Source organism: Chryseobacterium cupriresistens (genome assembly GCF_046614675.1).
In the GTDB taxonomy this organism is placed as follows: domain Bacteria; phylum Bacteroidota; class Bacteroidia; order Flavobacteriales; family Weeksellaceae; genus Chryseobacterium; species Chryseobacterium cupriresistens.
The window spans coordinates 749,731-807,401 of the sequence record NZ_JBKKJT010000001.1 but is presented as its reverse complement, the minus strand read 5'-3'; the positions used below and the strand labels follow the sequence as shown (position 1 = coordinate 807,401).

The following is a 57,671-nucleotide window of genomic DNA, read 5'->3' as shown; positions in this document are numbered from 1 at the left end:
CGTTCGTTGAGTGCTTTATCTTGAATGACAGGAATATCAGGATTTCCAATGACATCCAAAATGATAGAGAGGGTATGCTGTGCTCTGATGAGTGCAGAAGTAAAAGCGATATCAATTCTTTCTCCTTTCAAGGCAATACCTGCTTTTTTTGCTTCTTCGATACCCACTTCTGTTATATCGATATCTTTCCAGCCTGTAAATCTGTTTTCAAGATTCCAGAGTGACTGTCCGTGACGGACCAGGAACAACTTCTCCATTCTAAATTGTATTAAACTTCTATAAGATATATTCTAAGTTACGATGATTATTTAATCTTATCAAGAAAATTAACATAGAATATTAGGCTAAGAATAGGATTAAAATTGAAGGAACTTAGGAATTCATTTATGAAATATCACTTATATCAGACAGTTTCAACATTCTTTTAATTCTCGCATCCAGACCTTCGCTGGACAGCGTTTGTCTTAAGCTGTCTACTTTAATCGGAAAACTCAGTGGTGTAAAGGAACGGGAATGTTTTAAAATAATTTCCGATTTTTCAATTCTTTTAAAAGCCTCTACAAGCCTTTGTTCCTGAAGCTGCATATTAAAAACTTCTGTATACGCCTGCTTTATTAAAAAATGATTGGAATCATGATCCTCCAGTACTTTAAAAATTAATCCTGCAGAACTTTGCAGCGATTTGTTGGAGCGCTGCTGTCCGGCATAATTTTGAATGACCATTCCTGAAATCACGGCAATATCACGGAACTTCCTTCTTGCCATTTCCGCAGAATTGATGCTTGCAATGACATCATTCATCAGGTTTTCTCTGGTTAAAATCTGCTGTAGATTATCCTCATTTAAAGGGATTTCCTTATCGCTGAACAGCTCAAATCCATAATCATTCATGGCCATGGAAAAGGAAATAGGAGCGAGCTTTGAGATACGATAGGCAATCAGAGCAGCCATGACTTCATGCACAAGACGCCCTTCAAAAGGATACATGAACAAATGGTAACCTTCACGGTTCTTGATCATTTCCACCAGAAATTCATCTTCTTTGGGAATATGGGAATTGGTTTCCTGATTGATCAGTAACGGATGCAGAAATTTCAGTTCTTTTTCAGAAGCTTTCGGACTTAATGCATGGGAGAGCTTTTCTCTTAAAAAGTGACCCAGATTGGAACTTAGCGGCAGCCTTCCGCCAAGATAACTTGGGACTAAAGCTCTTCCTTTAGCGGCTCTTACGTAGACTGTCATATCTTTAATCATGGCGACCTCGAGCGTTCGTCCGGCCAGAATAAATTTTTCTTCTTTTTTAAGTTTTGAAATAAAATATTCCTCAATCATTCCAATATAGCCTCCGGAAATAAATTTCACTTTCAGCATGGCATCACTTACAATCACGCCCATATTCATCCGGTGAAGCATTGCAATTTTCCTTGAAGTGACTTTATACAGACCGTCTTCCATAATGACGATCTTGTGGAATTCTTCATAGTTTTTTAATACACTGCCGCCAATGGTCAGGAATTCGAGAATGCTATTCCATTCCTCATCCAGCATTTCCTGAAAAGCATACACTTTTTTGATTCTTCCATAGAGTTCATCAGGATAAAAGCCATCTCCAACAGCGAGTGTCATAAGAAACTGAACCAAAACATCGAAACACAGGACCTGGGGTTCCCGTGGCTCAACGACTTTCTGTTTTACGGCTTCTTTTAACGCTGAAACTTCGATCAGTTCTAAAGAATGGGTCGGAACGCAATAAATTTTTGAAGTTTCAAAAGGGGAGTGGCCGCTGCGTCCTGCTCTTTGAAGGAAACGGGCAACTCCTTTGGCAGATCCAACCTGAATAACGGTGTCTACAGGCTTAAAATCAATACCCAGATCGAGGGATGATGTGGAGACAACAGCTTTTAACTTTCCTGAACTTAAGTTTTCCTCAATCCAGATTCTTAAATGAGCATCAATAGAACTGTGATGAATGGCAATCTGGCCTGCAAAATCAGGATGTGCATCCAACAATAACTGATACCACATTTCACTCTGACTTCTGGTATTCGTAAAAACAATGGTAGATTTTGAATCCAGAATAATGGGAACTACTTTATCAGCGAGCTTATTGCCAAGGTGCCCGGCCCATGGTAATATTTCAATTTCATTGGGAAAAACCGGGATAATATCTATCTTTTTGTGCTCTTTGGCGGTTATTTTTGTTTTTTTAATATCATAGGGAATAAGCACGTCCATGGCTTCATCCAGATTTCCGATCGTTGCCGTAATTCCCCAGATCTTCATTTTTGGGGTATATTTTCTAAGCTGTGAAATACCGAGTTCTACCATCACACCACGTTTTGAACCTAATAGCTCATGCCATTCATCCACAGCCACGCATTTCATATCGGTGAAAAAGCGTTCATTATTTTTCTGAGCGAGAAGCAAATGAAGACTTTCAGGGGTTACCACAAGAATTTCCGGCATTTTCTTCACCTGCTGCTGTCTTACTTTGGGATCGGTATCTCCGTTTCTTACACCTACCGTCCAGTCAAGTCCGATTTCGTCAATAGCTTCCTGCATTGCTTTTGCAATATCTTTGGAAAGAGAACGAAGGGGTGTTATCCAGATCATTTTCAATCCTTTTTTATATTGTTCAGGATGATTGAGAAAGTCTGAAACCAAGGCTAAAAACACGGAAAAAGTTTTTCCAAAACCGGTGGGAGCAACCACCATTCCGCTGTATCCGTTTCCAAATTTCTTCCAGGTTTCCAGCTGAAATTTAAAAGGGGCAATACCTTTATCGGTCATCCATTGCTGGATGATCTTTAATCCGGTGGTATGTTCAAAAGCTGCCAATTTATATTTGATTAAAATACTATTGTATTAATTTTTTAATTTCTTCCAAATCATCAATCTCATCTACCGTTTTGTCTTTCCGCCATCTTACAATTCTGGGAAAACGGAGGGCGACACCGCTTTTATGACGGTTGCTGAATCCTATGCCTTCAAAAGCAATTTCAAAGACCAGTTCTGCTTTTACGGTTCTTACAGGACCAAATTTTTCAATGGCATTTTTGGTTACAAACCGGCTCACCTCCATGATTTCCTTGTCTGTTAATCCGGAATAGGCTTTAGCAATAGTTACCAATGTATCACCGTTTTTCACGGCAAAAGTATAATCGGTGTAGTAAGCACTCCGCCTGCCGCTTCCTTTCTGAGCATAAATCAGGACCGCATCAATCGTGAGCGGATTGATTTTCCACTTCCACCAGTCACCCTTTTTCCGCCCGGAATGATAGGGAGAATTTTTTTGTTTCAGCATCAGTCCTTCACTGTTTATTTCCCTTGAATTTTCACGAAGAGCATCCAGTTCTTCCCATTTCTCAAATTCCAGACTTTTTGAAATACCGATGTTTTCGGGGTTTTCATTCAATAATAATTCTTCAAGAAGAGCTCTTCTTGCGGAGATCGGTTTTTCTCTCAGGTCGTTATTTTCAAGTTCCAATAAATCATAGACAAAAACTTCAATCGGAATTTCTGAGAGCATTTTCTTTGTTAAAGTTTTTCTGTTTAATCTTTTCTGTAATTCATTAAAATTTAAAACCTTACCCTCCTTTACCGCAAGTATTTCTCCATCCAGTACAAAGTTACCTTTCATGGATTTTACGACTTCTGTGATTTCAGGAAATTGTTCTGTAACAAGTTCTTCACCTCTTGACCAGATGAAGACTTCGTCATTTCTCCTGATGATTTGTCCGCGGATTCCGTCCCATTTATATTCTACCAGCCATTTGTCGGGATTTCCCAATTCTTTAGTCGGTTTTTCCAGAGGATAGGCAAGGCAGAAGGGATAGGGTTTTGAATTGTCAGGATTCACATTTTCCGCATCAATAAGTTCTCTGAAGGAAACTTCATCCGGCAGCCATTTTCCCATTAAGCTGTGCATCAGGGCACTCGGTTCCTGGCCGGAAAATCTGGTCAGTGCATTGATCAATGTTTTGTCTGATACTCCGATTCTGAAGCTTCCGCCAATTAATTTATTGAAAATCAGACGTTCGGTATAATCCAGACCATTCCATGACTGCAGTACAAAGTCTTTTTTTTCTGCATCTGTCCTGCCTTTTAAACTTACGATATCATTCATCCATTCTGATAAAGTACGTTCTATTTTTTCCTGCGGAGGCGGAAGTATTAAGGATAATGTTTCTCCCAGATCGCCAACAGAAGAGTAAGATTCCTGAAACAGCCAGTAAGGAAGCCGGGTAATTTCCAGGGCCCAATCTTTCATATAATTGGTATTGACATTTCTTTTGGGCCTTTTCCCGGTAAATAAGGCGATAAACCATACTTTGTCTTCATCAGGAGCACGTTCCAGATAATCGATGATGGCATCAATTTTAGCGTTGGTCTTATTGGTGGTTTCCAAAGCGTTGATAAGTTCTGCAAAATGTCTCATGATTCCGGGGTTTCAAGGGTTTCTTTTTCAGATTCTTCTTCATCCTCACCATATAATGTTTCCACCACATCAGATTGGATTCCGATTTCATTCAGATATTTTGAAAAAACTTCGGTTTGTCCGTGCGTTACGTGTACAAGCTCTGCTTCTGTTGCTTTCACAGTCTGTAACAATCCTTTCCAGTCTGCATGATCACTCATAGCAAATCCTGCGTCTGCACTGCGCCATCTTCTGGCACCGCGAACCTGCATCCAGCCGGAGCATATTGCAGTAGCCGGATCCGGAATCTTTTTAATTACGTTGCTGTCGAGTAAAGCAGGCGGAACAATCACAATTTCGTGTTCCACTTCTTTCGGACGTTCCCTGAAATCTGCAATGGTATATTCAGGAAGATCAATTCCCACTGCTTCAAAGGCTTCATTCAGTTTTCCGATGGAATAGTGAACGTATATTTTTCCCAGTTCTTCCACGGCTTTCATAATACGCTGGGCTTTCCCGAGAGAATATCCAATGAAAACAGAGGTTTTGTTATTTTCTTTATTCTTCAGTACCCAATTCTGAAGTTTATTATTTAAATCCGGAACTTCCAGCCAATTGTAGATGGGAAGCCCAAAAGTACTTTCAGTCACAAATTCATTACATCTTACCAGCTCAAAAGGAGTGCTCAGCCCATCGTTCTGAACTTTATAATCTCCTGAAATAACGGTTACATATCCTTTATATTCAAGCCTTATCTGTGCAGAACCAATGATATGTCCTGCAGGATGAAGCGAAAGTTTTACTCCGTTGATGGTAATAACTTCTCCATATTCCACGCCCTGGCATTCGATATCCGGTCCTATTCTTTGGTACAAAATAGGTTTTGTAAAATGATGACAAAGGTATTTTTTCATTCCCCAACGGGCATGATCGGCGTGGCCATGGGTAATAACCGCCATATCCACGGGTCTCCAGGGATCAATATAAAATTTCCCCTGTGGGCAGTAGATTCCTTTTTTAGTAAATGTGATTAATTTCAATGGTGTGACTGGTTTACAAAAATACGCTTCAAAAACTTAACCAATTTTAATAATATGGTATTTTTTATTAATTAAAAACTGATTGTTTTACGGAAAAACATCAAAAAAAGCTGTCTCCATTTGAAAACAGCTCATTATTTTATTTTTCATTCAAAACATTGTTTACATAATCAATCCATTGATAATCTGGGATGGACTGATCAATGAAATAGTCAGGCTGAATGCCTTTTCCATCAATGGCCATATCCGGAATACGGAAACTTTTGGAGAGCGAATATCCCAGTTTAAATTCGTTGCAGGGTGAATTTACAAAATACATATTGGAAATATCCAGCACTCCGGCAGTAGTTGTTCCAAAGAGTTTTACCTTTTTACTTTGTCTGGCAACGAGTAAAAACTCTTCTGCAGTACTACCATTTCCATTATTGATGATAATTCCTACATTTTTAGGGTAAGGAGAAATTTTATCCATCTTATTGATTCCTACAGTACTTCCATCATCCTGTAAACTTACATACTTACCCAGATTCTGGCTGAGTTTATCATACGCTTTTTTCAGATATTCTCTTTCGTCTTCCGGTATTCCGTATTTCTGGTAATTTTCATAAAGATCCAGCATTCTCTGATTATTCAGTTTTGTAGAATAAAACTGCGTTCTGACATTTCTGACAGGATTGGTATAGAGATAGGGAATAATTTTAGCAAAACTGTTATCGCTGCCGCCTCCGTTATATCTGATATCAATAATAAGATTTTCCGTACTTTCGATTTTAGATTTGTTGGCTGTAATTACGCTGTCTATATCTTTTTTCAAAGCGCCGTTGAATGAAGGAATCCTCAAAAGCAATGTTGTTTTGTTAAGTGGTTTCAGAAAAGGTTTTTGAGCCTTTATTGCTTCATAGTGTGTTTCAATTCCTTCTTCCTTTTCAAATGCAGGGGAAACTCTTTTCAGGGTAAACTCATTGATTTCAAGATAGTTTTTTCCCACCAAACGTATGCTCTTTATCTCCAGGCCGGATTTATTCCTTACATAGAAAGTTCCTTTGGACCTGTCGGCACTGAAAATCAGTTTTAAGTCATTCGGTTTCCAGTTTTCAGCTCCGGATTTGATGATAAAACCTTTGTATACATCTCCAATTTTTTTAATCCCTATGGTATAAGGTTCGGTTTCCCAGATTCCTTCAATATCAGAATCTTTTTTAGAAACAATTTCTTTTTTAAACTTATCAATATCTATTGTTACCGTTTCTGTTTTATTATTTGTGGTTGAGGTTGGTGTTTGCGGCTGAGATTGCTGATTACTTTTTTCGATCATTCTGATGGAAAAATGCCCGGATCTGAAGAATGTAAGCCAATCATAAATAGTCTGGGTACATTCTGTATCAGATTTTGCATTTTTGATTTTTTTCAGAAAATCATCGTTATGGGCCTGGTAAGCTGAAATTCCCTTTTTATCAATGATATACTGATATCCGGCATCATTTTCTTCAAAAGTCTTTTTTACCCACTGATAATTACTTTCACAATTACAGTTTTGAGCATAGCTAAAAGAAGAAGAGGAGATAAAAATTAAAAGGAGTATTTTAATTTTAAGCATAGGTTGGTTTTTAGTTTTAAAGGTTACAAATTTAACGATAAATCTATCTTTTTATGATGTAAAAAGAGGTTATTAAACAAAATCTTATTCCACTGTTTTTTTTTGAGCTTTTCAGCAATATAAAAATGAACCTTGAGCCAATATTGCCCTTTGAAAAATTTTTGAATTTTGGAGTATCATTAAAAAAGAATACAATGAGTAAAACAATTTTAATTACAGGCGCAGCAAGCGGATTTGGAAAGATTGCTGCTTTCGAACTTGCTAAAAAAGGGCATCAGGTAATTGCTACTGCACAGATCTATCCTCAGATGAGTGATTTAATCCGTGAAGCCAAGGAACATGGAATAACCTTGATCGTGGATAAACTGGATGTAACCAACCCAAGAGATGTGGAGTATATTGTAAAGAAATACAATGATATAGATATTCTTATCAGTAACGCAGGAATTATGGAGGGAGGTCCCATTGCAGAACAACCGGTAGATATTATCCGTTCTATGTTTGAAGTGAATGTTTTTGGTGCGTTGAATCTTGCACAGGGTTTTATCAAAAAATTTGTTGAAAAGAAAAGCGGGAAGGTTGTTTTCACCTCTTCAATGGGAGGTTTATGGACTGTTCCTTATGTTGCTGCTTATTGTGCTTCAAAACATGCGCTGGAATCTATTGCAGAAGGTTTAAGAACTGAACTTGCCCCATTCAATATCAAGATTGCAACCTGTAATCCGGGTGTATTTGGAACAGGTTTCAATGACAGGGGAGTAGATTCTATTTTCCACTGGTATGATCCGAAAATCAATTTCACTCCGGAATCTGCTTTTGATGGAGCTGCAGAATCTTTAGCGCACCAGCTTGATCCTCAATCTATGGCTGAAGTAATTGTAAATGTAGCTTTAGATGACAACAGTAATTTCAGGAATGTACATCCAAAGGAGACTGAAGATTTTGTAAAACAGCTTCAGGCAGATGCATGGAACACAAAAAGCTAATCATATGGAACTGAATTATAAAACTGCCGAAAAAGTCTTACATGCAGCAAAGGAAAAAGCATTATTGATGAATATTCCTGTGAGCATTGCCGTGGTAGATAGCGGTGGACATCTTATCGCATTAGCCAGACTGGACAGTGTTTACGGAGTGATTGATTTTGCCCTTAAAAAAGCAAGAACGGCGGCTATGTTTGGAGTTAACAGTGATATCATGGAAGAAATCATTTCAGAAACAGGTGTCCATGGCTATGGAATGCTGAACTCTAACGGAGGGCTTCTGACTATCGCAGGCGGTGTCGTATTACAGGATAAAGCCGGAAAGATTATCGGCGCAATAGGTTCTTCAGGGGGAACTCCGGAACAGGATAAAGAAATTGCCGAGGCAGGAGCGCAGGCTATTGCGTAAATTTCAGATATTTGTATCATGGAAAATACTTCTGAAATCATATTTGATAAACTGGTTTATTCATGCGCATTTGAATCTTACAGAGGTCATGAAGAGTTTATTCCTGATTATTTTCTGGGTTTTCAGATTTCAGGAGAAACGCATGCTTTTCATGAACAGGGGAAAACTGTGATCAAAGAAAATACAGTAGTTCTGGTGAGGAAAAATCAACTGATCAGAACGATCAAATATCCTTCCGCTAACGAAAAGTATCAGTTTATTTCTATTACGCTTGATGATGAAACATTAAGACAGTATGCCACGGAGAACAGAATAGCAGCAAATACACCTTTTCCGGGTAATCAGCAGTTGTTTTTTGAGCCTGATGATTTCTTTGGGAGTTATTTTGCTTCTCTTATTCCTTACATCAATAAAACAAAGGAAATTCCTCCAAAGTTAGCGGCATTAAAAGTGAAAGAAGCCATAGAGTTACTTTTGCTGAGCAATCCGGATTTTAAAAATCTTCTTTTTGATTTTTCCGGGCCTCATAAGATTGATCTTGCAGAGTTTATGAACAAAAACTATATGTTCAATGTTTCTGTAGATGCTTTTGCAAGGCTTACGGGACGCAGTCTTTCCGGATTTAAAAGGGATTTCAGTAAAATATTTAAAATGGCTCCCAAACAGTGGCTGAAAGAAAAAAGACTGAAGGAAGCCTATTATTTGATTAAAACTCAGGATAAAAAGCCTTCAGATATTTATCTTGATCTGGGCTTTGAGAATTTATCTCATTTTTATTCTTCTTTTAAAAAGAAATTCGGAGTAACGACTACGGAGCTTTAAGCATTGCTGGTTTGCCGTAAATGCAAAGACACAGGAAATACTCTTGTGTCTTTGTATTTACCTTTATGTAACGAATAAAACATTCAATAAATATTTGATTAAAAATACTACACGGGAACCGGATTATTTTTCAAAATCATAAAAGTTGATTCCTGTTTCTTCATTTTTAATTTTTACAACTCTCGTTGCCAAAGGGTAAAAAATAAATTCTCCGGCACCCTGAATTTTTGCCTCCAGAAGGTGTCCGGCCAAAGCTGTGTAATCTTGTCTTCCGAGCGTAATATGAAGGTGCAGGGTTTGTTCTCCTTCTATTTCAGAAACATTTCCGGAAATATTGGTGACTTCCATCTGTTCTTTGAAGGTCCTGTCCACATATTTTTTGGTGGCCGGATTAAAGAACCGGAGAGTGGCTTCACTCACAGCTCCTATTCCTGTTACTTCTCCCGCCCGGATATTCTGATTCTGGATAAAGTCGGTTAAAGCTTCTACAATATTGGAATGATTTTCAATACTAACGATGTAAATATGATCCACTTTCCTTGCAGACCAATGGTTTCCTTTATAATTCATGATTTCCATATTATTGTATTGTTTTCAAATAATTGATGATTCCTATAACGTCATCCTGACCGAATCCTTTATCATGTGCATTCTGATAGGTTTGAACCAGAGCCTCAGACAGAGGATAATCGGCACCTGCATTTTTGGCAAGAAGGATATCTTTCAGCATCAGGTCAAGGGCAAATGCCGGAGCGTACTGATCGGCAGTCAGCATAGGTGTTTTTACTTTGGTTGCCCCGCTTCCGCTCGCACTTTCGTTGATTATTTCCAGCATGTCTGATCTTTCAATCCCCAGCTTTCCGGCCAATAAAACTGTTTCTGCAAGCCCCTGATAAATGGCAGACAGAAAATAATTGACAGATAATTTTCCTGCAATACCTTTTCCGTTTTCACCTAAATGTTTTACAGATTTTCCCATTTTCAAAAGGTAGGGTATAGCCCGTTGAAGGTCTTTTTCTTCACCTCCTGCCATAATGATCAGGGTTCCTTCCTTTGCCGGCTGGGTGCTTCCTGCTACAGGTGCATCAATAAAGGAGGCCTCTTTTATTTTCACACCAGCAGATGTTGCTGCAGACGCTTCGGGTGAGATCGTACTCATATCTACAAAGAGTTTCCCTTGAATATTTAGTGGAAGAATTTCTTCGTATACTGCTTTTACAGCAGTGTCGTTGGTTAGCATTGTGAATATAATATCACTGTTTTGAACAAGGTCTTTAATCTGGATGCAGACTGTAGATTTTTCTTCAAAATCCTTGGCTTTTTCAGAAGATCTGTTATACACTGAAAGCGGAAATCCAGCTTTTTCAATATTCTTTGCCATAGGATGTCCCATATTTCCTAATCCGATGAATCCGATTTTTTCCATAGTATTTTTTCTATTTTTTATTGAGTAAGTCTTAATATCCTGATTGAAGAAGAGTCCTCTGAAAGGAGATCAATGAGTATATAAAATACGTTTGTTTTGCAGCAAAATATCGACCAAACAATCCCTTTACCTAATTAAGATTTAATTATATTTTTATCCATAAGCTTTTAAAACCGGATAAACTTTCAGAAATTTGCAGCAAATAAGAATTAATGAAGATCGTAGATATAGACAACTGGAACAGAAAAGAACATTTTGAATTTTTTTCTAATATGGCAAGCCCTTATTTTGGATTTACAACGGAGGTGGACTGTACAAAAGCTTATGATACCGCCAAAGAAAAAGGGTATTCATTTTTTGCCTATTATTTTCACAAATCTATGGTGGCCGTTAATAGAGTAGATGAGCTGAAACTCAGAATTATTGATGGGCAGGTGATACAGTTTGACACCGTTCATGCCGGCAGTACGATCGGAAGACCGGATGGTACTTTCGGTTTTTCATTCACTCCTTTCTCAGAAGATTTTGAAACATTCAATGCAGCACTGCAGGAGGAAATAAAAGGAGTACACGAAACCACGGGGCTAAGATTAAGCAACGGAAGGCTGGGAAAAGATCACATCAGACATACTACTATTCCATGGAATTCATTCAGTGCGATATTGCATCCTACAGATTTTAATACAACAGAATCAGTTCCAAAAATCGCTTTTGGAAGATTTAATATCCGTGGAGGCAGAAAATATCTACCCGTTTCTATTGAAGCACATCATGGGTTGGCAGACGGCATTCATATAGCCAGATACCTGGAAGAGTTCCAGAAAGAACTGGATCAGGAATAAGACATTATAACAAAAGCCGGACTTAAAACCGGCTTTTGTTTTTAGTAATAAATCTTCCCACGTTCTATTTTCAGGATCTGATCCTTTTCCATCTGTTTTATGGTGCGTATAACGGTTTCCACACGTAATCCCGTCAATGAAGCAAGCTGCTGCCGGGTAAGAGGAATCTGGAAAGTATAAGGCTTTTTATCATCATGATAGCTTTTCAGATAATCCATCAGTAGTTTTAGCCTGGAAACCGGATTTTGAAAAGAAAGATTATAGAGCATGATATATTTATAATACATCCTTTCTGCAAGGCACTGATAGATATTTAATGAAATTTCGGGATTATCCTGGATCAGCTTCAGAAAGTTCTGTCTCGGCATGATGAAAATACCGGAGTCTTCCATTGCAATGGCATTCATCGGGTAGGGTCTGTCTACAAAAAGTAAGGATTCTCCAAAGCTATGGCCGTCTGATAATATATTCTGGATAAACTCTTTCCCGTCTTCCATATAATTATTAAGCTTAACTTTTCCTTTTTCAATCTGGTAATAATACATTGGTAAATCTTCTTCCCGGAAAATAATATCTTCTGCTTTATAGTTTTTAATTTCGGCTCCAAATGAGATGAGTAAATTTTCAGTGATCATAGTTCTATTTTTATTTTCAGCTAAAATTTTAAATGCTCTTTAAGAGACTGTTTAATGCTTCAAAATTTATAATAATAAAGGAACTGTGATTTTCTTGATTTCCTATGCAATGTGGTACCATTAATATACCACATATAATCACTTTTTTTGAGTAATTCTTTTGTTTAAATATTGATCCAGATCATAAAAAGTAACCTTGGTAATCCACTACATTTACAACCCATCAAAAAGTAACAGTACAAACAATGGCAAACAGGCTGATAAAAGCTGTTAAGAAATTTTATTAAAAAAATAACGTGGTATCTATGTGGTACACGCTTTTAATAAAATTTTAATCATTTTTTCTTTCTTTGCCAATATAAAATTGATATAAAATTCACATGTGGAATTTTTTTAACATAATTATTCAATAAATACAACCTATACACTATGAAACATTACATTATATTAACTAAAAGTAACAGAATTTTGAATACATAAAAATTAATTTACCCTCAATTAGTAAATCAGCAAAATACAGATAGAAAAGAGAAAAAAAGACTTTGTACTGATATGCGCAAAAGATGCCGTATCTGAAATAAGTAGAGATGAGAAAGTATTATGAAAAATAAAAAACCTGAAACGAACATAGAGGATTTGAATCAAAAGATTCTTGTACAAGACGAAATTATGGCTCTTGCCAAAGCAAATTCTCCACGACTGCTGAATAAATTCAGACTCGTCTATCCCGATTTTTTTAAGAAGTTATCTGCTATACAGCCTGCACTAAAAAATTCTGAATTGATCTTTTGTATTTACCTTAAGCTCAATATGACAACAAAGGAAATTGCAACCTGTATTTTTGTAACTCCAAAAGCGATACAAAACAGGAAAAACAGGATCAGAAAAAAACTCAATATCCCTTCGGAATTTGATATCTATAAATGGTTTAATGAAATTTAAACCATTTTTTTTAAACTTCTACAATAGTTTTATCCAAATCGTGATACAAAAGGATTTTCCAGCGGTTTTCTCTTGCTTCTTTTTCCCACTTCAGCCGTAATTCCATCGCCTTTCTACCGTCAAAATCACTTTTGTAAGCTAAATGATATTTTAAATAAGAAGCCTGCGGGAGGTCATCAGCTCCATAGAAAACAGTTTCATTATTTTCTCTGATCCAGAACACCTGCATAAAAGGCGTGTGTCCGCCTGCAACTTCATAGGAAATTTCATCTGTGATCTGTCCTTTATCATCATTCATCCATGTGATATTCGGGAGCTGAATCAGTTTTTCCAGGATCTCAAAATCAAAAGAAGGATTGCCTTTATTTTCCATTGCAAAATCCAGTTCGCGTTTCTGTATATAAATCTGAGCGTTTGGAAAAGCGGCTTCAAAACCATTTTCCGTGAGCTTCACAGCTCCTTCAATATGATCTTTATGAAGATGGGACAGCAATAATCTGGTGACTTGTTCAGGACGGATATTTTCCTTTTCAAGAATTTCTGAAACCACAGTTGTTCCGGTGCTGTTTTTCCAGCCAATGCCGGCATCCAGAAGGATATAGTCATTTTCAGTGATGATAAGAAACGGCTGAACCGACATTTTGATTCCACCAGCCTTATCAAAATTTTCTTCTGTTAAAAGCGTAAAATCCTTGGTTTTGCTTGCCGAAAAATTGCCTTCTTTAAGTGGAATAATTTTCATGCTGCAAATTTCCTTATTATTTCCAAGATTCAAAAAGTTTTTCGTCAATATATATTATCCATAAAAACAATCAGGCAGGCAGAATACTGAAATCATTCTACTTATCTCAGAATCACGCAGCATTCGTAAAATGTAAAAGAAAAGAGCAGATTATTTCCTTTTTTAATGATTATCTTTGATCTCTTAAAAATCTGAAAGTATGCATCGTTATCTGCTTTCAGACTGCTTTCAATTCAAATAAAAACTTTATACGCAATGCAGGAGAATTCTTCCAATGGTATTTCCCGGACTGTTATCTGGCTTATGGCCGTTATTTCCGGACTGGTGGTGGCGAACAATTATTATAATCAGCCTTTACTGGCCCTTATTTCAGAGGAACTGCAGGTTTCTGAGAGTGCAGCAGGTAAAATTTCTGTACTGACTCAGATCGGTTATGCGTTAGGGCTTTTGCTGATTGTTCCGTTGGGAGACAAATTTTTCCGCAAGAAACTCATTTTAATTGATTTGTTTCTTGTTTTCGGATCACTTTTATGGATGACTTTTGCTACTCAATTATGGATGCTGTATGCAGCCAGCTTACTGATCGGGACAACTTCAGTTATTCCACAATTATTTGTCCCTATTGCAGCAGAACTTTCATCAGATAATGAAAAATCCTCCAACATCGGATTGGTAATGTCCGGATTATTACTCGGGATTCTTCTGTCCCGCTTTGTGGGAGGAATTGTAGGAGAAGTCTGGGGCTGGAGAGCTATGTTTGGAATAGCGGCAGGATTGATGGTCATTGTCTGGTTAGCTGTCTATAAGATGCTTCCGGAAATGTCGCCCAATTTTAAAGGTAGCTATAAAGAGCTGATGCAGTCTGTAGCTCATCTTGCAAGAACACAGCCTGTTCTTCAGCTGGCATCATTCCGTGGGGCAATGGCATTCGGTTCTATGTGTGCTTTGTTTACCACATTGGTTTTTCATATGGAAAAACCACCTTTTAATGCAGGTTCTTCTGTCGTGGGAAGCTTTGGATTAGCCGGGGCTGTAGGAGCTTTAGCTGCTGCTAAGGTGGGAAAACTTCAAAAGTATCTGGATATTAACAGAATTATCTTGTATTCTTTACTGATTGTCATCGGAAGCTGGGGCTTTACCTATTTTGCAGGTGAAACCTATTGGGGACTGATTGTAGGAGTAATTCTTGTAGATTTAGGGGTACAGTCAAGCCATATTATGAACCAGACCAATTATTTTTTGATTAAATCCAATGCCGTTAACAGACTGAATACAGTGTATATGGTTTCTTACTTTATTGGAGGATCACTGGGAACATGGCTGGCTTCTATTGCCTGGCAAAAGGCTCAATGGACCGGCGTATGTCTTGTAGGAACTGTATTTGGAGTACTGGCTTTGATTGCCCATATTTTGTTTTCAAAAAAAGTCAATAAAGCAAACGCAGCGATGTAAATTTTAATATTTCTGATTTGTTTAAGAAGCGGGATTTTATCTTTGATAAAATCCCGCTTCTTCTATTTTCATGTTTATTCAATTCGCGGATCTGCAGAACGCAGCCAGGTTCTTCCCAGCTGTGAGGATTAAATTGTAATAATTTTTGTTACATTAAATAAAATACCCTATCTTTGTACTATTAATTTGATTTAAAATTAAATACAATGAAAATAGAAATCTGGTCGGACGTAATGTGTCCGTTTTGCTATATCGGAAAAAATAATTTTGAACAGGCTTTGAATAAGCTTCCTTTTAAAGATGAAGTAGAAATAGAGTGGAAGAGTTTTCAGCTGGACCCAACTTTAGATCCGAAAGAAACTCAGGATACCATTCAATATTTCAGAGAGAAAAAAGGAGTAGCTGAAGCCCAGGCTGCTCAAATGCTGGGACAGGTTACCCAAATGGGAAAAGGGGCCGGAATTGATTTCAACTTCGGAAAAACATTGATCACCAATACATTCAGCGCTCATAAATTGCTTCATCTGGCTAAAAAGCACAACAAATCCAATGAAATGGAAGAGGCATTATTTATCGCTCATTTTATTGACGGCAAAAATGTTGGAGATACTGAAGTTTTGACAGCTCTTGCTGAAAGCTTAGGGATTGACAGAGAAGAAGCACTGCAGGCTATTACAACAGATCAACTGGATTATGAAGTGAATCAGGATATTCAGGAGGCAAGAAACAATGGCATTTCCGGAGTTCCTTTCTTTGTTCTGAACGGTAAATATGCTGTTTCCGGAGCTCAGCCTGCAGAGGTATTTGAAAATGCACTCCAGCAGACTTACAAAGAAGCGGTGAGCCCGTTTAAGGATATTTCCGGTGAGAACGGAGCTTCCTGTGATGCAGACGGATGCAGAATTTAAGATATCAGAACCCCAAAATAGTTTTATTTTGGGGTTTTTAATTGAACAGAGTCTTGTATCTTTGTAATACAGTAATAAAAGCTGTGTAAATTTGATTTTTCAATGATAAAAATTAACAACAACACCCATTACTCAATTGATGATACCCTTTTTGTTTTTGCATTAGATTCTGAAGCAGGAACCGTTTTCGACGATAAAAACAAATTGATTACCGGTATCGGAAAAGTAAATGCGGCGATTGAATTAACCAAAGAAATTCATACAAGAAAACCTAAACTGATCGTGAATTTAGGTTCTGCCGGAAGTAAGGGATTTCACAAAGGAGAAGTCGTATGCTGTACAAAATTCATCCAGCGGGATATGGATGTAAGAGGACTTGGTTTTAAATTATATGAAACTCCATTATCAGGAGTACCACCTGTACTGGAATATGGTCTTAAAATGGATACTTTGAAAGAAGGAATCTGTGGTAGCGGTGATAGTTTTGAAATGAACCACTCCGAAACAGATTACAATATTGTAGACATGGAAGCCTATCCGCTGGCATTGATTGCCCAACAGGAAAACATTCCGTTTTTATGCCTGAAATATATTTCTGACGATGCAGGAAGTGATGCTGCTGACGACTGGAGTGTACAGGTACATCTGGCTTCCGAAGCATTTAAGAAAATCCTTTTTTCATAACATTTATTCTTATCATTATGAGTTCAATTATCATTAATAAAGCCTCCGCCGAAGATGTAGAAATTGTACAAAGTTTAGGAAGACAGACGTTTTCCGAAACTTTTGCAGAAAATAATACGGAAGAGGCTATGAAAAAGTATCTGGAAGAAAGCTTTAATACGGAAAAAATAAAATCAGAGTTGAATAATCCTGATTCATTTTTCTATATTGCCTGGGAAGAAGACAATCCGGTTGGTTACCTGAAAGTCAATTCCGGAAAGGCACAGACTGAACTTCAGGATGATACCGCCCTTGAAATTGAAAGAATCTATGTAAAGAAAAGCCATCACGGTAAAAAAGTGGGCCAGCTTCTTTATAACCAGGCTTTGGAAACAGCTGAGCAGCTTGGTAAATCATACTTATGGCTTGGGGTTTGGGAAAAAAACCTGAGAGCTTTACAATTTTACAGAAAAAATGGATTCGTTGAGTTTGATAAGCATATTTTCAGGCTTGGGGAAGAAGAACAGACCGATCTGATGATGAAAAAAGTATTGGATTAATTTTCTGAAAAACAGAAAGATTGTATGTAACCACTGATTACACAGGGTTTCACAGATGATTGTGTAATACAATCCTTTACACTTTCCAAATACCAAAATGAAGCATTCAGAATTTGTAAAACATATTAATCACTATTATCCTTTATCTGAGGAAACCATTAAAGATTTATTGGATATCTGTACAGAAGAATACTACCACAAAAACGATCTTCTGCTGGAATCCGGTTCTATGGCCAGATATTATTACTTTTTAAAGTCAGGACTGATAGGATATTACACAGTAGATGAACAGGGGAATAATATCTATAAAATTTTCTTTGAAGAAAACACCTTTGTAGCTTCCACAGCAGCCATTATTAAAAACGAACCCAGCGATTTCAATATGATTGCACTGGAAGACTGCTCAGTAATACAATACCCCGCAAAAGCTTACCGTGAGCTGCTGGAAAAACACCATGATCTGGCTCTTTTTCACCTGCATTATCTGGAAAAAAACTGGGTGGTAAAAAAAGAACCTTTGGAAGTCTCTCTGAAGTATGAAACAGCAAAAAAAAGATATTTGCAATTGCTTGATAATGCATCTCTTTACAACCGAGTGAAACAGCATCACATCGCTTCTTATCTGGGCATAACACCTACACAGCTTAGCCGGATCAAAAAGGAAATTAGCGGAGATAAGCACTGATTAAATTTACCATCCATTTTTAATAATCACCTATAAAGTGATTTATTTCATGTTTCTGGGATATATCCTGTTATTATGTTAAATTTACATTATATCACAAATAAGAGATATAATTAAAATATTAACCAGACATGAAGTTACATCACACGTATTTCTATCATCCTGATTTTGTAGAAAATAATACAGCTGTTATTGAACACTTTGAAAACCAGGAAATTTCAATACAAAAAATCCAGAATGCATTAGGCAGGGCAGAACGTTTTATTGTTCCGGAGAATTCTTTTGAAACTACACTTTCTATGGGAATTGAAGCAGCAAAAGGAGTTTTTAATGAAAGTAATATTTCTATCCTCGATATAGATATTATTATTTTTGTAAGCAGCTCTCCTGAACATCATATTCCCTGTGATGCTATCCAGATCCATCATGCATTAGAGGGAAAACCGGATACCTTATGTTATGATATCAATGCCAACTGTATTGGAGCATTTATAGCGCTGGATCAGGTGTCAAAATATTTAAAAGGGACCCGGTCCGGAACAAAAGCTTTGGTAGTTTGTGCCGAAAAATTCTCGAGGATATTAGATCCTGACAACCCGATTACTGCTTTTTGTCTTTCAGATTCTGCTTTTGCTTTCATCGTAGAAAATGATGGGGACGACACCTCAGGGTTAATAGATGTACTATATCATACAGACAGCAGCTTTTGTAATACCGTGCTCTACCCACCTAAAGGAAGTTCAGGTCATCATCATGGCGATCTGGCAACCTGGGATCGTGTTTTCGACGGAATGGCAAGTGTCAATTTTGCACTGGAAAATATCCCCCTTTTCTTAAAGCGCAATCAGATAAGTCTGAAGCAGATTGACTTGTTTTTATTTTCACAGTTTTCTATCAAGAATATCAATATTATCCGCGATTACTTTCAGTTGCCGGAGGAAAAAATTCCTTTTTACTCTAAAGAGCTTGGGTATACCGGAGCATCCAGTCCATTTTTAGCTTTAGACCAATATCAAAAAGAAGTAAAATCATTAAAAAAAGGAGATTATATTCTCATATGGACACTGGGAACAGGCTATCAGGCGGGATTAATGCTTTGGAAATATTAATCATTGACTGATCTAATTTTATGAAAAGAATTAACAAAAGCTTCAACATAGGTTGAGGCTTTTCTTTTTTTTATGCTGCAATTTTGCTCTGTTAAAGATGCATTGGTACACAATATGTTTAAAGAAATATGATACCAGTGATTATGATTAATTAAAAATTTTTCAGCATGAAGAAGCTTATCAACATTGTATTTGTACTGACTGCATTTGTACAGTTATCAGCACAAAAAATTATTCATCAGGAAATTTTCAGTCCGAAAATGAATAAAAAAATCAAAACAGTGATCATCACTCCCAATTTACAGCCTAATACCAGGTATCCATCTGTCTATATTCTTCATGGCTTCAGCGGTAATCCGGACAGGATTATCAAACAGGATATTCCTGATCTGGTTAAAAAAGCTCAGCAATTGAAAACAATCTATGTGCTTCCGGATGGGAATTACAGTTCCTGGTATGTAGACAGCCCGGTTGTTAAGGATTCGCAATATCAGACTTTTATTGGAAAAGAACTGGTAGAATTTATTGATAAAAACTATCCTGTGAAAGCTGAGAAGAAATTCCGCGGGATTTTAGGATGGAGTATGGGAGGCTATGGAGCTATCAACATCGGGGTTACGTATAACAAGACATTTGGAATCGTTGGAAGTTCATGTGGAGCACTGGACTTCAATTCGTTCGGGGAAGGATATCAGAAATATATGGTGAATAAAGTGCTGGGACCATTGGAGTCTATCAATCCGAATTTCCTTACGGACAACAAAATAAAACTGATGGCCTCAGCAGATCAGCAATATATTTTCGACTGTGGTACAGAAGACACTCAAATGATTACTATGAACAGGAATTTTCATAAAAAGCTGACTGAAATGAAGATCCAGCATCTCTACACAGAATCTTTAGGCGGGCACGTTCCGGAATACTGGAGCAGATCATTATCTGAACAGTTGTCTTTGTTTGACAGATTTTTTAAACAGTAAGTTATACTCTTGTCAAGGCTTTAAACCTTGACAATGGTAGATTTTAGGTTTCGGCTAAAGCCAAAGGATTTATTTTCTATTTATTTAAACGGGCTAAAGCTCGTTCCTATTGAATATTGATTATTTTTAACCACAAAAGACACAAAGTTTTTAACCAAATAAATTTTTAGAGCAAATTTTTATGCAGAATAAGTACACATAAGTTTTGCGAAAATCTTTGATTTTCAACTTAGTGTGAACTTTTTTTGCAGCATCATTTTAAAGTTGCTTCATTGAACTAAAATGTATTAATATATAAGCTTTTGTGACTTTTGTGGTTTGTAAAGTTTTTAAATTTATAAAAAACCTTTTTGAGCTATGCCCAAAAAGGTTTTCGATTGATTGAATGTTCAAAAATACCAACTAACCAGGCATTCTATTAAAAATGTTGAAAATTTTTCCCCAGATGTTCCTCTATCACAAAGAACGGATCTTCCGTAAGGGTGTGTGCTCTCATATCGATAAGACTTACTTTGCTCATCATACGAAGCATAATCCTTCTTTCACATGGCTGTTCTACACCGTCAATATTTCTTACTCCCGCACGGAAAGCCGATCTTCCGTGAGCACATAAATGATTATTAACCAGAATAACATCTCCGGCCTGAGGCGTAAATCCAGAATAAATCAAATGTCTTGCTTCTTCCCAGAATTCATGCAGCGTATTCTGCGCCTCATCAGATTGTCTGATACTGGGATTGAAAAGCTGCTCAGCAGCATCAAAACGCATAAACGGAAGGCTGTAATTTCCATACAAAACAGAATCTAAGGTTTCTTCTTCACTACTTCCCGTTTCTAGGTTGGCATCTTTCGGGATTTTATAGATTGGCTCAAAAAGTGGCCTGTACTTTTCCCCGATAGACTCATGAGAACGGATGGAATATAGGGTAGAAGGAACCTGTTCTTCATTTCTTACATACATAAAGCTTAAAAAATCAGCCTGATGCTTAAGAAAAGCATCTTCAGTATGTACATACAAATCGGTTGCGGATCCTGATCCCGTCTGCGTTTCTTTCATTTTTTCATCAGGAATAATGGCATGGATCAATCCGCCGCCTTTACGCTGTGAATAATATTGTACAGGCTTTGAGGGAAGTGCCCCATGAATAAGCGCACACGCAAAACCATATAAATTAAACTTTGAATAATCTGCCGATTGCCAGTTGGGTGGAGTAGAACCTATTTCCTCCTGATCTATATCCATCAATCCTGTAAAAACCAGCGCGCCATACTGATTTTCAGAAAAGTCACTCGCAAAATCAGCTGCTATATTGAGAATCCTTTCCGGAAGAAAATAAGAGGCCAGCTGATGGACATGCTTTATAAAATCACGGTTTTCATAAGTGTCATACTTTTTCTGAAGATGCAATGCCGCATCTTTGATCATTCTTCTTTCCTGAGAGGTGACTTCTATGACCGTAGGAAGCAGTTTTACAGCTGTTAAACAGTCTTTATCTAAAATTTCTGTAGAATTCATTAAAAAAAATTTGGTGTTAAGTAATAATTTTTATCTTTGTTTTTAATTATTCTAAATAACAATAGCTAAGTCAAATTTAGTAATAATTATGTAATCACCAAATAAAATATAATAAAAAATGCAAAATTTAAAAAACTGACTACCAGATATATATAGTCGTATATCGAAAAAACCACAACAATTCACAGATTAAAAAAATCACATTACAAAACTTTTATGAACAACAATTTAATATCCCTTGAAGAGCACGCAAGTACAACTTCACCCCACATTTCGGGGAATTTTGGGAATATTTTTCATCCTGACAATTATGATCATTATCGTAATGCTGTCAACAGTACTTTGGACCTGGTTCAGGAATTTCTTTACAGAAACAACAAGCCTTTCAGTGGTATAGAAGCCAGAACAATGAAAGGAATGGTACAACAGATAGACCTTAATCAAAAACTATCCAATTATAATGAGCTGCTGGCTGAAGTAGATGAAATCTATGTGAAACATGCCACCGCTTTTCACCTTCCACAATATGTAGCGCATCTTAACTGCCCTGTAGTCATTCCGGCATTGGCAGGAGAAATTCTTGTAAGTGCCATCAATTCTTCTCAGGATACTTATGATCAGAGTGCAGGAGGAACTTTTATGGAAAGAAAGCTGATCGACTGGACTGCGGGTCAGATCGGATACAATACCCATGAAAGCGATGGCGTTTTCACAGCAGGAGGCTCACAGAGCAACCTAATGGGATTGGTGATGATGCGTGACTGTTTTTCTCAGAAAAAATATAACCACAATATTAAAATGGATGGTCTGCCAGCGGAGGCAAGCCGTTTCAGGATATTTGTTTCCGATAAATCTCACTTCAGCAATCTGAAAAATGCATCCATTATGGGATTGGGTGAGAAAAGTATTGTTAAAGTTCCGACCGATGACCGTTTCCGTATGGATATTTCTCTTTTAAAGAAATACATTAAGAGGGAAGAGCAATTAGGAAATATTCCTATCGGAATCGTAGCGACAGCCGGAACTACAGACTTTGGAAATATCGATCCATTGGATGATATCGCCAATATTGCAGAACACTATAACATCTGGATGCACGTAGACGCTGCTTACGGTTGTGCTTTATTATTAAGCGAAAAATACCGTGACCTGATCAATGGTATTGAAAGAGCAGATTCTGTAACGATTGATTACCACAAATCATTCTTCCAACCGATCAGCAGCAGTGCTTTCATTGTTAAAAATAAAAAAGAACTGTTGATCCTTAAACACCACGCCGATTATCTGAATCCGAAGGAAATGGACGAGGAGGAAATTCCGGCACAGATCAATAAATCCATTACCCAGAGTACAAGAAGATTTGATGCGTTAAAACTTTGGTTTACCATAAGGATGATGGGTAAAGAACAGTTGGCAGAATATACAGACACCGTGATCGATCTTACCAAAGATGCTGCAGCGATGATCTCTGAAGATGCAGATTTTGAACTTCTTTCAGATTCCGACTTAAGTGTTCTTGTTTTCAGATATGTAAATCCGGAAATCAGTGATCTGAATGCCTTGAATCAATACATCAAGATGAAACTGTTCTACAGCGGAGAAATCCTTGTAGCCAGTACAAAGGTTGACGGTAATTTCTATCTGAAGTTTACGTTCCTGAATCCGATTACGACTACGGAAGACATTCATCAAATTCTCACCACAATCAAAAATCATGGAAAAGACTTTAATTCAGAAAAATAGAACAGGAGAAAAAGCTAGGGAAATTACTTTCAGGATTCTGTTGAACGGAATGCTGAGAGAACTGGGAAACGGAAAATTCTACCGCGGCGTTCCGAAATATGATCTTCTCACGGCAAAAGCTCTTCAGAAAAGCAATTATTCATTGTTTATGAGATTTGAAATGAAGAAAAGCGGACTGTTTTTATTTGCTCCGGTTTCCTATCGTTCAGAAACTCTTTTTCATGAATACGGACCTGTTTTGTGGGCGGTAGATCATCAAAATCAGGAAGTTTTTGAAGTGAATGATCAAAAACTTACTGAATTGGTTTACAAAGAACTATCTGAGACTACCAATGAAACGGGTTTCAGAAACTTTGTGGAAAGAATTCAAAGCAGCTTAAGAAATCTGGAACTGACGACAGAAGCCTGTCTTCAGGACGATCAGTTGTTGACCTATTCTTTTCTTGAATCTGAGCAAATGCTTCCTGCCGGACACAATCTGCATCCTTTCACCAAATCAAGAATGGGATTCTCTGAGGAAGAACAGCTTTTATACGGTCCAGAATTCGGGAAAGTATTTCAGTTGGATTATTTCCTGATCCATAAAGACTGCATCACGGAAAAATCTCTTCCGGGAATCTCGGCCAAAGAAATCTTCGAAAAATGGACTTCTTTACCGGAAAGCTACGATTTTGAAAACATCAATGACTTTTACATCGTTCCATGCCATCCGTGGGAGGCACAATATCTTTTATCAACAGCAGAATACCCTGAAATGCTGGGTTCCGGTAAGATCATTCATATCGGACCTTTAGGAGAGGATTTTTATGCTACATCTTCTATAAGAACAGTATACAATCCTGATTTCAGCTGGATGTTAAAATTCTCTCTGCATGTTTTAATGACCGGTTCTGTGCGAACAAACAGCTTAAAAGATCTCAACAGAGGATATGCTTCCGCTATCTGGTGGCAGCAGGAAAAAACTTCATTTGAGCAAAACTTCCCAAATTTTAAACTATTGCTGGAGCCTTCCACATTAAGCGTTCATTATGAAGGGAATAATATGGACAGCCTGAATATTCTGCTCCGTGAAAATCCTTTTTCCAATGAAGATAAAGTGATTCTATTGGCAAGGCTTTGTCAGGATGAATCTACAGATGGATTCAATTTTACGGCGCATTTCTTTAAGAATGTTGCGAATCAATTGGGTATAGATGCAGAAAAAGCAGCTATTATCTGGTTTGAAAAGTATGTAAATCTATTGCTTTCTCCTTTAAATAGGTTGTATGATCAATTAGGCATGGCTCCTGAAGTTCATCAGCAGAATCTGCTTGTACAATTGGATAATCAATTGCTTCCTCAATCTATTTATGTGAGAGACGGACAAGGTTATTTAATCAAAGAAAGCTTTACAGGAAAATATGAATCTCTGATCAAAGATTATCCTGAAGTGGAAGACCTTTTCATCAGAGATGAGCGTCTTCTGGATATTATTTCTCACCATCTTCTGGTAAGTAACCTGAGCGCACTGATTGCTTCAATAGGTAAGACGGGATTGGTGAAAGAAAGAAGATTAATCCATATTCTGTACAGGGAATTTGAAAATCTTCATGACAGTGAACCTTCATCTTTAACGGATTATGCTTTGAATCAAAGATATTGGGCCGTAAAATCAAACCTTCAGTCGGCGGTTGCTGATGTAGACGGAGGCGTGAATGCTTCTTCAATTTCTTATGCTAAAGTTCCGAACCTTCTTCACAAACATTTCTTTTCGGATCAGTTAATCAATCCGCAGGGAACAGAGGTTTTCTTCAAAAGGTATTTCCAGAAAGAGGATGTTACTATGAGTATGCGTCCTATAGATCTTGAAAATGACCTTGAAATGCTTCATGAATGGTTCAACCGTGAACATGCCGTAAAAATCTGGCAGATGAACTGGCCTATTGATGAGCTGGAAACCTATTACAGACTGATGCTTCCAAGTGATGAAGCCCACAGTTACATCATCGCAGGAAACGATGAACCTTCATGCAATATCGAGGTGTATTGGGCTTGCAGAGATATCGTAGGCGATTATTATGAAGTATTGCCAACAGATTACGGAACGCACCAGTTTATTGCACCGACTGATCCAAAGAAAAAATTCGTTTCTCCATCCACACAATCTATGGTGGATTATGTTTTTGCACAGCCACAGGTAGGAAAAATGGTTGGCGAAGGATCTGTAGACTCTCTTGCTTCTATGATGAACAAGGCCCACGTAGGTTTCAAAGTAGAAAAAGTAATTGAAATGCCTCATAAAAAAGCCAATCTGAACTTCTGTTACAGAGAATGGTACTGGGAAAAATTCCCCCAGAATAAAGAGGTACAAATCACCACAAACATCACAAAAAATGACTAACGAAGCCGTATACAATGTAATAGGCATAGGGATTGGCCCTTTCAATCTGGGACTTGCCGCATTATCCAATCCGATTTCGGAACTGAAAACCCTTTTCCTGGACCAGAGAGATGGTTTCGACTGGCATCCGGGACTGATGATCGACCATGTAACCCTGCAGACTCCATTTTTATGCGACTGCGTATCCATGGCCGATCCAACAAATCCTTTAAGCCTTTTGAATTACCTGAAAGAAACCGGAAGACTGTATAAATTTTTTATCAGAGAAGACTTTTTCATTCCGAGGAAAGAATACAACCGTTATTGTCAATGGGTGATTGAACAGCTTCCGCAATGCCGTTTTTCTACTCAGGTAGTGGATATTACTTATGAAGACGGTTTATATCATGTGACGACCATTCACACCAAAACAAAAGAAACAACTATTTTTAAAACGGAAAGGTTGATTTTAGGAACGGGGACACAGCCTCATATTCCTTCTTTTATTCCGAAAGATGATTCAAGACTTATTCATACGAGCTCTTATCTCTATCGAAAAGAGGAATTGTTATCTCAGGGAAAGAAAATTGCCATTATCGGTTCTGGCCAAAGTGCTGCAGAAGTTTTTTATGACCTACTTCAAAACAGGAATGAAGAAACCCAACTGGGATGGTATTCCCGTCCGGACAGATTTTTTCCTATGGAATATTCTAAACTGACGCTGGAACTTACTTCTCCGGATTATGTTGATTATTTCTACAACAGAAGTGAATCTGCAAGGAAAACCATTTTAAGCAAACAGCAGGCTCAGTTTAAAGGAATCAATTACGATCTGATCAATGATATCTATGATTTTATTTATGATCTGAATATCGATAATGCGGATCCTAATCTTAAAATTATTCCTAACAGCCAGCTGAACAGAGTAGACAACAGTAATCCGGATTTCATCAATCTTGAGTTTACCCAACTGGAACAGGAAGTTCCTTATGATCAGGAAGCGGATTACTTGATTTTAGGAACAGGATACCGTTATCATGAACCTGCATTCTTACAAAATATTCAGGATAGAATCAAGAGAGATTCCAGCGGATTGTTTGATGTGAACAGAAATTATTCAATAGACCACAACGGAGGGGAAATCTATGTGCTTCATGCTGAAGTGCACACCCACAGCTATATTTCTACCGATCTGGGAATGGCTGCGTACCGTAATTCTTACATCATCAATGATATTCTGGGAAGAGAGCATTATAAAATTGAAAAGAAAATTGCTTTCCAGGATTTTGATGTAGAAAAATATGCTGATTTACCAACTGCCAAAATTTAATTAAAGATGAACACCAACTTAAAAAATACAATAAGCCAGGAAAACTGGAATCAGGCCAACAGAAACCTAATGGCCAAAACCATCTCAGAACTGATGCACGAAGAGCTTCTGAAACCTGTCGTGACCTTTGAAGATCAGGACGGATATACAGTTTTCAAGCTCGAAACAGGATTTGAAAATATTTCATACAGCTTCCGCGGACAGGAAAGAATGATGGATTACTGGCATATTGATAAAGACAGCATTACAAAAACAGAAAACGGTGAAGATCTGTCTTCGGTAGATGTAGCAGCCTTCTTTCTGGAAATGCAATCAGTTTTTGACTTAGACCCTTATACCATTGCAAGATATACAGAAGAATTACTGCATACTTTGTATTGTGATGCTTTAATCTTATCAAGAGGAGTGATCTCTTCAAAAGATCTTGCGGATGCGGATTATCAAACTGTAGAGCATAATATGACCGGACATCCTTGGGTAATTGTGAACAAAAGCCGGTTAGGTTTTTCTCCAAAAGACCTGAAAACATTTGCCCCTGAAGCCGATGAGAATCTAAAAGTGATCTGGCTGGCTTCCCATAAAAGCAGATCATCATTCCAGGCTTTGGAACATATTGACAGAGATGAGTTTTATCGTTCCGAAGTAGGAGACCTGCTGTATAATGATTTTCAGCAGCAACTGATCAGCGAAGGAAAAATTGTTAAAGACTATCATTTTATTCCTGTACATCCATGGCAGTGGGAGCATAAGCTTCAGATTCATTTTGCCGGAGATATTGCTTCAGGACTTTTAATCCAATTGGGTGAGGGTAGTGATACGTACAGTCCGCAGCAGAGTATCCGTACTTTATTCAATGTAGATCATCCTGAAAAGAGATACCTGAAAACGGCTGTTTCTATTCTGAGCACAGGAAATATCAGAGGATTATCACCTAAACAGATGAAAATTGCTCCAGCTATTACAGATTGGGTAAAAGGCTTAATTAAAGATGATGCTTACCTTGAGAACAAAGAGACTATTTTCTTAGGAGAAGAAGCAGCAATCACCTATCTGCATCCACAATATGGAGCTATTGCGAGTGTACCTTATCAATATAATGAATTCCTTGGAGCATTATGGAGAGAAAGTGCTGAAAATCATCTGAAAGAAGACGAACAAATGGTAACTATGGCTTCTTTACTGTATGTAGATGAAAGTGGAGTTCCATTGGTTCAGGCATTTGCTGAAAAAGCAGGAGTAAGCATTAAAGAATGGATTGAAAGCTATCTTGATGCTTATCTTACCCCATTATTACATATTTATTACACGCATTCATTATGTGTAACGCCACACGGAGAAAACATTATGGTTGTTTTGAAAAACGGAGTTCCGAAGAGAATCGTCATCAAAGACTTTGTGGATGATATTGTACTTACCACAGAAGCCAGAGAAAAGCTTCCTGCACACCTTGCGGACGGTTTGATCCAGTCTTCCAATAAAGAAAATATCCCATTGTTTATTTTGCTTGGAGTTTTTGATGCCTTCTTCAGATACCTGTCGAATGCTTTGCATACCTATTCCAACTTTAATGAAGAAACATTCTGGGAATTGGTTCACAACTGTGTAGAAAATTATAAAGCTGAGAATACTCACCTTCAGGAAAGATACGAAAAGTATGACCTGTATGTGCCGGCATTCAAAAGATTCTATATCAACAGTCTGCGTCTGAAAAATAACGGTTACAGTGAGAATAAAGCATTTGCTATTCCGAGAAAAGACGGAGCACTGCCAAATCCGCTGTATCAGATTGCCAATAAAAATTCAGTAGCAGCAGTATGAGGAAATTCCTGCATATACTAAAAGAAGGAGCGGTTTTTACGTATGGAGCCATAGCCGGAAAGAAAGTTGAACTGACTTCCGGAAGTATAAACCGTTCCATCTTTAGTCTTGCCATTCCTATGGTGATGGAACTTGTCATGGAATCTGTTTTTGTAAGTGTCAATTTATTGATTATTGCAAAATTAGGCGACAAGGTTCTTGGGCTTGTGGGAATTACCGATAACTACATCAACTTTGCTTATGCCATTGCAGTAGGTTTGGGAATTGCAGCAGCAACCCTTACCGCCAGAAGAGCGGGCGAAAAAGATAAAGAAGGAATGGGCAGAACAGCCCAATACATTATCTTGCTGGCTCTGTTTTTTGCAGTGCTTATTGGCGGTGTTTCCTGCTTTTTCGCATCAGAAATTGTTGATTTTTTGGGAATCAATGCCAGTACGGTAACCGAAGGCGTTTCTTTCTCAAGACTGGTCTTTCTGAGTATCGGGCTTGTGATTCTCCGCTTGTCTGTCAATGGGCTTTTCAGAGGGGCAGGTGATGCCGATATTGCCATGAAATCACTTTGGATCTGCCATATTTCCAATATCATCTTTGCGGTAATCCTTGTTTTCGGATTAGGATTTATTCCTGCTTTCGGATTGATGGGATTGGCGTATGCTACGGTTTTATCAAGGACATTAGGAGTTGTATATCAGGCATTCATATTCGCCACAGGAAAAACCAGCATCAGCATCAGAGTTCCTTTTCAGCTTGATCTTACATTGTTACAGAAGATTCTGAAACTCGCCTTTGGAGGATTGGTTCAGTATATCATTCCTACATCCAGCTGGCTGATTATGGTGAAAATCATCTCTACTTTCGGAACAACCGCGCTGGCAGGATACATTATTGCCCAGCGTATTGCTTCGGTCGCAACAATGCCTGCCTGGGGAATAGGAAATGCAGCAGGAGTGCTTACAGGACAGAATCTCGGTGCCGGAGAACCGGAACGTGCAGAAAAAACAGTCTGGAGAGCAGGAACCATCAACATGACTTATCTGGTCATTGTAGCCTTATTCTGGCAGATTGCAGCAGAATATGTGGTGAAATTTTTCACTACAGAACCGGAAGTTGCCAGATATGCGGTTCAATACATCCATGTGGTCTCTATGGCTTATCTGCTTTTAGGATTCACCATGGTGATCAGCCGCGCATTGAATGCAGCCGGAAATATTATGCAGGTTACCCTGCTTTATATTGTCATGTTTTATGTAATTCAGCTTCCTATGGCTTATCTCTTGGGGGTAAAGCTTCATTGGGAACTGACAGGAATATTTACCGCTATCGTTTCTTCGGAAATTGTCTTAGCAGTGTTATTCCTGATGATTTTTAGAAATGGAAAATGGAAAACTATAAAAATTTAAAATGAACACTACAGAAGAATTTTATGAAATTATCGCCTCTGCCATCGCTATAAAAAAAGAATTGGTAGATGAAAAGCTTACGTATCAGGAAATCCCGGAATGGGATTCTATGTCTCATCTTCTGATCGTAGAAGCGCTTGAACAGTTTTATCAGATCAAATTTGATTTTAATGATATTCTTGAGATGGGAACCGTCGGAAAAATTCGCGAAAAAATGAAAAAATACGATGTATTCGTAGAAAACTAAGCTTATGAAAATTTTAGAAAATGTAATTGCCAATAAGAACTTGGGGTTTACAGATGCTTCCACCGGTACAACAATACCGGTGGGAACACTGTACCGGTCTTTAGGCTTAAACCCCGTAGAAAAAGGCCTGCTTTTTTTGTACAATGATAATCAGCTTCCAAGCATTGAAGTGCTCCTCAATTTTTATGGAACAGCACATACCATTGCGTTACTGGGACAGAAACTTCATGAGGAATTTAAAGAACGTATTGAGGCAGAATATCGTCCGAAATACATCTTTGATCCACAAAGGGAAACCATTGAAGGATACTCTCTGAAAGCATTCTCAGACAACATCAGAATCTTTGCAAAGGATGATTATAAAGCTGAGATTATCATTCATCCTGACATCAAAATCCTTTTGAGTACTTCAGGGACAACAGGTGTTCCGAAACTGGTTAAGTTATCTGATGAAAGCCTTTATCAGAACGCATTGAGCATCCTTCAGTACATGCCGATTCAGGGAACAGATGTGGTTCCTTTAAACGTACCGATCAACTTTGTATACGGATTCTCTATTTTCACCACCAACTGTATGCGCGCCGGAAGAATCGTGTGTACTGATAAGGATATAATGCAGAAAGCATTCTGGGACGAAATGGAGGAGTACGGCTACAGTACGTTGGGCGGAGTGCCTTTTCTCTATGAAAATCTGAACAGAATAGGATTTTTCAGAAAAGATTCTCCAAGTCTAAGGTATTTTACCCATACCGGAGGTGTAATTAACGCTGAGCTGAGAAAAACTATTTTCTCTTATTGTCATGAATTTAAAAAAGAATTCTTTGCACAATACGGGCAGACTGAGGCTGGAGGAAGAATGGCTTACCTTACCACAGAAGGATTGCTGGAAGAAGAAACATCAATCGGAAATGTGGTGGAAAGAGGAAGCTTCAAAATTGATCCTGAAACGGATGAATTGCTGTTTTCTCACGTAAGTATTTTCGGAGGCTATGCCCATAAACTGGAGGATCTTGCTACGTACGAGCAGCCTTCTGTACTGCATACCGGAGATACTGCCAGAAAAGGTGAAAACGGGATTTATTATATCACAGGTAGAATAAAACGTATCATGAAGCTTTTCGGAATACGCCTGAATCTGGATGAGGTAGAATTCATTCTTAAAAATGAAATGCAGGGCAATACCTTCGTATGTCTGAATGCCAATGATAAAAAAATCGTGGTATTGTATGACAATCCGGAAATTGATCCTCAGATCATCACCGAAACCATTAAAAATAAACTGCGTATTAATCCACAATATGTACGCACAGAACGTATAGAAACATTTCCTTTATCACAAAACGGTAAAATAAACTATCCCCTGTTACAAAAATTACAGCATGAAAACATCTAAAACCCTTATATTACTTCTTGGTCTTGCTTTATCTTCCAATTCGCTTTCTGCACAGCAGGGCGACAGAGTTCATGGCAAAATCATGCTGTCTGAAAAAGCACCGGTAAAAAATGCTGTTTTAAGACTTGTCAACACGTCTTATCAGGCAAAAACCAATAATTTAGGAGAATATTACTTTGAAAATGTGCCACCTGGAGAATATACCCTTCAGGTGGTTTTAAATGACATCGAACTGATGAGAGAACCCATTCACATTCAGAAAGATGTCTATGAAATCCCTGCGATCTACGCTCCTTTACACAACAATGTGATTGAAGGAATTACCGTATATGCAGTGAGCAGAAATAAATTTCTGGATAAAGACAGTACTTCAGTGGCCAAAATGCCTCTGAAAGTTCTTGAAAATCCACAAGCTTATACAAGCATCAACCAGCAGATCATGAAGGAACAGCTTACTTACGATATTTCGGAAGTATTGAAAAATGTTCCGGGTATGGTAAAAATGCAGGGAAGTCCGGGAAGAGGCTCGGGAGACGGAAGTTTCTACTACAGCCTCAGAGGTTTTCCTACGAAAGTATCGATGGTAGACGGTGTTCCTGCAACCACCAATGGTGAGATCGATCCTGCAGATATTGAACGTCTTGAAGTCATCAAAGGACCTTCAGGAACGTTGTATGGAGGCGCGGTAACTTCGTTTGGAGGCCTGATTAATGCGGTAACCAAAAAACCGAAAGATTATTTCGGAGGTGAAGCTTCTTATCTCATGGGAAGCTACAACCTGAACCGTGTTACCGCTGATGTTTACGGCCCGATTACAGAATCCAGAAATATGTTATTTCGTTTGAATGCAGCCTATCAGTATCAGAATGGTTTCAGAGATTCCGAATTCAGAAAATCATTCTTTGTAGCCCCAACTGTAAGCTACCAGGTTAATGAAAGATTGAAATTTAACCTGGGAGCTCAGATTTATAATTATGAAGGAACTAATACTCCGATTATTTTCCTTCCGAGAACAAGGCAATATTTTGCCCATAATCCTGATGAACTAGGCTTTGACTGGAAAAGATCATATTCCAACAATGATATGACCTTAAAAGCGCCATCTATTAACGTAAAAGCAGAGGCTAATTACAAAATTTCAGATCAATGGACTTCGCAAACCTTACTTTCAAGAAACTTCAGAAAAACGGAAGGATTATATCAATACCAGTTTATCAGAGGGACAACCAGTGATGCCCTGCTGGAACGTAATGTACAGTGGCAGAACTCTGAAGCTTCTTCTACAAGTGTTCAGCAGAATTTCAATGGACAATTTAATATCGGGAAAATTAAAAATAAAGTATTGATCGGATTGGATTATCTGAATCAGACAATCAATAATAACCATTCTCCAATTGTAGTCTTTGATAATGTCAACGGACAAAACTTAGAGGGATACCCGAATATTTCTAAAGATCTTGCCCTTCAAAAAATCCAGGCATTTACACAGGCAGCCATTCAGGCAGGCAAAACACCTTTAGTGAGAAATAATTCCGCATCAAACCTTTATGGAGCCTATATTTCAAACGTCACTTATATTACGGACCGTTTGATTACGCTTTTAAGCTTGCGTATGGATCATTACGAAAGTAAAGGACAGCTTAATCTGAATGATAACAAACGTACCGGTGATTTCAGTCAGACTGCATGGTCTCCAAAAGTAGGAATTGTATATCAGATCGTTAAAGACCAGTTATCTGCCTATGGTAACTATATGAATGGTTTCAGCTATACAGCCCCTGTTGCCCAGCAGCTTCCGGACATTAGCGGTGAGATGAAACCTCAGATGGCGAATCAGTGGGAAGTAGGAATCAAGGGAAATCTTTGGAGGAATAAAGTGAATTTCACGGTTGGATACTATGATATCCTTGTTGATAATATCCAGAGAGGAACCGGAGTGATCCGTGACGGAAAAGAATACAATATTGTTGTTCAGGATGGAAAGCAAAGAAGCAAAGGGATTGAAATCGAAACCATCATGAACCCTGTTCAGGGATTAAATATCATGGCCGGATATAGCTACAATCACAGCAGATATGAAAAGGCTGATCCCGCTGTAGAGGGCCGTCGTCCTGAGTCTGCAGGTCCTGCCAATGTATTCAATTCATGGATCAGTTATATTCTTCCGATCAAAGGACTTCAGGGACTTGGAATTGGTTTCGGGGTAAACCGTGTCGGAAAACAAATTACCGGAAATAAAACCGTTACCGGACAATTTGCATTCCCAGCCTATACTTTACTGAACGCTTCCATCTCCCTTGAAAAAGAAAGATACAGATTAGGGTTTAAAATGAATAACCTGGGTAATGTACAATATTTTGCAGGACAGGGAGTTGTAGTCGCTCAGATGCCTCGTAATTTTGTTGCTGAGGTAAGCTTTAAATTTTAAGAATGAAGTTAAAGTTTAGAAAAATTGCATATCAGTTACATCTATGGCTCGGACTAACGTCCGGGCTTATAGTTGTTATCATGGCCGCTACGGGATGTATCCTGGCTTTTGAAGAAGAATTAAAACATATTGTTCACCCCAACAGATATTACGTTGAAAATATCGGAAGAAAAAAACTTTCACTGTCTGAACTTACGGAAAAAGCAGAAAAAGCACTTCCCGAAGGTTTAAAGGTCAAAAGAGTTGTTATGCCTTCTGATCCCTTACGAACGTATGTATTCCGTACCTTAAAAATGGATGACGAAGCATGGACGTATTGGGGAACTTATCTTTATTATTACCGGATCTATGTAGATCCTTATACCGGAAAAATACAGGAAGTGGAAGACGCCAAAAAGGATTTCTTTGAAATTGTACTGGATCTTCACCGAAGACTTCTATTGGGTGAGAAAATTGGGAAAACGATTACCGGTTATTCCACATTGATATTTGCTGTCATTCTTTTATCGGGGCTTGTGATATGGTATCCCCGAAAAATGAGTAAAGCCATGCTGAAAGGAATGTTTTTCATTAAAATATCGGCCAATTGGAAAAGGATTAATTATGACGCTCATAATGTTTTGGGATTCTATGCCATTATTCCTTTACTTTTAATCTCTTATTCTGCATTGATATGGAGCTTTGAAGATGTAGATAAATGTGTAAAGAACACATTGAACAGAAATACGCCCACAGAAAAGAAAGCTAAGAGTACAATTCCTTCCGAAGAATTTTCAAACCGGGAAAATATTCTCAATCTGATTGGAAATACTATGGAAAAAGGATTGAAAGACAAAAAATCTGTACTTGTCAACTTTCCAAGATCGGAAGAAGGAACCTACTATGCTGAGCTGACGTATGACGGAAGACAATACAGAAATGAACATTTTAATTTTGATCAATATTCAGGAGAAGTTTTAAAATCTCAATCGTATAAAAACAAAAATATAGGATATGGAACCGCATTAAGAGAAAGAAATTATGATCTTCACACCGGAAGTATCCTGGGACTGACCACCAGAATTATTTATTTTCTGACAGCAATTATCGCAACATCACTTCCCATCACCGGTTTTATCATCTACTTAAACAGAAAAAAGAAGCAACCGAAGCATAAGAAAAACAAAATAATTTTTCCTACTCATCATTAATAAAGAGAAGAGGTTATCTCAAAAGTCAAATGACGTGGTTTTTGTGGCTTTGTCATTCTGACGAAGGAAGAATCTCATTATAATTTAACTAAGAGATTCTTCACTACATTTCATTTCGTTCAGAATGACACTTTACGTAGCCTCTTCACTTTTACTATTCAAAGCAAGAATATCCAGTATCAATTTTATCGCAGATAAAATCCTCGCGCCTTAAAACACATTGTTTTGGTCATTATTTGCGCCTTCGCGTTCAAAAATAAAATAATCTTTTTTTTGGAAAGTCGCAAAGGCGCAAGTTTTTTAATATTAATACATTTTTAAGACGCAAGAAAATCAAAGATTTTCAGCAAGTGAAGCCGTAATTTATTCAATCGGCGAGAGATTTCATCACGCAATCAATCCCTTCACATTTTTAGTAAAAACTTCAATTCCTTTGTTCATTTCTTCAACATTCAAATCCCCGAACCCCAGACGCATTGCTGTAAGAACTTTATTCTGATACAACAGTGTTTTAGGAATAAAAAGATTATCCCTTGCACAATTCCGGCTCAGCTGCATCAGATTCAATGGGATATTCCATTCCAGCCATATGGCCAGCCCTCCGGAAGGTTTTTGAAAAGAGATAAAATCACCCAAATTCTCTTCTAACAACAAAGAAAAATAATCGCGTCTTTCCTGATATACCTTTAAAGATTTTTTCAGATAACGGTTGATTTCTCCCTCTGCAATCATTTCTCCTAATGCCCTTTCCATCAGAATATCTCCCTGACGGTCGATGATCCCCAGATATTTACGCATCTCTGTCATCAGATTCTCTGGAGCAACAATAAATCCTGTCCTGAATCCCGGAGCCAAAGACTTTCCAAAAGAGCCGATATAGATCACCATTCCGTTCGTATCCGCACTGGCTAAAGGAAGAATGGGGCTTTTATCATAATGAAATTCATAATCATAGTCGTCTTCCAGGATAATAAATCCGTATTCATTCGCTAATTCCAATAATTCAAATCTTCTCTGTGCACTCAAAGCAACGGTAGTAGGATAGTGGTGGTGCGGTGTCAGATAAAGCATCCGGATTTTCTGCTTTTTACAAGCTTCGCGAACGCTTTCTACGATAATTCCTTCTTGATCAATCGGAATTGAAACAATATCAACCCCAGCTTTCATAAAGATCATATTAACGGAAAAATAGCTTAAAGCTCCTACTAATACGGTATCACCTTTGGAAAGAAGAATCTCGGAAACAATATAAATACTCATTTCCGTGCTTCTGGTAATAAGGAGATTATTCTTAGAAATAGGAAGTCCGCGAGAAAGATTAAGGTATTGGGATAAATGTTCTTTAAAAAATTCACTTCCGTCATGATTATAATGTCCCAACGTTTTTTGGTTAGATTTACGCTTTAAAATAGAACTGTAAAATCTTGAATGCTGCCCTATCTGCGTCAAACGAATATCCGGCACCCCATCATTAAATACATATTCACAATCCGAATGTTCAAAAGGATTATCCAGAATGTTGGATGTTTTAAACGAAAAACCAGTTGAAATAGGGTAGTTTTGAAGATTATTCTGTTTAAAATCATTCAATTTAACAGGTTTTTCCTGATCTTTTCCAATCACAAAAGTTCCTTTGTTGGGAAAACTCTCCGTCCAGCCCTGCGCAGAAAGTTCATCATACACTGCAACCGCTGTATTTCTATGGATTTCCAGCATTTCACTGAAAGTTCTTGTCCCCGGAAGCTTGGTTCCGAAAGGCAAAAATCCCCGCTGAATCGCATTGATCAGCTGATTAGCGACCTGCAGATAAATAGATGTTTCTGATTTTCTATCAATTTTTATAAAACTTTCGTAAGGAATTTTAACCGGACTATCCATAATATCAAAACTGGCACCATACAACCATCCGGCAATATACTACTTTTGACATCAAAATAAAAATCTATGGAATTTCATCATCTGTTAAAAAAAATTGTACAGGAAGGAAGTACCCACGCCAAATGGCTGAACACGCTTTCATTTATGGAAAATGCCGGTGCAAGAAAAATATCAAAATGTGAACATCCAACATTAGTTTCTCAAATCCAGCTGAAACACGCTGCTGAAGAACACCGCCACGCTTATTATTTAAAAAAGCAGATTGGGAAAATAAACCCTGAATTATGCAAAACCTATGAAAGCACAGAACTTCTGGCTCCTATCGCAACAAGTCAATATCTTCACTCATTAGATATTAAAGCCTGTCGTTATCTTCAGGAAGCTTTCCAACTTAATAAAACAGATATCAAATATGCTGCCTATCTTTTCGTAACCTATGCTATTGAGGTTCGGGCGGATGAACTTTACCCTGTTTATCAGCAGGCACTTACCGAAGCTTCTTCTAAAATTATGGTAAAATCCATTATCCTTGAAGAAGAAGGACATCTGGAAGAAATGATTCATCAGCTCAATGAGTTTTCGCCAGACTGGAAGCATCATGCAGACCATATTCTGGACATAGAAAAAGAACTGCATAAAGAGTGGATTAATGCGATTACAGAAGAAGTAGCTCAATTAAATTATGCTTAGCAATACTTCCCATTTTCAGGAATCCCTTGATAAACGAAAAGAGAAGGGAACCTTAAGAAGTTTGAGGCTTCAATCCGATGGAATTGATTTTTATTCCAATGATTATCTGGGGTTTGCAAAAAGTAAAGACCTTCAACAATTACTGCTGCAAAAGATTATGGATAACCCTCAACTGCTTTCGGGAAGCACAGGTTCAAGGTTAATTAGCGGAAACAGTGATATTGCAGTTTCCGTGGAAAATGAGATTGCGCAGAAACATCATTTTGAATCGGCATTGCTTTTCCCATCCGGATACAATGCCAACCTGGCTTTGTTTTCAACGCTTCCCAGCCGTCATGATGCCATTATTGTGGACGAACAGATTCATCGGTCAGTACATGATGGTTGCAAACTATCCAATGCTAAAAAACTGAAATTCAAACACAATGATATCGAAGATCTTGAAAATATTTTAAAAAGACAGAAAGGACATTGTTATATCGCAATAGAAAGTCTTTATTCGATGGAAGGAGATTTTGCTCCTGTTCAGGAAATCGCTGCCCTTGCCAGCAAATATAAATCTTCTTTGATTGTTGATGAAGCCCACGCCTTCGGCGTTTTTGGATATGGATTGATTGAAAAATTACAGTTACAGAACCATGTTTCAGCAGCTGTGGTGACCTATGGAAAAGCTCTCGGGGCTCATGGAGCAGCAATTCTTTGCAATGAAACAGTGAAATCTTACCTGATCAATTTTGCAAGTCCTTTCATTTATACCACATCAGCACAGGATTTTCAATGGATGAGCATCAAAACAGGATATGAATTTTTAGATCAAAATCATGAACTGGCTGAAAAACTTCAGAATAACATCAAAGTTTTCCGAAGCAGTAAATTACAGTCTCCATCGGCAGAAACAAGTCCGGTTCAGGCTATTGTGATCCCGGACAATCAAAGACTGAAAGAATTACAGGATATTTTATCTGAAGAAGGATTTTTGACCTATGCGATATACAGCCCAACGGTAAAAGAAGGAAGCGAACGTTTGAGGATATGCCTTCACAGCTTCAATTCAGAAGAGGAAATTATAAAACTGAAAGGAATCATTAAAGAATTTATTTAAAGCAAAAAGATTCAAAACACGTAACACGAATTCTGAACCCCGAATCACAAAAACATGAAATTATTTATAACAGGAATAGGAACCGAAATAGGAAAAACAGTTTGCTCAGCCGTTTTGGTTCAGCATTTTAAAACAGAATACTGGAAACCGATACAATCTGGTGATCTTCATTATACAGACAGTCATAAAATTGAAGAATGGACAGACACCAACTTTTGCCATCCGGAAACTTACCGTTTAAAGCTGGCAGCTTCACCACATCAGTCTGCAAGAGAAGAAAATATTACCATCAATCTTAATGATTTTCAACTCCCCAAAACAGCAAATCCACTCATTGTAGAAGGAGCCGGAGGCCTTATGGTACCGATTTCAGACACTACATTTATGATCGATCTGATTGAGGAGTTAAACATTCCGGCAGCGCTGGTTGTAAGAAACTACCTGGGCTGTATCAACCATAGCCTGCTTTCAATCTTAGCCTTACGACAGAGAGAAATTCAGCTGGAATATTTAATTCTTAACGGAGATTTTCCGGAAGATACAGAAAGAGTAATCTGCAGTTTTATCGAAAAAGAAACAAAAGTTATAAAGATCCCGGAAATCAGAAATACGGATAAGGAATCTGTACAACATGCTGCAAAACAATTAGTAATAACAAAATTATGATAATGGATACAAAAACAACATTGAGAAACGACTGGACTAAAGAAGAAATCGAAGAGATTTACCACCTTCCTCTGATGGAACTGATTTATAAAGCAGCCACCATACACCGCGAATGGCATGATCCTTCCGAAGTGCAGATATCTACTTTATTATCCATCAAAACAGGTGGATGTCCTGAAGACTGCTCTTATTGTGGACAGGCAGCCCGTTATCACACGGATATTAAAGTACAGGCTTTATTACCTACAGAAACTGTAATTGCTCACGCTCAAAAAGCGAAAGACTCGGGATCTTCAAGATTCTGTATGGCAGCAGCATGGCGTGAAGTTCGTAATAACCGTGATTTTGACCGGGTGATTGATATGGTAAAAGGAGTAAACGAACTTGGCCTTGAAGTTTGCTGTACATTGGGTATGCTTACCGAAGAACAGGCCATCAGACTTCAGGAAGCCGGATTATATGCTTATAATCATAACCTTGATACTTCAGAACAGTATTATGAAGAAATCATATCTACCAGAACTTTTGACAACAGAATCAATACGATCAATAATGTAAGAAAGGCAGGAATCACAGTATGTTCCGGAGGAATCATCGGACTAGGCGAAACTCACAGAGACAGAATTTCAATGCTTTTAACGTTGGCAACAATGCCTAAACACCCGGAATCCGTTCCCATCAATGCATTAGCGAGGGTAGCGGGAACACCATTAGCCGATAATGAAAAAGTAGATACCTGGGAAATGGTAAGAATGATTGCCACAGCAAGAATCGTAATGCCATCTTCCATGGTGAGATTAAGCGCAGGACGTATAGAAATGACTGAAACAGAACAGGCATGGTGCTTTATGGCAGGAGCCAATTCCATTTTCACGGGAGAAAGAGAAACCTTATTGGTAACGCCTAATCCAGGAGTTTCTGAAGACATGCAGATGCTGCAGACCTTAGGATTGAGACCTATGATGAAAAAAGAAACATGCTGCTAGATAATTATGAATTATAAATGATAAATTATGAGTGATGAGTTGGATTATTTTTATTATAGCGCTTATTATAAAATTGGTTTTTGAATTTTTATAAACTGCTCTACAAGTTGGAAAACGCAAAGGCGCAAAAGCTTTTGTAGTAAGTAATACTTTAAGACGCAAGGATTTTATCTACGATAAAATTTAACATTGCAAATTTTTATTCTATTGCAGATTGTGTAAATTAAACAGATGATATAAAAAATCCACGGGAAAATTATAACACATTCCTTGCTGAAAATCTTTGATTTTCTTGCGCCTTAAAATATTCGCAATCTATGACAAAACTTTGCGCCTTTGCGATCAATCCAACATTTCAATATATTCAACTAAATTATTGTTAAATCCATCTCCATCACTCATTTCTATTTTTTACATCAAAATATGAATACAATAACAAAAGAAATCAGCCTTCAAAAAAGAGACAAAACGGTCAACTGGCATCCGTACACCCAGATGAAAACAGCTGATGATGCCATTCCTATTGTAAAAGGAAAAGGAATTTATCTTTATGATACCGAAGGAAAAAAATATCTGGATGTCGTTTCTTCATGGTGGGTAACTCTACATGGACATTCTCATCCTTATATTGCTCAACGTGTTTTTGAACAGTTGAATACACTGGAACAGGTGATTTTCGCCGGATTTACCCATGAACCTGCTGTACAGCTTTCAGAAAATTTACTGAAACTTCTTCCGGCTGGTCAGGAAAAGGTCTTTTATTCGGATAATGGCTCTACCGCAGTAGAAGTTGCTTTAAAAATGTGTATTCAATATGCATACAATAAAGAGAAAAAGAAGACAAAGATTTTAGCTTTTAAAAATGCCTATCACGGAGATACTTTCGGGGCTATGTCTGTAAGTGGAAAAAGCTTCTGGACAAGACCTTTTGAAAGTATGTTGTTTGAAGTTGTTTTTATAGATACACCCAATGCAGAAAACCTGGAAAGTCTGCGGAGACAGATTAAAGAATTAGCGGATGAGGCGGCTTGTTTTATCTATGAGCCATTAGTTCAGGGGGCTGCCGGAATGCTGATGTATAAAGCTGAAGACCTAAGCCAGCTAATGAAATTCTGTAGAGAAGAAGGCGTTCTCATGATCCAGGATGAAGTTTTTACAGGGTTTGGAAGAACAGGTAAACTTTTCGCAGCAGATTATCTTACGGAAAAGCCGGATATTATGTGTTTTTCAAAAGGATTGACAGGAGGAACGATGCCTATGGGAATTACAACCTGCTCCAATGAAATTTATGAGGCTTTCCTTTCTGAAGACCGTTATAAAACCTTATTTCACGGGCATTCGTTTACAGCTAATCCTCTAGCCTGTACCGCGGCACTTGCCAGTATGGAATTACTATTGACAAATGAAACTCAAATGAATATCAACCGCATCACTCATCAACATTCAGAGTTTGTGAAAGTACTTGCTTTGCATCCTCATGTAGAAAAGGTTCGTCAGATCGGAACTATTTTAGCGTTCGATTTTAAAACCGGGAATGATACTTCTTATTTCAATGAAATAGGGAAGAAGCTTTACAATGAATTATTACAGAGAGGAATTATTATGAGGCCGTTAGGAAATGTAATCTATCTGGTTCCTCCTTATTGTATTACATCGGAAGAATTGGATTTTGTCTATCAGAATATTACGGAGGTTCTGGATCAGTTTAGAGAATAAAAGATCCGGTCCGGTAATAATTATTTTTAATTTTTTTAATATACCTTATAGGTTTCCAGGACCTATAAGGTTTTTATATTGAATGCCAGTGCCGGTATTTTTTAAATATCCTGTTCTGATTTCTTCAAAATAGCAATCAATTCTTTTAATTCATCTTTATTGAATTCCAGCAAGTTCTGATTAAAATGATTGGATGGAATTTTGATATAATTCACCCATGAAGAAAGTTTTTCACGATAAACACTTCCGAATTCAATATTACTCATCGTTACAAACTTATATCTGGTTTCCTGGCCAGCCTTTTCATTTTCTTTCTGTTCTACCATCTGAAGAGCCTGAATCAGTTTTCCCAATTCATTTTTGTCAATAGTGAGTGTCTTTTTGAAGATTTCATCAAAGGTTTCATATTCATACATGATTCCCAGAAGAGTATCCGAAGAATTTTCGGAAATATCTTTCGTTACAATTTTTTGAATATTCAGGTTTTTAAACTTACCTAAATTGATGATTTTCTTTTCAATTAATGTTCCTTTTCTTGAATTGACAGTTAGGCCGCGGGGTGTTGTGTTGGATCTTTGAATCGTTGGTGGTGGCGCTATCTGCGCAGTTACCCCTGTGCCTATTGCGCAGGAGATCAAAATAATGATTCTTTTCATTTGTAAAAATTGTTATTAGTTTTTAAATTATAAATCTACTACTTCTTAATAAGTTTTTTTGTGAAAATTTTCCCGTTTTCAAAAACTGTTTTTGCAAAATACACTCCTTTAGGCAGTTCAGAAATATCGGAATTATTTTCTTTTATAGTTTTCAGTAATTTTCCATCAAAAGAATAGATTTCTATTTTATTAATTTTTTCTTTTGACTGATAAACTATATCTTTTTTCACGGGGTTTTCAAAAGTGATGTCAGTATTGTTTTTTAGAGTTTCTGCTGTTGATAATACAGCTGTACTGGTTAAAAGATATTTAACGATCTCTGTTGTTGGCCCATCTCCATAAACAATTATATTATTATCAAAAACTTTGATTGCGTGAATCATGTGATAGAGTAAGCTGGAATCATTTTCTATATATTCTCCAAATACCGTATCAATAGTTCCATTTTGATTAAGTTTAGCGATATAATAAGCAGGTGCATTGTTTAAATCAGCATAACCTGCAATATAATAAGAATTATTTTTTTCATAGATATCCCAAAATTCAAGACCCAGAGCACCATTATAGTTGAATGTGGTATCTGGCGTTCCATCAGCATTCAGCCTTCCTATGGTCGCAGGGCTTGTTGATGCAAGTTGTGCATATATAATTCTATTCCCCGAATCTACCTTTATAACATTCACATTCACTCCATTAAATAAGGCCACTCCATTGTTTCCAAAACCTGTCATAAGCTGTCCATCAGAAGTATACTTTTTTATAGTATTATGTTCTAAAAAAATAATATTAGATTGATTATCTAAAATAATGCGGGGAATTCCATTTGTTAACAGCTCTCCATTATTAAAGCTGTTATCTGATGTACCATCAGAATTTAATCTAAATGTATGGGTGTACCCGTCAAAAAATCCATTGGTATCCACACCGGTTCCTGAAACAATAATTTTGCTTCCTTGTTCTATGAGGTTGTTTTTTATATTGAAATTGTCCTGATAGAAATTGGCTAATGCTTTTACTCCTCCATTTGAAAACGAAGAATCTAATTGTCCATTGGAAAGTAATCGAACAACATCTAAATAATTAATACTATTTACAGAATCATATCGCCTTAACAGTAAGGTTAATTTATCATTATTATGCCTTATAAATCCAACCAGAGCGTCTGAGGTATAATTCAATGCAACTTTACCATTAGTTCCAAAAGCCACATCCAAAGAGCCATTGTAACTTGTCGCTTTAGAGATAATTAATTGATTCGTATTGGAGTCAAAGGATTGATAAAATACGGCATTGGTTGTTTCTGTCAGCTCTCCCAGATAAGAGCTTCCTGTCGGAAGATTATAAATTCCGTTCGTAGCAAACGAGGGATCTTTAGAAATAATTTGAGCAAAAAAAGTTTGTGCTACGAAAGTAAGCACAAATAATAATTTTTTTTTCATTGGTTTGTTTTTTTATAAAAATTTGAGGTTATATTATGTAACCCCTACATAAATCTATTTTTAGGTAGTGTTTCCAAATGTAGTATAAAATTTTAGAAAAGGAAAGAAATACCTACAGGCATCGAAAACCTTCGATGAATTTATCCAAAATGATTTTAACCCAATCCACTTCCCCATGAATGCAATTCCAAAAGAATAGGGCCCAGCTTCCGGCCTTTTTCAGTCAGTTTATAATAGACTTCCGGTGGGAAATTATAAACTTCAATCCTTTCAATAATAAGATCTTCTTCCAGCTGTTTCAATTGCTCTGACAGTACTTTCTTGGAAACACGGGGCATAGTACGCCAAAGTTCCGCAAAGCGGACCTGGTCATCTTCAAAAAGATTGTGCAGGATCAATGGTTTCCATTTCCCTGAAAGAATATCCAGACTTCGTCTTAATCCACAGTTTTTAAATTCCTCAAAATTCATAAGTCAATTGAATATTTATGGTTAACTTTTTGGTAACCTTCGATTGTTTTGCTGTTATTAGGTAATACATTTGTCAAACAAAAATACCCAAAATGAAATTACAATTATGGCGCAATGCGACATTACTGCTTAATATTGACGGAATTTCTATCCTGATAGATCCGATGCTCGGCGACAAAGGTTTCAGAGGAAAAATGCCCATGACAGACAGTGAATTATTAAATCCTCTTGTAGACCTGCCTTTTGATAAAGAAGAATTAAAGAAAAAGCTGGAAAGAGTAGACGCAGTTGCTGTTACCCACCTTCATCCTGATCATTGGGATGATGCTGCTATTGAACTCCTGGACAAGAATATTCCGGTCATCTGTTCCGATGTTATTTCAGGACAGATTGCAGAACAAGGCTTCACCAATATCATCGTTCTGAAGGATCAGCTTCAATGGAATACTATTGAAATATCCAAAACCAAAGGCCGGCACGGAACCGGAGAAATCGGAGAGAAAATGGGAATCGTGAATGGTTTTGTTTTTAAAAAAGACAATAAATCCGTATACATCGCAGGAGACACGATCTGGTATGATGAAATTGCTGCAGAAATTGACAAACATCAGCCACAGCATATCATTGTAGCGGGTGGAGCTGCTACTTTTTCCGTAGGAGATCCTATTATTATGACCAGTGAAGATATCGTAAAAGTATGTGAATCTGCTCCGGAATCCACTGTTTGGGTAACGCATCTGGAAGCCCTAAGCCACTGCAGGGAAGACAGAAAATTTATTCAGAAAAAGATCCATGAAAACGGAATAGCGGGAAGATGCTTTATACTTGATGATGGTGAAGAGGTAAGCCTGAAATATCTATGAAATAAATACGTTTTATGGCTTATTTTTTGAATATTCCTTGATAAATAATTGGTATGCTGTCAGTTTTTCTCTTAAATCTTGATTGGAAAGAATTATTATTGGGACATGAAGAATGGTCTTTTCTTTTAGAGATCATTCTTCGTACCATGATTATGTTTCTGGCTATTATCATCGGACTTAGAATTTTAGGAAAAAGAGGGGTAAAACAGCTCTCAATCTTTGAATTGGTAGTCATTATCGGCTTGGGATCAGCAGCAGGAGATCCTATGTTTAATAAGGATGTCGGAATTATTTCTTCCCTTATTGTTTTTATTGTTATCATTCTCCTGTATTCTATTGTGACCCATTTTATCGGAAAAAGTAAAAAATTTGAAAATCTGGTGGAAGGAAAGTCCATCTGCCTGATAGAAAATGGTGAATTCTCCATTAAAAACTTTCAAAAAGAAAATCTCGGGAGTGACGAATTCTTTGCAGAACTGAGGCTAAAAGGAGTTTCGCAGCTTGGACAGATTGAAATGGCCATAGAAGAAATATCAGGAGAGATCAGCGTTTTCTTTTTAGAAAATGAATCTGTAAGATACGGGCTTCCTATTATGCCAGACTCATTAAATAATCCGTTACAATATATTCATGAAGACAAACATTATTCTTGTATATTCTGTGGGTATACAGAGCATAAAAAAGTGGGTAGTGCCGGAAGCTGCCCAAGATGCCATAAAGAAGAATGGGTAGCGTCCAGCAATAAAAGACGGGTAACCTGACCTTTAACTTTCCTAATCCTCAACACATTTATTTCTTGCCGCCTTCATTCCAAAATACAGCATCAGCAGTACGGCACAGCTTAACAGATAGAATGAACTGTTCCAGGAAGTATCCCAATCATGCAGTTTTCCAAACAATGGAGGCCCGAACGCTGCAATCAGATATCCTACAGACTGAGCCATTCCTGATATCTTAACGGCATTGATACTGCTTTTCGTTCTTGTAGAAAAGAAAAGAATTGACAAACTGAAAGATAACCCATTAGAAATACCAATTATCACCGCATTCCCATAAATCCACTGAGATTTCAGAAAAACAAACATCAGTGTACTGCTGAACATCAGTGTACATATGAAAAGGATCATAAGTCTCTGATCTTTCATTTTACTGGCAATAATCGGACAACAGAATGTCACAGGAATCATCGTAATCTGAATAACAAAAAATACCCAGCCCGAACTTTCTCCCTGCATATGAAAATCAGCAAGAAAGGAGGGAAGCCATGCTACCAGGCAATAATAAAATAAAGACTGCAATCCCATAAAAATACTGATATTCCATGCCTGGGCAGATTTGAACATATTAAAATCTGAAGTACTGAGCGCTGTTTTAGGTGGGGCCGGATTTCTTTTGTTAAATATAAATTCCAATGATAAAACAAGAAAAGCCAATGCGGCAATCACCAGCCATATTCCCAGAGAGCCTTTCCATCCAAAACCTGTCAGTTCTCCTATTTTCACGCTGAATCCGGAAGCTAAAGCTGCTGTAAGATTCATCGATACAGCAAAAATTCCTGTCATAAGACCTATCTGCTTCGGAAAATTATTCTTAACATATCCCGGAGTGACTACATTTCCAATGCATATTCCTAAACCAATGAATAGAGATCCTAAAAACAAAAGCCATAGAGATCCGGTGATTCGCAAAAATAATCCTAAGCTTAAAATAATCAGGGAATACATCAGAAGCTTACTGATTCCAAACTTATTGGAAAATCTGCTCACCAGTACAGAACAGGCGGCAAACATAAACAGGGGAATAGAAGTAAGCAGACTCACCTGAAAATTATTCAGTTTCAAAGCCTCCCTTACTTCTCCAAGTACAGGAGCAACCGCCACAATCGGTGAACGGAGATTGCTGGAAATAAGTATAACTACCAGAACATTAATAATTAATAAAACATACGAAGCATTCTTTTTTACTTCATTCTTCATCATAATAAAAACTTTTGTACAAAATTAGCACAGTAATTTTGTTTAATTTTGCCAAAGTTTTAACCTAAAACGACATGAATGCTAATGACAGTATAAAAATAGATGAACTGAAAAAGCCTTATTTTGTATGGTTTGAAGAAAACTGGGTGCATGATAATGTTCTGCATCACCATCAGAAAGGGCAGCTCGTGTATGTAGAGAGTGGTTTCCAGTATATTACTATCGAAGAAAAAATCTATCTCCTCCCTCAAAATCATGCCGTATGGATCCCACCAAATGCAGTCCATAAAACCAATTCCCATTCTGAAAAGATCAAACTGATGATCATGTTTGCGGAGATCAGTATCCAAGAATCTTTTTATCAAGAAGTGAAGGTATTTTCTGTTCCTCCGGTTTTAAAGGAAATGATAAAATATGCAGAGAAATGGTCTAAGATGATGACTCCAGATCATCATGAAAGCCTGTTTCTGAAAGCATTGTTCAACGAACTTCCACGGTTTGTAGAACATTCCCTGACTCTTCATATCAGTCTTCCTAAAGATAAACGCCTTGCTAAAGTCATAGAACATCTCCACAGTCATTACCGAAATGAGATCAAAATGGAAGACCTGAGTGATACAGCGCTTTTATCTTTCCGTACTCTGGAGCGTATTTTCAAAAAAGAAACAGGTCTTACTTTAAGCAAATATCAGCAAATGCTTCGTATCATCAAAAGTCTGGAATATTTGAGCTCCGGGAGTCTTACGGTTTCAGAGACGGCTTATGAAGTAGGATACAAGAGTGTTCAGGCTTATACCAGAAGTTTTCAGTCTGTGATGAAGTTCAGGCCGACTGATTTTATTAAAACCATTCAATAGGTTTTAAACCTGTATAAAGACAGTTTAAATTTGTCAAAAAGAAGAGTTATTAACATTATAAAACTCATCCTATTCCCTTAAACAAAAGCAATTAGCAGGATCGAAAAATAAAATATTTCACATTTTCACCATTTTTCCACTTCAATAGTCAATATTCAATTATGATATTATTGAAAATAAAAAGGTCTCCACGAATGGAGACCTTAAAAAAACACAAATGATGAAAAAAAATTATTTCGATTCACAAATATAAACAAAAATCATGTTATGCAAAACATCATAAGCTTATTTTTTTTAAAAATTATGGATTTTATCAAAAAATAATTATTTCCTAAATCTTTCCTAATTTCTTTGAGATTCCGAAATTAGTAACACAAAAACCTATGCTAATAAATATAATTCGCCATCTGAAGAATTGTACACACGATTTTTAACCAAAATGAAGAAATACCAAAAAGTGAATTATTGTCAAAATATGTCTTATCTCGGCTAGTATTCAAACAGTTGTTTAACTATTTATATGATCCTGCGCATAAATTCTGTACGTTTTTTATGCTACTTTGCTTAAAAATCTAATATGATTCCAAAAATACTTAAGGGTGTTCCTGCACAAAAATCAGGAGGCTTTCATGACACGGAAAGCAGAAAAGTATTTGACCAGGCTCTGATTCCGGAAAAATTTGAAATATTAAAAAAAAGATTTTTTTCAGTTAATCAATGGGAAAGTTACAGCGGGAAAGCATTTGCAGCATTTAAACTGCATAATTTTAATGGTGATCCTGTCGACCGCGAACCTCTGATAGGAGATTTTATCCGGATTGATATTCCTGGCCCGGGAGAAGCAGAGGCAAAAGGATATGATTGGGTAAAAATAACAGATATCTGTTTCTATGAGGATAGTTTTTCAGAGAGCCTATCCATAACATGCGAACCTTCAGTAAATCCTCAAAATAAGAAAAGCGGTCACATTGCTCATTTTTATAGTTCTGCAGCCAGCTCAACCTTCATAATATCCAGAAGTACCGATTATCTACAAGCAGCTGTATACGGCCGAAATGAAAGACCTAACCGAAATGCTAAGTTTCTGGATGTCATCAGAAATTTCGCGATTGCTATAGGGGGAATGATGGGAATTGCAAAAATACAGTGGAAGCAGCTTACTGATAGTTTTCTGGATTTTGATTAAATGGCTGTACCTTTTTTGACTTAGATCAAAGTTTTGTGTTGATTGTTCGGAGACCTTTGCACCCGAATATTTTAAACAAAATTTATGAGTACAACATTAGAAAAGGGACCAACTATCACTTTCTATCAGGCGATTGTTCCTATTATCATTTCGGTATTTGGAGTGTATCTTACCATAGGAATTGCTTTGGGAGTAATTCCCGGATTTGTTCAGAACACTTTAGGTTTTGACAGTATTATTGTAGGTCTTGTCATCGGACTGCAGTCATTGTCTACACTTTTAACCCGAGCCTATTCCGGAAAAATTACAGATACCAGAGGTGCCAAGCAAAGTAAAATGTCGGGAGTAATATTAGCCATTGCTGCCGGGATCTTTTATATAATGGCTGTATTATTTCAGGCGCATCCTTTCCTGGCCCTTTCCTTCCTTTTGATAGCAAGAATTATTCATGGGATTGGCGAAAGTTTCCTGGTTACCGGTGCATTAACCTGGGGAATAGGCCTCGCAGGCCATTCCAGCTCAGGCAAAGTAATGACGTGGAATGGTATCGCGATGTATGCAGGAATTGCAATCGGAGCTCCCATTAGTATCTGGTTAAGTAAAGAATACAATATTTTTCCTGCTTTTCTTCTTATTGCCTTACTTCCGCTGGTAAGCTGGCTTTCCACAGCAAAACTTCCTTCTATTCCCGTGGATAAAGATCATGTAAGAATGCCTTTCTACAAAGTAATTGGTACCATATCGGGTCAGGGTCTGAGCCTTGCTTTTTCATCAATGGCTTTTGGATGTATTGCTTCTTTTATTGCCTTGTTTTTCTCCCAAAAAAACTGGGGTGATGCTTCACTGCCCTTTATGGTTTTTGGAGCATGTTATGTGCTGACCAGAATTCTCTTTGCATCTTTTCCGGATAAATACGGTGGCTTTACAATAGCCTTAATCTCTCTGATTATCGAAGTGGCTGGACAAATGCTGATCTGGACCTCTGCCTCCAAAACATTGGCCATTATCGGATGTGGATTGACGGGAGTAGGATTTTCATTGGTCTTTCCGGCTTTGGGAGTTCTTGCCATTCAACAAGTAAAGCCACAGATGAGAGGAACAGCACTAGGAGCCTATGTCGCATTTGTTGACCTTTCATTAGGTCTCGCGGGGCCTATTGCAGGATTAATTGCAGGCTGGTTTGATTACCAGACCGTTTATCTCTTCGGAGGCATCAGCTGTGTGATTGCAATGATTATTTTACTATTTAACAAAAAATAAAAATGGAACATTCCCTAATATCTCAAGTAAAAGAAACGAAAAAAATACATTCTGTATTTACCGTTAAAAACAAACAATATCTTACACCACATCTTATCCGTGTGATATTTGATATTGATGATAGCCAGGCTGAATTGCTGTCTCATGTACGCTCTGGTTCTAATAATAAAATTTTTGTCCCGGCTGAAAAGGGAAGTACGCCACTTATCAGAACCTACACCAACAGAAAGATTGATCTGGAAAACCGGGAATTAAGCATTGATTTTGTCGCCCATGGTGACAACGGACCAGCTTCTGCATGGGCATTGAAGGCCAATCCAGGTGATGTATTGGAAATAGGAATGAAAGAAAGCACAAAACCTTTAATTCCGGATGCTGATTTTTATCTGATGGCAGGAGACGCAACGGCTCTGCCTGTGATCTGTGCCATCGCAGAACAGTTTCCTTCCTACGTAAGAGCAAAAATAATATTGGAAGTGGCAGGTAAAGAGGATGAGCTTATGCTTTGTTCTGCAGCAGATATTTCAGTTGAATGGCTGTACAATCTTCATCCTGAGCAGGGAAGCATGCTGGCCGAAGTGGTGAAATCTGTTCAGTTTCCATCAGGTGTATTGAAAGAATATGTTTACATCGCTGCAGAATATACTACTGTACATGAGCTTCGCACCTATTTTAAAACAAACCTGAAATGGGACACCCAAGCCCTATACACCTGTTCCTATTGGAGAGCAGGGCAACCGGAAGGAAAAACTTCTGAAAGCACTTAAGAAGCAGGAACAGCAATAAGTTTTAACATATTTATTGCTACATTTGCGGTGACTGATTTAAATAAATGGAAGACGTATTAGTTTCATATATTAAAAGCAAAATATCAATAACAGATGAAGAATTGAAAGTTATTCTTTCTTATTTCAAACCTGTCAAATTAAAAAAGAACGAGCTTCTCGTTACCAATGTTCATTCTCCCAAAAAAACATTCTTTGTTGTAAAAGGCTGTTTACGGATATTTTACATTAATAAGGAAGGGCAGGATTCTACAAGATATTTTGCTTTTGAAAATCAGTTCGCTACAGCGCTTCATACCTTTATTACTTCAGAACCTTCTGATGAACTTCTTCAGGCAGTAGAAGATTCGGAGGTCTATTATATTACCCATCAGGATTTTTATCATTTATTGGACATTATCCCTCAGTGGGAAAAATTTTACAGAATTTATATTGAAATTGCCTGTATTGCCAACACTAAAAGGCTGATGTCTTTTATGGTGCAGGATGCTCTTGAAAAATACAAACAGTTACTGGAAGAAAATCCGATTATTGTACGCCGGCTTTCCAACAAACTGGTGGCTTCCTATCTTAATATCTCACAGGAGACACTGAGCAGACTGAAGTCAAGGCTTTGATTTTTTGTTTGATAAACCTAACATTTTTACGAAGAGTTATTAATTATTTAAACTGCTTTTAAACTGGCTAAAATTCTCAAAAAATTAATACTAAAGCCCATTCAGAAAAAATTTAAGCCCTATATTTGCACTCATGTTAAAATGGTTCTCCATATTATGTTCAATGATGTATGTGCTGGCTACCACCAATGCGGGGGAAGTACTGAAAGTGCCTATGTTTGTGGAACATTTCATGGAATACCATGGAAGCTTTTCAGAATTTGTAATGGAGCACTATGATAACCACAAAGAGGATTCAGACTGGGATACCGATCAGAAACTGCCGTTTATCAATCCACCTATCGTACTTACCGTACACGCACAGCTTCCGGAGCTTTCATTCGAAATAAAAAAACCTAAGGAAATTACTGTTTCAAAGAAAAGCAGTATTTACAAGGAAAAAGACTTTTCCAACCAATACCTTTCTCAGATTTTCCAGCCACCGCGGCTTTCTTAATCGACTTCACATTGAAAATTAATGCTTTATGTTCTTACCTAAAGCAGTGAATTTTTGTTACATATCAATTAATCCGTAATGCGTTGTATTGATGCTTAAGCCTTAACCTGAAAAGTTACAAACGCTTGTTTTGATACTTTACGTTGTGGGAGAATTTCAGCTTTTATAAAGCATTCCGGATTATCAATTAATAGTTTTTCCATGTTAAATAAAATTATTGAGTTTTCTGTAAAGAATAAACTCATCATTGCTCTGTTTACAGTGGCTCTCATCCTTTTTGGAGTCTATGAAACCACTAAACTTCCCATTGATGCCCAACCGGACATCACCAATAATCAGGTTCAGATTATTACTACTGCTCCTTCTTATGGTGCAGCAGATATAGAACGTCTTGTTACGTTTCCTATCGAACAGGCCACCAGCAATATCAGCGGAATTACAGAGCTGAGAAGTTTCTCCCGTTTCGGACTTTCATTAGTTACTGTAGTTTTTGATGATAAGACGGATGTGTATTGGGCTCGTCAACAGGTTCAGGAACGATTGCATCTTGTTCAGGACAATATACCGGCAGGAATCGGTAAACCTGAATTAGGTCCTATTTCAACAGGATTGGGAGAGATTTTTCAGTACGTGGTACGGGCAAAAAAAGGATACGAAAATGTATATGATGAAACTGAACTGAGGACTATCCAGGACTGGGTGGTCAGAAGACAGCTTCTCGGAACCAAAGGTGTGGCGGATGTAAGCAGCTTCGGAGGCAAACTGAAACAATATGAAATTGCCATTAATCCTAATAAATTACAGGCATTTGACATCAACATCAACGATGTTTTTGCAGCGTTGGAAAAGAATAACCAGAATACCGGAGGTGCATATATTGAAAAGAAAGAAACCGTTCTGTTTATCCGCAGCGAAGGACTTCTGGGAAGTACAGAAGATATCGGAAGCATTCAGGTAGCGGAAACGAAAGAAGGAATTCCTGTGCATATTAAAGACGTAGCATCTGTGAAGATCGGTTATGCAACAAGGTATGGTGCTATGACTTATAATGACACCGGAGAGGTTTCCGGAGCAATTGTTCTGATGCTGAAAGGAGAAAATGCCAATGTCGTTATCGGAAATATCAAGCAAAGACTGGAAAAAATTCAGGAGTCCTTACCGGAAGGAGTAGTGATTGAGCCTTTCCTTGATCGCGCTAAAATGGTGAATAATACCATCAGTACTGTAAAAACAAACCTTATGGAAGGAGCTTTGATCGTTGTTTTCATTCTGGTATTATTTTTAGGAAATTTCAGAGCAGGATTACTGGTGGCTTCCGTTATTCCTTTGGCCATGCTTTTCGCCATTATCATGATGAATATTTTCGGGGTTGGAGGAAATCTGATGAGCCTTGGAGCGCTGGATTTCGGTCTTATTGTAGACGGTGCCGTTATTATTGTGGAAGCCGTGCTGCATCAGCTTGCCCATAAAAAGCATTTTGGGAAAGACAATATGCTCACCAAAAAAGAAATGGATGACCAGGTTTCAAGCTCTGCGACCAAAATGGTTAACAGTGCGGTTTTCGGTCAGATCATTATCTTAATTGTATATCTTCCGATTTTTACGCTTCAGGGAATTGAGGGCAAAATGTTTAAGCCTATGGCTCAAACCGTTGCCTTTGCATTAATCGGAGCTTTTATTCTTTCCCTCACTTATATTCCGATGATGAGTTCTCTGGTATTGAGCAGAAAGAAAAAAGAAAAAGAGAACATCTCGGACCGCGTCATGGGTAAAGTGGAAACCGGACATCAGCGATTACTGATGAAAGCTCTTAAATTCAGAAAAACGATCATCATTGGCGTGTTGATTCTGTTTGCAGGTGCTGTTTTTACTCTTTCCAGAATGGGTGGAGAATTTATTCCGTCTCTGGAGGAAGGCGACTTTGCTGTTGAAATGAGAATCCTTCAGGGAAGTAATATCAATGAAACCAAGAAAGCCACCACACAGGCAGCGCATATTCTTTTAACACAGTTTCCTGAAGTAGAAAAAGTAGTCATGAAAATTGGGAGTGCAGAAATTCCTACAGAACCTATGCCGATGGATTCCGGAGATATGATCGTCGTTTTAAAACCTAAAAAGAAATGGACTTCCGCAACAACATTTCCTGAACTTTCTGACAAAATGAGCAAAGCATTAAGCGTTATTCCCGGCCTCACCACCAGTTTCCAGTTTCCGGTACAAATGCGCTTCAATGAGTTGATGACCGGAGCCAGACAGGATGTGGTTTGTAAAATCTACGGCGAAGATCTGGACAGTCTTGCCACGTATGCCAAAAAGATTGGAAGCATCATCAATACCGTAAAAGGTGCTCAGGATCTTTATATTGAACCGGTAGTAGGCGCTCCACAGGTTGTGATTGATTATAACCGTTCGGAACTTTCCCGATACAATATTTCAGTGGCGGACATCAACAGGGTAATTAATATGGCTTTTGCAGGGCAGACCGCAGGTGCTTTGTATGAAGGCGAGAAAAAGTTTGATATCGTTGTCCGCATGGATAATAAACATAAAAAAGATATTACCAGCATTCAGAATCTTTTGGTTCCAACTTCTTCAGGAGAACAGATTCCTTTGTCACAATTGGCTAAAGTAGAGCTTAAAAACAGTCCGAACCAGATCCAGAGGGAAGATACTAAAAGAAGGATTATTGTAGGTTTTAATGTGAGAGGAAGAGATGTTCAGAGTATCGTGGAAGAACTTCAGCAGAAAGCAGATAAAAACCTGAAATTATCACCGGGCTACACCATTTCTTATGGAGGAGCTTTTGAAAACTTAAATGAAGCCAAAGCAAGATTGGGAATTGCTGTTCCTATTTCGTTGGTGATGATTTTCCTGTTACTATTCTTTGCTTTCGGTTCAGTAAAACACAGTTTATTAATCTATACTGCTATTCCATTATCTGCGATAGGAGGTGTGTACTTTCTGGCGTTGAGAGGAATGCCTTTCAGCATCAGCGCCGGGGTAGGATTCATTGCTTTATTTGGAGTTGCCGTACTTAATGGAATTGTTTTAATATCAGAATTTAACCGATTGAAAAAGAACGGAATAAACAACACCAGCAGAATTGTACTGATAGGTACAAAAATCAGGCTTCGTCCGGTCTTAATGACTGCGTTTGTGGCTTCTCTGGGATTCCTTCCAATGGCCATCAGCAACGGTGCAGGAGCAGAAGTACAGAGACCTTTGGCAACGGTGGTGATCGGAGGATTGATGCTTGCCACCCTTTTAACCCTGTTTGTACTCCCGATATTATACGTCCTGTTTGAACATATTAATAAAGATAAAATGAAATTCTCAAAAAAACTCAACTATAAAAAAATGTCTGTTTTCCTGTTGTTAATATCCTTTGGAACTTATCAGGCTCAGGAAAATATTACCTATGATCAGGCTTTGGAAAAAGCATACCAGCAGAATGGTACTCTTAAAAATTCAATATTAGTCTCAGATTATCAGGAAAAACTGAAAGCCAGTTATCTGGATATTCCCCAGACGGAAATTACCGGAGGATTTGGGCAAATTCAGGGTGAGGAAACCGATAATTCATTCGGGATCTCACAGAGGTTCAGTTTTCCTACGGTGTATTCAAAAAGAAAACAGATGCTGGATGCTGAATGGTCTGCCAGTGTCATCAGTCAGAATCTGACCAAAACACGGCTTACCAAGGAAGTGACAGACGTTTTCTACAGGATACTGGTGCTTCAGGAAAAGAAAAAAGTGCTTGAATACATCAGCCAGCTTTACAATAATTTTGCAGACAAAGCCGGATTAAGATTAAAAAAAGGAGAAGCCAATATTCTGGAGGAATCCACCGCCGAAATCCAGAAAGAACAGATCAAAGTACAGTTGAATACGTTAGAAAACGACCTGAATATTGCAAAACTTCAGCTTCAGTTATTACTTCAGTCAGAGGTTCCATACCAACCAGTTGCCGATCGTCCCACGATGAATATTGGTCTACAGATTTCAGAAGAAATGGTACAACAGCATCCTGAGCTTCAATATCTGCAGCAGCAGATCAAAGTAGGAGAGGCAGAAGTACAGCTTGAAAAAAGCAGGCTGCTTCCGGATCTTCTTATAGGATACACCAATCAAAGTATGAAAAACATCAATAATAATCGGTTCAATTCGGTTCAGATAGGAGTAGGAATTCCACTATTCACCAAAGGACAGAGAGCTTTGGCAAAGGCAGCACAGGCAAAAATAGCCATCTCCGAGAATCAGTACCAGAGAAAAGAAATTGAACTTAAAAACAGATTGAAACAACAGTTGACTACCTATATGAACCAACAGCAGATCATCGAAAATTATGAACAAAAACAGCTTCCAAAATCCGAAACTATTCTAAAAACTGCT

At 37.7% G+C, this 57,671-nt stretch carries 50 protein-coding genes (2 of these 50 only partly in view); 35 read left to right on the top strand and 15 right to left on the bottom strand.

Features of this window, described 5'->3' with window-relative positions; all coding sequences use genetic code 11:
* The 5 genes from ACLI50_RS03740 to ACLI50_RS03720 form a co-directional block, all read right to left on the bottom strand.
* Nucleotides 1-257 carry the 5' end (the start) of a 2,3-bisphosphoglycerate-dependent phosphoglycerate mutase gene (locus ACLI50_RS03740; RefSeq protein ID WP_411413196.1) on the bottom strand. It extends 346 nt beyond the left edge of the window, so the window shows 257 of its 603 coding nt (coding positions 1-257); the start codon lies at nucleotides 255-257; its stop codon lies beyond the left edge, outside the window.
* Between the two features lie 127 nt (nucleotides 258-384).
* Nucleotides 385-2,838, bottom strand: coding sequence for a ligase-associated DNA damage response DEXH box helicase (locus ACLI50_RS03735; protein ID WP_411413195.1), 2,454 nt, complete (start codon nucleotides 2,836-2,838; stop codon nucleotides 385-387).
* Nucleotides 2,839-2,857: 19 nt separating this feature from the next.
* Nucleotides 2,858-4,438: an ATP-dependent DNA ligase gene (locus tag ACLI50_RS03730; RefSeq protein WP_395973568.1), complete on the bottom strand. Its 1,581-nt coding sequence runs from the start codon at nucleotides 4,436-4,438 to the stop codon at nucleotides 2,858-2,860.
* Entirely contained in the window at nucleotides 4,435-5,457 is a 1,023-nt protein-coding gene (locus ACLI50_RS03725; protein ID WP_395973570.1) for a ligase-associated DNA damage response exonuclease, read from the bottom strand. Before ACLI50_RS03725 ends, ACLI50_RS03730 begins: the two co-directional genes overlap by 4 nt.
* A gap of 139 nt (nucleotides 5,458-5,596) precedes the next feature.
* Nucleotides 5,597-7,054, bottom strand: a complete 1,458-nt coding sequence (locus tag ACLI50_RS03720; protein ID WP_202840261.1) for a S41 family peptidase — start codon at nucleotides 7,052-7,054, stop codon at nucleotides 5,597-5,599.
* Between the two features lie 194 nt (nucleotides 7,055-7,248).
* Here ACLI50_RS03720 and ACLI50_RS03715 point away from each other — a divergent pair, with 194 nt between their 5' ends.
* From ACLI50_RS03715 to ACLI50_RS03705, 3 genes are read left to right on the top strand one after another with little or no spacing between them, the layout of a single operon-like run.
* A complete protein-coding gene (locus ACLI50_RS03715; RefSeq protein ID WP_227942082.1) occupies nucleotides 7,249-8,040 on the top strand; it encodes an SDR family oxidoreductase in 792 nt (263 codons plus the stop codon).
* Between the two features lie 4 nt (nucleotides 8,041-8,044).
* Complete coding sequence (locus tag ACLI50_RS03710) at nucleotides 8,045-8,446, top strand: GlcG/HbpS family heme-binding protein (RefSeq protein ID WP_343638465.1); 402 nt, start codon at nucleotides 8,045-8,047, stop codon at nucleotides 8,444-8,446.
* A gap of 18 nt (nucleotides 8,447-8,464) precedes the next feature.
* Nucleotides 8,465-9,268, top strand: coding sequence for a helix-turn-helix domain-containing protein (locus ACLI50_RS03705; RefSeq protein WP_343638463.1), 804 nt, complete (start codon nucleotides 8,465-8,467; stop codon nucleotides 9,266-9,268).
* Nucleotides 9,269-9,391: 123 nt separating this feature from the next.
* Here ACLI50_RS03705 and ACLI50_RS03700 read toward each other — a convergent pair whose 3' ends face one another.
* Together ACLI50_RS03700 and ACLI50_RS03695 are read right to left on the bottom strand one after the other, a co-directional pair.
* Complete coding sequence (locus ACLI50_RS03700) at nucleotides 9,392-9,838, bottom strand: PPC domain-containing DNA-binding protein (RefSeq protein ID WP_343638461.1); 447 nt, start codon at nucleotides 9,836-9,838, stop codon at nucleotides 9,392-9,394.
* Between the two features lie 10 nt (nucleotides 9,839-9,848).
* A complete protein-coding gene (locus ACLI50_RS03695; RefSeq protein ID WP_202840269.1) occupies nucleotides 9,849-10,694 on the bottom strand; it encodes an NAD(P)-dependent oxidoreductase in 846 nt (281 codons plus the stop codon).
* A 212-nt stretch (nucleotides 10,695-10,906) separates the two neighbouring features.
* On the opposite strand from ACLI50_RS03695, the gene ACLI50_RS03690 reads away from it, so the two are divergent.
* On the top strand, nucleotides 10,907-11,536 hold the full coding sequence (locus ACLI50_RS03690; protein WP_395973574.1) for a CatA-like O-acetyltransferase: 630 nt from the start codon (nucleotides 10,907-10,909) through the stop codon (nucleotides 11,534-11,536).
* Between the two features lie 41 nt (nucleotides 11,537-11,577).
* Here ACLI50_RS03690 and ACLI50_RS03685 read toward each other — a convergent pair whose 3' ends face one another.
* Nucleotides 11,578-12,171, bottom strand: coding sequence for a Crp/Fnr family transcriptional regulator (locus ACLI50_RS03685; RefSeq protein ID WP_202840273.1), 594 nt, complete (start codon nucleotides 12,169-12,171; stop codon nucleotides 11,578-11,580).
* Nucleotides 12,172-12,771: 600 nt separating this feature from the next.
* On the opposite strand from ACLI50_RS03685, the gene ACLI50_RS03680 reads away from it, so the two are divergent.
* A complete protein-coding gene (locus ACLI50_RS03680; RefSeq protein WP_202840275.1) occupies nucleotides 12,772-13,113 on the top strand; it encodes a helix-turn-helix transcriptional regulator in 342 nt (113 codons plus the stop codon).
* A 10-nt stretch (nucleotides 13,114-13,123) separates the two neighbouring features.
* Here ACLI50_RS03680 and ACLI50_RS03675 read toward each other — a convergent pair whose 3' ends face one another.
* Nucleotides 13,124-13,855, bottom strand: a complete 732-nt coding sequence (locus ACLI50_RS03675) for an MBL fold metallo-hydrolase (protein ID WP_411413194.1) — start codon at nucleotides 13,853-13,855, stop codon at nucleotides 13,124-13,126.
* A 255-nt stretch (nucleotides 13,856-14,110) separates the two neighbouring features.
* On the opposite strand from ACLI50_RS03675, the gene ACLI50_RS03670 reads away from it, so the two are divergent.
* From ACLI50_RS03670 to ACLI50_RS03640, 7 genes are all read left to right on the top strand, one after another.
* Nucleotides 14,111-15,307 carry an MFS transporter gene (locus ACLI50_RS03670; RefSeq protein WP_411413193.1) on the top strand — a complete coding sequence of 399 codons (1,197 nt, stop codon included), beginning with the start codon at nucleotides 14,111-14,113 and terminating at the stop codon, nucleotides 15,305-15,307.
* Nucleotides 15,308-15,513: 206 nt separating this feature from the next.
* On the top strand, nucleotides 15,514-16,215 hold the full coding sequence (locus tag ACLI50_RS03665; RefSeq protein WP_411413192.1) for a DsbA family oxidoreductase: 702 nt from the start codon (nucleotides 15,514-15,516) through the stop codon (nucleotides 16,213-16,215).
* A 102-nt stretch (nucleotides 16,216-16,317) separates the two neighbouring features.
* A complete protein-coding gene (locus ACLI50_RS03660; RefSeq protein WP_202840283.1) occupies nucleotides 16,318-16,899 on the top strand; it encodes a 5'-methylthioadenosine/S-adenosylhomocysteine nucleosidase family protein in 582 nt (193 codons plus the stop codon).
* 17 nt (nucleotides 16,900-16,916) lie between these two features.
* A complete protein-coding gene (locus tag ACLI50_RS03655) occupies nucleotides 16,917-17,438 on the top strand; it encodes a GNAT family N-acetyltransferase (RefSeq protein ID WP_202840285.1) in 522 nt (173 codons plus the stop codon).
* A 97-nt stretch (nucleotides 17,439-17,535) separates the two neighbouring features.
* Nucleotides 17,536-18,123 carry a Crp/Fnr family transcriptional regulator gene (locus ACLI50_RS03650; protein ID WP_411413191.1) on the top strand — a complete coding sequence of 196 codons (588 nt, stop codon included), beginning with the start codon at nucleotides 17,536-17,538 and terminating at the stop codon, nucleotides 18,121-18,123.
* 131 nt (nucleotides 18,124-18,254) lie between these two features.
* Nucleotides 18,255-19,232: a 3-oxoacyl-ACP synthase III family protein gene (locus ACLI50_RS03645; protein WP_411413190.1), complete on the top strand. Its 978-nt coding sequence runs from the start codon at nucleotides 18,255-18,257 to the stop codon at nucleotides 19,230-19,232.
* 167 nt (nucleotides 19,233-19,399) lie between these two features.
* Nucleotides 19,400-20,212 carry an alpha/beta hydrolase gene (locus ACLI50_RS03640; RefSeq protein ID WP_411413189.1) on the top strand — a complete coding sequence of 271 codons (813 nt, stop codon included), beginning with the start codon at nucleotides 19,400-19,402 and terminating at the stop codon, nucleotides 20,210-20,212.
* A 418-nt stretch (nucleotides 20,213-20,630) separates the two neighbouring features.
* Here ACLI50_RS03640 and ACLI50_RS03635 read toward each other — a convergent pair whose 3' ends face one another.
* Nucleotides 20,631-21,728, bottom strand: a complete 1,098-nt coding sequence (locus ACLI50_RS03635; protein WP_411413188.1) for a TauD/TfdA family dioxygenase — start codon at nucleotides 21,726-21,728, stop codon at nucleotides 20,631-20,633.
* Between the two features lie 216 nt (nucleotides 21,729-21,944).
* Here ACLI50_RS03635 and ACLI50_RS03630 point away from each other — a divergent pair, with 216 nt between their 5' ends.
* The 9 genes from ACLI50_RS03630 to ACLI50_RS03590 are packed head-to-tail and all read left to right on the top strand — an operon-like array spanning nucleotide 21,945 to nucleotide 35,636.
* On the top strand, nucleotides 21,945-23,471 hold the full coding sequence (locus ACLI50_RS03630) for a pyridoxal phosphate-dependent decarboxylase family protein (protein WP_411413187.1): 1,527 nt from the start codon (nucleotides 21,945-21,947) through the stop codon (nucleotides 23,469-23,471).
* On the top strand, nucleotides 23,443-25,851 hold the full coding sequence (locus tag ACLI50_RS03625) for a GNAT family N-acetyltransferase (RefSeq protein ID WP_411413186.1): 2,409 nt from the start codon (nucleotides 23,443-23,445) through the stop codon (nucleotides 25,849-25,851). Before ACLI50_RS03630 ends, ACLI50_RS03625 begins: the two co-directional genes overlap by 29 nt.
* The gene (locus ACLI50_RS03620; RefSeq protein ID WP_411413185.1) at nucleotides 25,844-27,160 is read left to right on the top strand and encodes a lysine N(6)-hydroxylase/L-ornithine N(5)-oxygenase family protein; all 1,317 of its coding nucleotides are present in this window, start codon (nucleotides 25,844-25,846) and stop codon (nucleotides 27,158-27,160) included. Before ACLI50_RS03625 ends, ACLI50_RS03620 begins: the two co-directional genes overlap by 8 nt.
* Nucleotides 27,161-27,166: 6 nt before the next feature.
* The gene (locus tag ACLI50_RS03615) at nucleotides 27,167-28,978 is read left to right on the top strand and encodes an IucA/IucC family protein (RefSeq protein ID WP_411413184.1); all 1,812 of its coding nucleotides are present in this window, start codon (nucleotides 27,167-27,169) and stop codon (nucleotides 28,976-28,978) included.
* Nucleotides 28,975-30,378, top strand: a complete 1,404-nt coding sequence (locus ACLI50_RS03610; RefSeq protein WP_411413183.1) for an MATE family efflux transporter — start codon at nucleotides 28,975-28,977, stop codon at nucleotides 30,376-30,378. Before ACLI50_RS03615 ends, ACLI50_RS03610 begins: the two co-directional genes overlap by 4 nt.
* Before the next feature lies 1 nt (nucleotide 30,379).
* Nucleotides 30,380-30,625 (top strand): acyl carrier protein, encoded by a 246-nt coding sequence (locus ACLI50_RS03605; RefSeq protein ID WP_002979498.1) that lies wholly within the window; start codon nucleotides 30,380-30,382, stop codon nucleotides 30,623-30,625.
* 4 nt (nucleotides 30,626-30,629) lie between these two features.
* Nucleotides 30,630-32,018: an AMP-binding protein gene (locus ACLI50_RS03600; RefSeq protein WP_411413182.1), complete on the top strand. Its 1,389-nt coding sequence runs from the start codon at nucleotides 30,630-30,632 to the stop codon at nucleotides 32,016-32,018.
* The gene (locus ACLI50_RS03595) at nucleotides 32,005-34,446 is read left to right on the top strand and encodes a TonB-dependent siderophore receptor (RefSeq protein WP_411413181.1); all 2,442 of its coding nucleotides are present in this window, start codon (nucleotides 32,005-32,007) and stop codon (nucleotides 34,444-34,446) included. The genes ACLI50_RS03600 and ACLI50_RS03595 overlap by 14 nt, the downstream gene beginning before the upstream one ends.
* A gap of 2 nt (nucleotides 34,447-34,448) precedes the next feature.
* Entirely contained in the window at nucleotides 34,449-35,636 is a 1,188-nt protein-coding gene (locus tag ACLI50_RS03590; RefSeq protein ID WP_411413180.1) for a PepSY-associated TM helix domain-containing protein, read from the top strand.
* A gap of 387 nt (nucleotides 35,637-36,023) precedes the next feature.
* Here the strand turns inward: ACLI50_RS03590 and ACLI50_RS03585 are convergent, their stop codons facing one another.
* On the bottom strand, nucleotides 36,024-37,514 hold the full coding sequence (locus ACLI50_RS03585) for an aminotransferase-like domain-containing protein (RefSeq protein ID WP_411413179.1): 1,491 nt from the start codon (nucleotides 37,512-37,514) through the stop codon (nucleotides 36,024-36,026).
* Nucleotides 37,515-37,580: 66 nt separating this feature from the next.
* Here ACLI50_RS03585 and ACLI50_RS03580 point away from each other — a divergent pair, with 66 nt between their 5' ends.
* The 5 genes from ACLI50_RS03580 to bioA all read left to right on the top strand — a co-directional run bounded on the left by ACLI50_RS03580 (nucleotide 37,581) and on the right by bioA (nucleotide 42,674).
* Nucleotides 37,581-38,204 (top strand): hypothetical protein, encoded by a 624-nt coding sequence (locus tag ACLI50_RS03580; protein WP_110011222.1) that lies wholly within the window; start codon nucleotides 37,581-37,583, stop codon nucleotides 38,202-38,204.
* On the top strand, nucleotides 38,197-39,306 hold the full coding sequence (locus ACLI50_RS03575; protein ID WP_411413178.1) for an aminotransferase class I/II-fold pyridoxal phosphate-dependent enzyme: 1,110 nt from the start codon (nucleotides 38,197-38,199) through the stop codon (nucleotides 39,304-39,306). Before ACLI50_RS03580 ends, ACLI50_RS03575 begins: the two co-directional genes overlap by 8 nt.
* Before the next feature lie 54 nt (nucleotides 39,307-39,360).
* Nucleotides 39,361-39,972: a dethiobiotin synthase gene (gene bioD, locus ACLI50_RS03570; RefSeq protein ID WP_411413177.1), complete on the top strand. Its 612-nt coding sequence runs from the start codon at nucleotides 39,361-39,363 to the stop codon at nucleotides 39,970-39,972.
* Nucleotides 39,973-39,974: 2 nt separating this feature from the next.
* Entirely contained in the window at nucleotides 39,975-40,958 is a 984-nt protein-coding gene (gene bioB / locus ACLI50_RS03565; protein WP_202840309.1) for a biotin synthase BioB, read from the top strand.
* 423 nt (nucleotides 40,959-41,381) lie between these two features.
* Complete coding sequence (gene bioA / locus ACLI50_RS03560) at nucleotides 41,382-42,674, top strand: adenosylmethionine--8-amino-7-oxononanoate transaminase (RefSeq protein WP_411413176.1); 1,293 nt, start codon at nucleotides 41,382-41,384, stop codon at nucleotides 42,672-42,674.
* Between the two features lie 101 nt (nucleotides 42,675-42,775).
* Here the strand turns inward: bioA and ACLI50_RS03555 are convergent, their stop codons facing one another.
* The 3 genes from ACLI50_RS03555 to ACLI50_RS03545 all read right to left on the bottom strand — a co-directional run bounded on the left by ACLI50_RS03555 (nucleotide 42,776) and on the right by ACLI50_RS03545 (nucleotide 45,239).
* Complete coding sequence (locus tag ACLI50_RS03555; protein ID WP_411413175.1) at nucleotides 42,776-43,330, bottom strand: hypothetical protein; 555 nt, start codon at nucleotides 43,328-43,330, stop codon at nucleotides 42,776-42,778.
* A gap of 38 nt (nucleotides 43,331-43,368) precedes the next feature.
* Entirely contained in the window at nucleotides 43,369-44,769 is a 1,401-nt protein-coding gene (locus ACLI50_RS03550; protein WP_411413174.1) for a T9SS type A sorting domain-containing protein, read from the bottom strand.
* Nucleotides 44,770-44,924: 155 nt separating this feature from the next.
* Nucleotides 44,925-45,239 (bottom strand): winged helix-turn-helix transcriptional regulator, encoded by a 315-nt coding sequence (locus tag ACLI50_RS03545; RefSeq protein ID WP_202840313.1) that lies wholly within the window; start codon nucleotides 45,237-45,239, stop codon nucleotides 44,925-44,927.
* 92 nt (nucleotides 45,240-45,331) lie between these two features.
* Between ACLI50_RS03545 and ACLI50_RS03540 the strand changes: the two genes are divergently transcribed.
* Nucleotides 45,332-46,102, top strand: coding sequence for an MBL fold metallo-hydrolase (locus ACLI50_RS03540; RefSeq protein ID WP_202840315.1), 771 nt, complete (start codon nucleotides 45,332-45,334; stop codon nucleotides 46,100-46,102).
* A 53-nt stretch (nucleotides 46,103-46,155) separates the two neighbouring features.
* Complete coding sequence (locus ACLI50_RS03535; RefSeq protein WP_343638404.1) at nucleotides 46,156-46,863, top strand: DUF421 domain-containing protein; 708 nt, start codon at nucleotides 46,156-46,158, stop codon at nucleotides 46,861-46,863.
* Between the two features lie 12 nt (nucleotides 46,864-46,875).
* Here the strand turns inward: ACLI50_RS03535 and ACLI50_RS03530 are convergent, their stop codons facing one another.
* Nucleotides 46,876-48,081: a CynX/NimT family MFS transporter gene (locus ACLI50_RS03530; protein WP_411413173.1), complete on the bottom strand. Its 1,206-nt coding sequence runs from the start codon at nucleotides 48,079-48,081 to the stop codon at nucleotides 46,876-46,878.
* Between the two features lie 71 nt (nucleotides 48,082-48,152).
* On the opposite strand from ACLI50_RS03530, the gene ACLI50_RS03525 reads away from it, so the two are divergent.
* The 7 genes from ACLI50_RS03525 to ACLI50_RS03495 form a co-directional block, all read left to right on the top strand.
* Nucleotides 48,153-48,935 carry an AraC family transcriptional regulator gene (locus ACLI50_RS03525; RefSeq protein WP_202840319.1) on the top strand — a complete coding sequence of 261 codons (783 nt, stop codon included), beginning with the start codon at nucleotides 48,153-48,155 and terminating at the stop codon, nucleotides 48,933-48,935.
* Nucleotides 48,936-49,512: 577 nt separating this feature from the next.
* Nucleotides 49,513-50,121: a hypothetical protein gene (locus ACLI50_RS03520; RefSeq protein WP_202840321.1), complete on the top strand. Its 609-nt coding sequence runs from the start codon at nucleotides 49,513-49,515 to the stop codon at nucleotides 50,119-50,121.
* 84 nt (nucleotides 50,122-50,205) lie between these two features.
* A complete protein-coding gene (locus tag ACLI50_RS03515) occupies nucleotides 50,206-51,381 on the top strand; it encodes an MFS transporter (protein WP_202840322.1) in 1,176 nt (391 codons plus the stop codon).
* 2 nt (nucleotides 51,382-51,383) lie between these two features.
* Nucleotides 51,384-52,148, top strand: coding sequence for a siderophore-interacting protein (locus tag ACLI50_RS03510; protein ID WP_343638394.1), 765 nt, complete (start codon nucleotides 51,384-51,386; stop codon nucleotides 52,146-52,148).
* 65 nt (nucleotides 52,149-52,213) lie between these two features.
* The gene (locus ACLI50_RS03505) at nucleotides 52,214-52,783 is read left to right on the top strand and encodes a Crp/Fnr family transcriptional regulator (protein WP_062669523.1); all 570 of its coding nucleotides are present in this window, start codon (nucleotides 52,214-52,216) and stop codon (nucleotides 52,781-52,783) included.
* Nucleotides 52,784-52,916: 133 nt separating this feature from the next.
* Nucleotides 52,917-53,279, top strand: coding sequence for a hypothetical protein (locus tag ACLI50_RS03500; protein WP_131797460.1), 363 nt, complete (start codon nucleotides 52,917-52,919; stop codon nucleotides 53,277-53,279).
* A 201-nt stretch (nucleotides 53,280-53,480) separates the two neighbouring features.
* Nucleotides 53,481-57,671 carry the 5' portion of a CusA/CzcA family heavy metal efflux RND transporter gene (locus ACLI50_RS03495; RefSeq protein WP_411413172.1) on the top strand. Its footprint extends 147 nt past the window's final position, so the window shows 4,191 of its 4,338 coding nt (coding positions 1-4,191); its start codon is at nucleotides 53,481-53,483; its stop codon lies beyond the right edge, outside the window.

What these genes read in the sequence shown, in the direction of transcription:
- ACLI50_RS03620 (WP_411413185.1), top strand. Translation starts at nt 25,844, where the DNA reads ATGACTAACGAAGCCGTATACAATGTAATAGGCATAGGGATTGGCCCT.
- ACLI50_RS03595 (WP_411413181.1), top strand. Translation starts at nt 32,005, where the DNA reads ATGAAAACATCTAAAACCCTTATATTACTTCTTGGTCTTGCTTTATCT.
- ACLI50_RS03730 (WP_395973568.1), bottom strand. Translation starts at nt 4,438, where the DNA reads ATGAGACATTTTGCAGAACTTATCAACGCTTTGGAAACCACCAATAAG.
- ACLI50_RS03665 (WP_411413192.1), top strand. Translation starts at nt 15,514, where the DNA reads ATGAAAATAGAAATCTGGTCGGACGTAATGTGTCCGTTTTGCTATATC.
- ACLI50_RS03645 (WP_411413190.1), top strand. Translation starts at nt 18,255, where the DNA reads ATGAAGTTACATCACACGTATTTCTATCATCCTGATTTTGTAGAAAAT.
- ACLI50_RS03575 (WP_411413178.1), top strand. Translation starts at nt 38,197, where the DNA reads ATGCTTAGCAATACTTCCCATTTTCAGGAATCCCTTGATAAACGAAAA.
- ACLI50_RS03605 (WP_002979498.1), top strand. Translation starts at nt 30,380, where the DNA reads ATGAACACTACAGAAGAATTTTATGAAATTATCGCCTCTGCCATCGCT.
- ACLI50_RS03640 (WP_411413189.1), top strand. Translation starts at nt 19,400, where the DNA reads ATGAAGAAGCTTATCAACATTGTATTTGTACTGACTGCATTTGTACAG.
- bioB (WP_202840309.1), top strand. Translation starts at nt 39,975, where the DNA reads ATGGATACAAAAACAACATTGAGAAACGACTGGACTAAAGAAGAAATC.
- ACLI50_RS03705 (WP_343638463.1), top strand. Translation starts at nt 8,465, where the DNA reads ATGGAAAATACTTCTGAAATCATATTTGATAAACTGGTTTATTCATGC.
- ACLI50_RS03675 (WP_411413194.1), bottom strand. Translation starts at nt 13,855, where the DNA reads ATGAAAATTATTCCACTTAAAGAAGGCAATTTTTCGGCAAGCAAAACC.
- ACLI50_RS03515 (WP_202840322.1), top strand. Translation starts at nt 50,206, where the DNA reads ATGAGTACAACATTAGAAAAGGGACCAACTATCACTTTCTATCAGGCG.
- ACLI50_RS03590 (WP_411413180.1), top strand. Translation starts at nt 34,449, where the DNA reads ATGAAGTTAAAGTTTAGAAAAATTGCATATCAGTTACATCTATGGCTC.
- ACLI50_RS03610 (WP_411413183.1), top strand. Translation starts at nt 28,975, where the DNA reads ATGAGGAAATTCCTGCATATACTAAAAGAAGGAGCGGTTTTTACGTAT.
- ACLI50_RS03695 (WP_202840269.1), bottom strand. Translation starts at nt 10,694, where the DNA reads ATGGAAAAAATCGGATTCATCGGATTAGGAAATATGGGACATCCTATG.
- ACLI50_RS03700 (WP_343638461.1), bottom strand. Translation starts at nt 9,838, where the DNA reads ATGAATTATAAAGGAAACCATTGGTCTGCAAGGAAAGTGGATCATATT.
- ACLI50_RS03685 (WP_202840273.1), bottom strand. Translation starts at nt 12,171, where the DNA reads ATGATCACTGAAAATTTACTCATCTCATTTGGAGCCGAAATTAAAAAC.
- ACLI50_RS03650 (WP_411413191.1), top strand. Translation starts at nt 17,536, where the DNA reads ATGAAGCATTCAGAATTTGTAAAACATATTAATCACTATTATCCTTTA.
- ACLI50_RS03580 (WP_110011222.1), top strand. Translation starts at nt 37,581, where the DNA reads ATGGAATTTCATCATCTGTTAAAAAAAATTGTACAGGAAGGAAGTACC.
- ACLI50_RS03555 (WP_411413175.1), bottom strand. Translation starts at nt 43,330, where the DNA reads ATGAAAAGAATCATTATTTTGATCTCCTGCGCAATAGGCACAGGGGTA.
- ACLI50_RS03670 (WP_411413193.1), top strand. Translation starts at nt 14,111, where the DNA reads ATGCAGGAGAATTCTTCCAATGGTATTTCCCGGACTGTTATCTGGCTT.
- ACLI50_RS03690 (WP_395973574.1), top strand. Translation starts at nt 10,907, where the DNA reads ATGAAGATCGTAGATATAGACAACTGGAACAGAAAAGAACATTTTGAA.
- ACLI50_RS03630 (WP_411413187.1), top strand. Translation starts at nt 21,945, where the DNA reads ATGAACAACAATTTAATATCCCTTGAAGAGCACGCAAGTACAACTTCA.
- ACLI50_RS03720 (WP_202840261.1), bottom strand. Translation starts at nt 7,054, where the DNA reads ATGCTTAAAATTAAAATACTCCTTTTAATTTTTATCTCCTCTTCTTCT.
- ACLI50_RS03550 (WP_411413174.1), bottom strand. Translation starts at nt 44,769, where the DNA reads ATGAAAAAAAAATTATTATTTGTGCTTACTTTCGTAGCACAAACTTTT.
- ACLI50_RS03680 (WP_202840275.1), top strand. Translation starts at nt 12,772, where the DNA reads ATGAAAAATAAAAAACCTGAAACGAACATAGAGGATTTGAATCAAAAG.
- ACLI50_RS03655 (WP_202840285.1), top strand. Translation starts at nt 16,917, where the DNA reads ATGAGTTCAATTATCATTAATAAAGCCTCCGCCGAAGATGTAGAAATT.
- ACLI50_RS03505 (WP_062669523.1), top strand. Translation starts at nt 52,214, where the DNA reads ATGGAAGACGTATTAGTTTCATATATTAAAAGCAAAATATCAATAACA.
- ACLI50_RS03500 (WP_131797460.1), top strand. Translation starts at nt 52,917, where the DNA reads ATGTTAAAATGGTTCTCCATATTATGTTCAATGATGTATGTGCTGGCT.
- ACLI50_RS03625 (WP_411413186.1), top strand. Translation starts at nt 23,443, where the DNA reads ATGGAAAAGACTTTAATTCAGAAAAATAGAACAGGAGAAAAAGCTAGG.
- ACLI50_RS03510 (WP_343638394.1), top strand. Translation starts at nt 51,384, where the DNA reads ATGGAACATTCCCTAATATCTCAAGTAAAAGAAACGAAAAAAATACAT.
- ACLI50_RS03535 (WP_343638404.1), top strand. Translation starts at nt 46,156, where the DNA reads ATGCTGTCAGTTTTTCTCTTAAATCTTGATTGGAAAGAATTATTATTG.
- ACLI50_RS03710 (WP_343638465.1), top strand. Translation starts at nt 8,045, where the DNA reads ATGGAACTGAATTATAAAACTGCCGAAAAAGTCTTACATGCAGCAAAG.
- ACLI50_RS03540 (WP_202840315.1), top strand. Translation starts at nt 45,332, where the DNA reads ATGAAATTACAATTATGGCGCAATGCGACATTACTGCTTAATATTGAC.
- ACLI50_RS03615 (WP_411413184.1), top strand. Translation starts at nt 27,167, where the DNA reads ATGAACACCAACTTAAAAAATACAATAAGCCAGGAAAACTGGAATCAG.
- ACLI50_RS03585 (WP_411413179.1), bottom strand. Translation starts at nt 37,514, where the DNA reads ATGGATAGTCCGGTTAAAATTCCTTACGAAAGTTTTATAAAAATTGAT.
- ACLI50_RS03525 (WP_202840319.1), top strand. Translation starts at nt 48,153, where the DNA reads ATGAATGCTAATGACAGTATAAAAATAGATGAACTGAAAAAGCCTTAT.
- ACLI50_RS03530 (WP_411413173.1), bottom strand. Translation starts at nt 48,081, where the DNA reads ATGATGAAGAATGAAGTAAAAAAGAATGCTTCGTATGTTTTATTAATT.
- ACLI50_RS03545 (WP_202840313.1), bottom strand. Translation starts at nt 45,239, where the DNA reads ATGAATTTTGAGGAATTTAAAAACTGTGGATTAAGACGAAGTCTGGAT.
- ACLI50_RS03520 (WP_202840321.1), top strand. Translation starts at nt 49,513, where the DNA reads ATGATTCCAAAAATACTTAAGGGTGTTCCTGCACAAAAATCAGGAGGC.
- ACLI50_RS03635 (WP_411413188.1), bottom strand. Translation starts at nt 21,728, where the DNA reads ATGAATTCTACAGAAATTTTAGATAAAGACTGTTTAACAGCTGTAAAA.
- bioA (WP_411413176.1), top strand. Translation starts at nt 41,382, where the DNA reads ATGAATACAATAACAAAAGAAATCAGCCTTCAAAAAAGAGACAAAACG.
- ACLI50_RS03660 (WP_202840283.1), top strand. Translation starts at nt 16,318, where the DNA reads ATGATAAAAATTAACAACAACACCCATTACTCAATTGATGATACCCTT.
- ACLI50_RS03715 (WP_227942082.1), top strand. Translation starts at nt 7,249, where the DNA reads ATGAGTAAAACAATTTTAATTACAGGCGCAGCAAGCGGATTTGGAAAG.
- bioD (WP_411413177.1), top strand. Translation starts at nt 39,361, where the DNA reads ATGAAATTATTTATAACAGGAATAGGAACCGAAATAGGAAAAACAGTT.
- ACLI50_RS03600 (WP_411413182.1), top strand. Translation starts at nt 30,630, where the DNA reads ATGAAAATTTTAGAAAATGTAATTGCCAATAAGAACTTGGGGTTTACA.